Here is a 55,147-nt window from a genome sequence, read left to right on the forward strand (position 1 = left end):
GATCGGCAGTTCGCGGCAGCAAGACCGAACCAGAAGTGGGTAGCCGATTTTACCTATCTATGGACGGCTGAGGGCTGGCTCTATGTGGCTGCCGTCATCGACCTGTTCTCGCGCCGTGTCGTTGGCTGGTCGATGAACGCATCGCTGCGCATGGTTTCGTAACGGATCGTCATACGGCAAAAGCCCATGGCTTTACACGCCCGCCGTTCGCTCATCTGGTGGTGATCCATCAGATGAGCGACAGCTTTCCGCCTTGCTGCGGGCGTCACCACTTCTTTCCCAAAAGGTCTTTTAAAGCAGCATTGTCGAGCATCGCGTCCGCCAGCAGCCGCTTCAGCCTCGTGTTGCTCCGCCGGGCAATTGATTCACTGGATCAATTGCTTGTCCGGCTTCGATCCTCCAGCGTCTTCAACCGCTTGGCTTCGGACACGTCCATGCCGCCGAACTTGGCTTTCCATTTATAGATACTGGCATCGCTGACGCCGTGCTTGCGACAAAGCTCCGCGACAGGCGTGCCCGCCTCGTGCTCCTTCAGAATGCCGATGATCTGTTCGTCTGTAAAACGGTTGCGCTTCATTCTCTGGTCCTCTCAATGGGCCAGAGCTTACTTCAAAATGGATTATTTCAACGGGGCAAGGTCACCTGGGCAGTCGCGCCATTCAGGATTGGCGTCGACCCATCAATCTCACGGTCGCCCCGGATCGGATCGCGGCGCTCGTCGAGTTGTTTCACGACTTTGCAGCTGGAGCAAAGCCAGCCGCCCGACTTGCCTTCCTCGGCACGGCTACGTAGGGCTCGTTCGGGCGATAGAATCAAGCGCTTGCAATCCGCAACGTTCGCGTCACGCTTTCGATGGTGATCGTGCAATGAAAGGGGCAGAGCAAGATCGATATCAACAAACTAGAAACACACATTGAGCGGCTGGAAACCCAGAACAGTAATGTGCGTGAACGAATGACGTAGATGGAAGTCGCCTTGCAGAATATAGTGATGGATCGGGATCGTGTTGCCAGGTTCGTTGACTGCACGGAGTAGCGGAATGGACAGCCGCGATGGCTTCGCTTCGCGCGTCCTTTGCCCGCTGGAACGATCAAGGAACATCGACGGGAATTTTGGTGGGACATTTCGCGGCATCCTGTCCCACTGTATGCCGTTCATTCCACTTTTTTGGAAAAGTTTGAAAATAGCTCTTGCCTTAATAATGCGAATTCTCTAGGGAACTCAACGTCCGAAAGGGCCACGGAGCGTAGCGCAGTCTGGTAGCGCACCTGATTTGGGATCAGGGGGTCGCAGGTTCGAATCCTGCCGCTCCGACCAATTTCCCCAAAATCTGAATTGATCAGTATAAGACGGTTGGGGCATCGCCTGTAGCGTGCGTCTTTATCGCGTTGACATGCATTCCTGTGTAAACTATTGGCTTGGTTGATTTCAGCTCCCCTGGGAGCAAGATAGTAGTTCAGGGTTCTTCAAATGGTTGCACGTATTTACCGTCCAGCTAAGACTGCCATGCAGTCCGGTCAGGCCAAGACAGATCAGTGGCTTCTGGAATATGAGCCGGAAAGCCCGCGTATGGTTGAGCCTTTGATGGGCTACACTTCTTCCGGCGATATGAAGAGCCAGATTCGTCTGTTCTTTGCCACTCAGGAAGAAGCCGTCGATTATGCAAAGCGCAATGGTATTGCATATCGCGTCTTCGAGCCGAACGAACCGAAGCGCCGCAAGGTTTCCTATTCGGACAATTTCCGTTTCGACCGGACAATGCCCTGGACGCATTGATTGCCTGTTTAGCCTGAAACTTGTTTCAGGCCGGGCAATGCGATAATTCGGCAAGGCTTTCGCTTCAAAGCCTTGCATTCATCGAAATATCTTCGATTTTTATCGAAAGATCAGGTCCCGTAGCTCAGTTGGATAGAGCGTCAGCCTTCTAAGCTGAATGTCGCAGGTTCGAATCCTGCCGGGATCGCCACTCCCTCCCATCCGTAGATTGCCACGATATTTGGTCTTTTGGGCCACTAGGGTGCGTTTAGTTCGGGCATGCTGTCGCGGTTTCGGAAGTCTCCGCGACGAGAGCCGCGTCAGCGTTGGGGCCAAATTGATCATTCACCGGCGCCAAACTCCGCTGTGAAACTCCGATTTTTGCGACAGAGTTTTGCCACGAGAAACTACAAGACTTTCGGGAAACCGGGCCCGTGGCGCAGCTCAGGAATTGTGCGACGCATACCGTCATGGTCAAGCATGTTCGTTCTGCTTGTCCTGAATTTTGCGAACCCATTGCCAGAATGGGTCGTCCGAGTTTTCGGCTTCGTTGTCTGGTAAGTCGAGTATCTCTCTGGCCGTCTCCGGAATCGTGACGCCGTAGCGTTCGGACAGCCATGCTCGATAGGCGCGATTGCCACAAGGTTCCTTGGGAGGCTCGTCCGGCCGATCTAGGCAATCACCGCTGATCTCCTGATAGCAATCGCCAGGAGACGCAGGAAATCAAGGGGCGTATTCCCGAGGAGGCAGGCGAAGCCTTCAGAACCGACATGGACGATATGGCGATGACCTTCATCGTCGAGCCAAAACGCAGCATGTGAGCCATCTCCACTGGTTCGCGCGAAAGGAACCAACCGGCGCTCGATATTTGGGATAATCTCGCCAAACCAAGCGTCGCTGAACTCCCGGGCCTGAGCAGGCGTCGCGGTGCGGAAGAGGATCGCCGTGACGTGATCCGATTGCACATCGCTACTCGTTCCGAGCAGGCCGAGGCGGTCTCCGGAATATGCCTCGCTTGGCATTAAGAAATAGTTCGTTTCCATCCAGTCGAACAAGGCTTGGAATTCCTCGGGGAAGGGCATGGTAGCTGGCATCCGGCCAGCCATCTCCTGGGCATATTTCATCCGATATTTCTCCTGCGGAGCCGGGCAACGGCAGCGCCGCTGTAGCCCTGGTTGTAAAAATCCTCAAATTTGCGACGCTTGTGAAATGACGGATAAGATATCTCGGCAAAAGCAACCTAGCAGCGAGCGGAATAATTTAGCCGCTGATATTTGATGAGGGACACTATCCCTTCAGATTTCGTGTCGATCAGCGACTATCAGTAATTTGCTGGGATCGCTGCTGTGCTGTACTGGAGCAGGGCGAGACTTTTGTAGTAATTCTGCAATGTCGGCTTTAGCGGGAAACTCGATAACACCGCGCGCCAACGCCGCGAGGTGGCTCTTTTCGCGGCGTTTGCTGTCTCTACCCGAATTGTCTGTTTACTAACCGTGCGGGCCGTCTGGTCCGCGCTGCCTCAGGTAAACACGCGGACCGTGATTGCCATGCCAGCGAGGACGGTCGTGCCAGTCGTGGCGGTCCCAGTGCCTGTTCCGGTAATAGCGACGGTCGCGATACCAGTAGTCATCACGGTCATTGAGTGCAGAGCCTATGGCTACGCCTGCAATAAGCGGAATGCCGATCAGCGCGGCGGTGCGCCCGAAATCATCGGTGTAACCGCCGGATGTCCCCTCCCGGAATGCCAGATAACGCGACGAAGCCCAACCAAAGGTCGGACCATAGCTGACTTGGCACCAGCCGTAACCGGACGTGCAGCCGCGCACCGTCACAGGCGCACCGGTCGGGATGGAGCCCACCGTCGCATAGCGTGTGCCGGGACCGGTGCGGATATTGAGATTGGTGGTGGATATGGCGTCCGCCGCCTGCGCTGCGCCCGCCGCACATAGGCCCAGCACGACAAGGGCGGCTTTGAGAACAAGCTTCATCGGAATTCTCCTCAACCGTCTCGATTGCGTATAGAACGACATCGGCGGTCAAAGGTTCCAATCAGGGCAGGCAGGGCGAAGATGTTGGAACGCAAAAGCGCCGGAAAACCGGCGCTTTCGATAAATGTTGAATTGCAGGACTATCGCTTGCAGCGAGCCACATAAATGCGGCCATGGCGATCGCGATACTCGCAATTGCCGTTGCGCAGTTCACGCACCAGCAGGCCGCCGAGCGCGCCCGCACCAGCGCCGATCAATGCGCCGCGCCCGCCACCGGCAATGCCGCCGATGATGGCGCCAGCGCCCGTGCCGATGGAAAGATCCTTTTCAGTGGTGGTGCAGCCCGTTATGGCGAGCAGGGCAACCAACCCAAGTGCTACTTTCCGCATTCTTGTCTCCTCCTGAGAAAATATCAGATCAAGCTTAAACGATTGACTTCATGTTCCGTTGCTTTGGAACCGGCGGGCCGGTGCGAAAAATATCACGGATCGACCCTGCATCAGTGGCGGCGGTGCCGCAGGATGACCGCGATGGCCAGTGCGGCCAGCCCGAACGCGATAACGCCCTGCAGAATGAAAACCCAGTTCATCATGATCCAGTCCTCTGACACTTGCCCCTTTTTCGGGGTGCGCGCGATTTGACTTCTACCTAGCGCATTTCGGGCAAATGGGAAACGCAAGATCGCACTTTCGTTCCAGGTCTATGAAATCATTAAACTTATTTAATGGTCCCATTCACTTGGCATTCACATTGGCGGGCGCATTGTCCTCCCATCGAATATAACAAAGGAAGCCGATATGAAGCGGATCGTTATTGCTCTCACCGCCCTTTCAGTTCTCGCCGCACCAGCCGCGATGGCACAGCCTTATCCGTCGCATCACGGCAAGCCGTCTCACAGCCAGATGCACAAGGGCGGCCCGAAATATGATGCGCGCAAGTATGAAAACCGCCGTCACCACAGCTGGAAGAAGGGTAACCGCCTTCCACCCAACTATCGGGGTCACGTGGTGAACAACTATTCGCGCTACAAGCTGCGCCAGCCGCCACGTGGTTATCATTGGGTCAAGGTCAACAACGACTACCTGCTGATCGGCATCGCAACCGGCATCATTTCGTCCATCGTCGCGGGACGGTAAAAATCCTCTGCGAGAATGAAAAAAGGCGGCCTATGGTCGCCTTTTTTGCGTCCGTGACATCAATTCTCGGGGCCGAAATATTTGGCTTTCATCTTGGCGATTTCCTCATTCTCGTGGGCGCTGATGATCGCCACGCTTGCTGGCTTGACAAGCTCGCTCTGACGCGGGAAGCCAAAGCCATACTTGTCCGGGCTGAACACATTGCCGACGAGTTCGACAGGCTGGTCGGCATGCTGATGGGTATAATAGTCCAGGACCGGACCATCGCCGACGATTGCTGCAATTTCGTTATTCACGAGTGCCGCGACGGCGTCAGGCATGTGGTCGAAAGGCACGGTCGCGATGGAGCGTGATTTCATAAACTGCTCAGCGACACTGCCGGCACGCACGCCGACGGATTTCCCTTGCAGGTCCGACAGGCTGGAAATGCTGTTGTCGATATGGGCCACGGTCATGACGCTGGTAATCGACGAGGTCACGTAGGCGATAATCGCAATGCCGAAAACCATCCAGAAAGTCTGCCAGATACGTCCCACCCAACCGAACAGGTTTTTGCGCGAGGTTTTGCCCGACGTGGCGATGGAAACCACGTGATAGAAACTCTCCGCCAGCCCCTCGCGCCAGCGCTTCGGAAAGCCTTCGTCGAAACGCCGGTCAAAAATCGTCAGCACCACGGTGGCGGCGATGAGGATGAACAGTATCCATGCATAGGTCGCCAGATGCCCGGCATTATCAAGGCGATTGATGAGGTCGTCCCAGCCGCTGCCTGCCTGGGTGTGGATCATGATGCGCAAGCCGGCATCGAACCATGGATGCGTGAAATCGATGATTTCTGCCCGGCTCTCCGTGATCGTGAGATTGGTGACGGCGGCTTCGACCTTGCCTTCGGAAACAGCCTTCACCAGCTCCCCATAGTTGGGATATTCCACATATTGCGAAGCAAGGTTCATGCGCGTGGCGATATCGTGCCAGATGTCGATAGCCATGCCGGAGTAGGAATCGCCCTCCTTGTTGACGAAAGGCTCGCTGACATACACGCCGACCTGAACAGGCCTTGGCGTTTGTTGGGCGTGTGCAAATGAAGAGGTTGCTACCAAAAGTAGAGTAAGCAGAACTTTCCATAAGTCGCGACTAAATAATCTCGTTGCTGGCTTTAACGACACTGCGTCCCCCATAATTTCCTGTAGATGCTCCAATCTGAAAGATTTATGTATTTAATTTATATTAACATTTACTTCCATTTGGGCCAATTAATTTCTAATAATATTATTATTAGTATCTGCTAATTAAATTTATTATATGCTCCCTTGATCTATGGAACCGAACGCTCCTTTTTCAGTTACCCGGCTGACAAGCCGAAACTCATAAAGCGGCAAATGAGGGGTTCGTGGAGAGTATGGACAGTCCGGATTCTGCAGTTCGTCCGATCACGTCGGCGCCGCCGCGTCTGCCCACACTGGCTGCAATGGCGGTCGCTGTCGCCATTCTCTACTTTGCAAAGGATGTGTTTCTGCCACTGGCCATTGCGGTGCTGCTGACATTCGCGCTGGCGCCGATTGTCGCCTTTCTGCGCCGGGCTGGGCTTCCGCGTCTGTTCGCGGTGATTGCCAGCGTGGCGGGCGGCTTCCTGATCGTGGCCATATTCAGTGCCGTGATTGCCTTTCAGGTTTCCGAAGTCGCGCAGAATGTTACATTCTATCAGTACAACATCATCGAAAAGATCAGGACGCTCAAGGAAGCGGGTTCCGACAACAGTTTCTTCGACAGGCTGAACAGCTTCGCCGAGCGCATCGGCACGGAAATCAACAGGCCTGAGCAGAAAACGCAGACGCTGCCTTCCGATCAGCCTGAGGAAAAGCCCCTCCTTGTCCAGATATTCGCGCCGCGCCATCCGGTGGAAACGTTGAGGAGCATCATCGAACCGCTCGTTGGACCGCTGGCGACGACGGGTCTCGTCGTTGTGGTGGTGATTTTCATGCTGCTCGAAAGGGAGGAACTGCGCGACCGCTTCATAAGGCTTGTGGGCTATGGCGATCTTCACCGCACAACCGAAGCCTTGCAGGATGCGGGAAAGCGTGTCGGCCAGTATCTGCTGACCCAGCTTGTGGTGAATATCACCTACGGCGTGCCACTCGCCTTTGGTCTGTGGGTTCTGGGCATTCCCAATGCGGCCCTGTGGGGAATGCTGGCGATTGTTTTGCGGTTCGTTCCCTATATTGGTCCAGTGATCGCGGCGATCCTGCCGCTGTTCCTTGCCTTTGCCGTGGCACCGGGCTGGAACCTGCTCCTGTGGACGATCGGGCTCTTCGTCGTCATCGAGCTTCTTATAAATAACGTGGTTGAGCCGTGGCTTTATGGCTCGCGCACTGGTCTTTCGCCGCTTGCGATCATCGTGTCGGCCATTTTCTGGACGTGGCTCTGGGGTCCGGTCGGGCTCGTCCTGTCGACGCCACTCACGGTCTGCCTCGTGGTGCTTGGGCGTCATGTTCCGAAATTCGAGTTTCTGGAAATCCTGTTCGGCAACGAGCCGGTGCTTGACCCGAAGGAACGTCTTTATCAGCGCCTTCTGGCAGGTGACCCCGATGAAGCCACCGACAACGCCGAGGAAATGCTGGAGCAGAAATATCTGGTCGAGTTCTATGGTTCGGTCGCGGTTCCAGCACTTCTGATGGCAGAACGTGACCGACTTCGCGGCGTGCTCACCGAGCAACAGTTGCAGGTCGTCACCGAAAGCACGAACACGCTGGTGGCCAATCTGGAGCAGATTGCCAGCGAGGAGGAGGGCGATGACGAAGAGATCGCGATTGAAAATCCCGATGGCGATGGCAGTAAAGCCGGTCTGGAGTTGCCCTCCGGCGAAGGACGGTCGCTTCTGACCTTCGGCGGCAGAAGAAGGCTCGACGACACGGCTGCGGCCATGCTGGCGCAGGTGCTTGCCGTGCAGGGTGCATCGGCAGAGGCTCTCGCGCATGATGCACTCACGCCCGCCAGGCTGAAAGCGCTCGATATTTCCGGCAGGGATACGCTGATACTCTGTTTTCTGGATCGGCAGGCGGCACGCCATGCCCGGTTTGCGGTGCGCCGTCTGCGACGGCTGCAACCCGCTGTGAGGATTGGCGTGGTGCTGTGGCACGAGCCGAACGAAGCACGCTCTGTCGACAGGGAGGCGTTGCTGGAAGAGGTGCAGGCGGATTTCGTAGCCTGCACCATGATAGAGGCCGTTATGGAGGGGCTTTCTGAAACGACGCCCAAGCCACTGAAAAAAGCAAGGAAGCCGGTTTCTCCGCGGTCACGCAAGGTGACTGCTGCAAAACCGGCTTAGAGCATTTCCAGCAAAAGTGCGAAGCGGTTTTCCGTTCGGAAATGCGTAAAAACAAAAGCTTGGAGCGGTTCCAAAGGCTCCGTTTTAACCGGAACCGCTTTAGATTGCTGCAAAGCCTTTTTCGAGATCGGCAATGAGGTCCGGCACGTCTTCCAGACCGATCTGCAGCCGGATCACGGGGCCCCGATAGTTCCCCTTGGCCACGGTCCGGTCATCGAGACGGACATGAAGGGCAAGGCTTTCATAGCCGCCCCAGGAATAGCCAAGGCCAAAGATCTCAAGCGCATCGAGGAAGGCATGGGCCTCCTTCTGCCCACCGCTGGCCAGCACGATGGAGAAAATGCCGGAGGAGCCGGAAAAATCCCGCTTCCAGATTTCATGTCCCGGATGGCTTTCCAGAGCCGGATGCAGAACGCGGTCAACCGCCGGGTGGCCTTCAAGCCAGCGCGCGATTTCCAGTGCGTTCTTGCGGTGCTGCTCCAGCCGCACACCCATCGTGCGCATGCCGCGCAGGATCTGGTAGGTATCATCAGCCGACGTGCACAGTCCAAGCGTTCCGTGCGTTTCGAGAAGCTGCGGCCAGCATTTCTCATTGGCCGATACCGTACCGAACAGAATGTCGGAATGGCCGGACGGATATTTGGTCGAGGCATGGATGGAAATATCCACCCCGAAATCGAGCGCCTTGAAGTAAAGCGGGGTGGCCCATGTATTGTCCATCATGACGATGGCGCCGCCCTTGTGCGCCTCTTCGGCGATGGCCGGAATATCCTGCATCTCGAACGTGTTGGACGCAGGCGATTCTGTGAACACGACCTTGGTGTTCGCACGCATCAGCTTCGCGATACCGGAACCGATCTCCGGATCGTAATATTCGACATCCACGCCCATGCGCTTGAGGATCGTATCGGCAAAATGGCGGGTCGGATTGTAGATCGAATCGACAAACAGCGCATGATCGCCGGGCGACAGGAAGGCGAGAAGCGGAACCGTGACGGCGGCAAGCCCGGATGGGACGCAGACCGTGCCCGCCGAACCTTCCAGCGCGTCGATTGCCTTGCAAAGCGCATCGCTGGTTGGCGTGCCGCGCGTGCCGTAGGTATATTTCTGATTGCCGGTCGCCATTGTTTCCGCATCGGGGAAAAGCACGGTGGAGGCGCGGACCACGGGTGGGTTGACGAAGCCATGATAGTCGCGCGGCTGATAACCGTCGTGGGTGAGCCGCGTGTTTATACCCAGCTTCTCTGTCTTGCCCTGCTGCTTAGTCACGAAAATGCCTCCAGACCATGTTGCATGCTATCCCGCTGATTCTCGCCGGGCACATCGAGGTCGCCTGCGGCAAAAAGATCTGCGATTCCGTTTGCGGCGGAAACTTTGAATACTTGGATAGGATGCGCGTGTTCCGGATGCAACCTCGCGTGCTATTTGTTGCGTAATAAGCTTGTGAAAGGACATTTCAGTATGGCGGTGGCAGGCATGGGAAGCACCTTTCTTTATCCCTTTCGCGCAGCACTGGAACTCCTTCAGGCTCTTTTGCGTCCGGCCTACAAGGGCGCGCCATCCTCCTGGACGATGGAAATGACGGCAGTCGTCGTACTTCTGCCCTTCATCGTTCTCGTGCTGCATCTGTGGGATGCCGACATCATTCGCGTGACCGCGCAAAGCACCAATTTCCTCATGCAATTCCTGCGGACCGTCACGGATGCGATTCGTACCGTCGTCTGGCTTGCAATCGGCATCGTCGTGTGGCTCGCCACGGCGATACTGCTCTCACCAAAACTGCGTTCCGGTGCCAGGTCGTGGCTGGTGAAGCTTCACGGCTGGGCAACGCTCATCCTGACCTCTATCGTTGTCGCAAGCGTGCCGGTCGAAATCGGCAAGCTTGCAATTGGCCGGGCGCGTCCGTTTCTGCTTGATGAAGTAGGTGCGGCCTATTTTTCGCCCTTTAAGGGCAAGTTTCTTTATGAAAGCTTCCCGTCGGGCCACTCCATGATGGCGGGCATCATGATGGTTTCGCTTTGGATATTCCTGCCGCGCTGGCGCATTCCCACTGTTTTCATTGGTATTCTCTTCGGGATCAGCAGGCTCGCTGCCGGAGCCCATTATCCGACAGATGTTGTCGCCGGTCTGACAATCGGATTCGTGACGACATGGTGGGTCGCCCGCTATATGGCCACGCGAAATATTATTTTTTCTTTGGATGACGAATGCGCGTTTCCACGCGTTTGATTTCTATCAAGGGTTGTTGTTTCCGCTGATTGTCTTGTATGGAAGGGTGGCTAACAACTTGTATTTATATAATTAATTCCACTCCTTTTGCATTCGTGCGGACTGGTTTGCGTCATTAAAGCCGGCTACCCAGAAATCGGGAAATCGTGTAAATTTTCAAATATAGTTCCTTCGTCTTTTTGGGAAGACTGTCGGTTGGATTGCGTTAAAGCCTTGACCAAAGACAAAATTTCGCCTTCGATAGACCCGTGAAGGCGGCAGGTTTGTCATTGCCTCAAAACAAAATCGAAGACCGGGCAGCGGTCTCGGGCGAGGGCATTCTGTTGTAGGGCATGGGCTCGGGAGGTCACGTGACTTATCCATCGGGTTGATGCAAAAAAATAAAGCAACAAGAGACGCTATGAACCAGGATTTCAGCGCTCTCCAGGGAACGAAAAAGGTTGCAGGCCAGATGAAAAAAACTCTTATGACGGGTGTATTGGGTGCGGCGGCGCTGTTTTGCGCAGCTTCGGGAGCATCCGCTGACACGCTTTCGGACGTGAAGGCGAAAGGTTTTCTGCAGTGCGGCGTTAATACGGGCCTCCTCGGATTTGCCTCGCCCAACGACAAGGGTGAATGGTCCGGCTTTGACGTGGATTATTGCCGCGCTGTGGCTTCTGCTATTTTTGGCGATCCGACCAAGGTGAAGTTTACGCCGCTGAACGCCAAGGAGCGGTTCACGGCCCTGCAGTCGGGTGAAATCGACGTCCTGATCCGTAACACGACCTGGACTATCAGCCGCGACACCGCGCTCGGTCTCGATTTTGCCGGCATCAATTACTTTGATGGCCAGGGCTTCATGATCAATTCGAAGAAGCTGTCGGGCATCAATTCTGCATTGCAGCTTTCCGGCGCATCCATCTGCGTTCAGGCCGGTACGACGACCGAAATGAACATGGCCGACTATTTCCGCGCCAACAAGATGGAATATAATCCGGTGGTCTTCGAGAAGATCGAAGAAGCGAACGCCGCTTACGACTCTGGCCGTTGCGACGCTTATACAACCGACCAGTCCAGCCTTTACGGGGTTCGTCTGGCGCTCGCCAACCCGGACGATCATGTCATCCTGCCGGAAATCATCTCCAAGGAACCTTTCGGCCTGACCGTCCGTCAGGGCGATTCCAAGTGGGCAGACGTTGTTCGCTGGACGCATAATGCGCTGCTCAACGCTGAGGAATACGGCATTACGCAGGCCAATGTCGAAGAGATGAAGAAGTCCGACAACCCGGACATCAAGCGCCTTCTCGGTGTGGAAGCGGACACGAAGATCGGCACTGATCTCGGTCTCGACAATGACTGGGTGGTGAAGATCATCAAGGGCGTCGGCAATTACGGCGAAATTTTCGAGCGCAACATCGGCTCCGGCAGCCCGCTCAAGATTGCACGCGGCATCAATGCCCAGTGGAACAAGGGCGGCCTGCAATATGGCGTCCCCGTGCGCTGACGGGCAATATTCTCCGGACTGATCATCGGCGGGTGCAACAGCATCCGCCGGATTTGTCGGCTCTGCAGTTTGTCCGTTTGCTTTCGGCCCGCATCTGACGGGCAGAGGATGCTGACAAGCTGCTTTTGGGAATTTAACCGCGTCTTGCCGCCCCCGAAGGCTCCTGACGAGCCTGGATAGGGAACAGCAGGACCGAACGGTTCGGCATTCGATATTCCGATTTCAGGCGTTGTCTTTCAGGCGTTGTCCGGCAAAGGTGGCCTGTCATTTTTCGGAATGGATGCTGTCAGCCGAGAGGCACAGGAAACATATGGCTTCCTATTCTGCAACTGAACGCCGCCAGGATAGCGGCGGAACTTCGCTCCTGTATGATCCGCGGATTCGTGGCATCTTCTATCAGGTGATCGTCTTCGGGGTGGTCATCGGGGCAATCTACTGGATCGTGGGCAACACGATCGCCAATCTTCAGCGTGCAAATATCGCGTCCGGCTTCGGCTTCCTCAATGGCCGTGCCGGTTTCGATATCAGTCAGACGCTCATTCAATACAGCAGCGATTCGAACTATGGCCGGGCCTTTCTGGTCGGACTGATGAATACGCTTTACGTCGCCGCGCTCGGTGTGGTGACGGCTTCGATCATAGGATTTCTGGTCGGTATCGGGCGGCTGTCGCATAACTGGCTAATCCGCAAGATTTGCACGGTCTATGTGGAAGTTTTCCGCAATATCCCCCCGCTGCTCGTCATCTTCTTCTGGTACTTCGGCGTGCTTTCGGTGCTGCCGCAGGCTCGTAATAGTATTGCGATGCCGCTGGGCACATATTTGAATAATCGCGGCTTCTTCATGCCCGCTCCGGTATGGGGCGAGGGGGCCTGGCTTCTGCCCGTGGCGCTTCTCATCGGCATCGTGGCCTCGGTCATCGTCGCGCGCTGGGCAAAGCGCCGCCAGATGGCGACAGGCCAGCCGTTTCACACGATACGCGTGGCCGCTGCCCTGATCATCGGCCTGCCGCTCCTGGCGCTGATCGCGACCGGCTTTCCGATTTCGTTCGATTCGCCGAAGCTGGGAACCTTCAACCTGACGGGCGGTGCGCAGGTCAAGCCGGAGTTCCTGGCCCTGTTCCTGGCGCTGTCCTTCTACACGGCGTCCTTCATCGCTGAAACAGTCCGTGCCGGTGTTCTGGGCGTCTCCAAGGGGCAGACGGAGGCAGCCTATGCCGTGGGCTTGCGTCCCGGCCAGACGATGCGCCTCATCATCGTGCCGCAGGCGCTGCGCATCATCATTCCGCCGCTGTCGAGCCAATATCTCAACCTTATCAAGAACTCGTCGCTGGCCATTGCCATCGGCTATCCCGATCTTGTTGCTGTCGGCGGAACGATCCTCAACCAGACCGGTCAGTCGGTCGAGGTCGTGGCGATCTGGATGGTGATCTATCTCGGCATCAGCCTGATTACCTCGGGCCTCATGAACTGGTTCAATGCCAAGATGGCGCTGGTGGAGAGATGACAATGGAAAACGCAAATCTCCAATATGTCCGCACGCAGATGGTGGATGGCGAAGCGCCTCCGCGTTCGGTGCAGGGCATTTCCCACTGGCTGCGCGTCAACCTGTTCGCAACGCCTGTCGATGCGGCGCTGACCATTCTCGGCCTGCTGGTCGTCGCGTGGTTCCTCCCTCCAATCATCGAGTGGCTGTTCGTCAAGGCGGTATGGACCGGTGCCGATCGCACCGCCTGTCTCACCGTCGCGCAAGGCGGCGCGCAGCCGGAAGGCTGGTCGGGCGCATGCTGGGCGTTCGTGAATGCGAAATACGAGCAGTTTCTCTATGGCCGCTACCCGATTTCGGAGCGCTGGCGCGTCAACCTGACCGCGCTGATCTTCGTGGTTCTTCTGGTGCCGCTCTTGATTCCCAAGGCGCCGAAGAAGGGGCTCAACGCGATCCTGTTCTTCTTCATCTTTCCGATCGTTGCCTTCTTCCTGCTGGTCGGTGGCTCGTTCGGCCTTCCCTATGTGGAAACGCCGCTCTGGGGCGGACTGCTGGTCACGCTCGTTCTGTCCTTTGTCGGCATCGCAGTTTCGCTGCCGCTTGGTATCGTGCTGGCACTCGGGCGGCGCTCGAAGCTGCCGGTCATCAAGACGCTATCCATCATTTTCATTGAAATGGTGCGTGGCGTCCCATTGGTGACGGTGCTGTTCATGGCCAGCGTCATGCTGCCCTTGTTTTTGCCGCCGGGCGTGACTTTCGACAAGCTGCTGCGTGCGCTTATCGGCGTGGCGCTTTTCGCTTCGGCCTATATGGCGGAAGTGGTGCGCGGCGGCCTGCAGGCTATCCCGCGCGGACAATATGAAGGTGCGGATGCACTCGGTCTCGGCTACTGGCAGAAAACGGGGCTGATCATACTGCCCCAGGCGCTGAAGCTCGTCATTCCGGGAATCGTCAACACTTTCATCGGTCTCTTCAAGGATACGAGCCTTGTCTACATCATCGGCATGTTCGATCTGTTGGGCATCGTCCGTCAGAACTTTTCCGATGCAAACTGGGCTTCTCCACAGACGCCTGCTACCGGCCTGATCTTTGCGGGCTTCGTTTTCTGGATTTTCTGTTTCGCAATGTCGCGATACTCTATATTCATGGAACGACGCCTCGATACGGGTCATAAACGATAAGAATAAAGGGAATAATGGAAATGAGTGCACAAAGCGCCCTCCCGCAATCCGAGCTCGGAGTGGAAGTTGACCGTTCAAAGATGCAGGTTTCCAAAACCGATGTCGCCATCGAAATCACCAACATGCACAAGTGGTACGGGGAGTTCCACGTCCTGCGCGACATCAATCTGAAGGTCATGCGCGGCGAGCGCATCGTTGTGGCCGGCCCGTCGGGCTCCGGCAAATCGACCATGATCCGCTGCATCAACCGTCTGGAAGAACACCAGAAGGGCAAGATCGTCGTCGATAACATCGAACTGACCAATGACCTGAAGAAGATCGACGAAGTGCGCCGCGAAGTCGGCATGGTGTTCCAGCACTTCAACCTTTTCCCTCATCTGACGATTCTGGAAAACTGCACGCTTGCCCCGATCTGGGTGCGCAAGATGCCCAAGAAGCAGGCGGAAGAAATCGCCATGCATTATCTGGCGCGTGTAAAAATTCCGGAACAGGCCAACAAATATCCGGGCCAGCTTTCCGGCGGTCAGCAGCAGCGCGTGGCTATTGCCCGCGCATTGTGCATGAACCCGAAAGTGATGCTGTTCGACGAGCCGACATCGGCTCTCGATCCGGAAATGGTCAAGGAAGTGCTCGATACGATGGTGAGCCTTGCCGCCGAAGGCATGACCATGATCTGCGTGACGCACGAAATGGGCTTCGCCCGTCAGGTCGCCAACCGCGTGATCTTCATGGATCAGGGCCAGATCGTCGAGCAGAACTCGCCGGACGAGTTCTTCGACAATCCGCAGCACGAGCGCACCAAGCTGTTCCTCAGCCAGATCCTGCACTGATCCGGCATACGGCTTCTGAATTGAAGACACCCGCCAGACGATCTGGCGGGTGTTTTTGCAAGCACGGAGGGATCGTGAAGAATTTTCAATGGATGGAAGAGCTACCCGTCGAGCGATACCGTGAATTCCATGCTTTCTATTGCGGGGAATGGTGGACTAAGGAGCGCAGCTTTGAAGATGTCACCCACATGCTTGCGCATTGTGACCTGCTTCAGTTCTGTTTCGATGGCGAGGGCCGGATCGCCGGTTTTGCCCGCGTTCTCAGTGATTTCACCTTCAAGGCGATGATTTTCGATGTCATCGTGGCGCAACAGCATCGAGGGCAAGGGGTGGGGCAAGCCTTGGTCGGACGCATCCTCAATCATGAAAAGCTGAAGCGCGTGAAAAGTTTCGAGCTTTATTGCCCTGACCGCCTTGTGCCCTTCTACGAAAAGCTGGGCTTCGTGAAGGGCACGTCTTCGCTTCTATTCAGGCAAATCTAGTCTTCCACGAACCGGCGCAGGCGATGGAGAGCATCATCCCACTGGCTGGAGACGGTTGCGAGATAGGCGCGGGCATCGACAAGCGGGGCGGGGTGAAGCCGAAACCGGCTCTCCCGGCCGACCTTTTCCCGTTCGACCAGATTTGCCTGTTCCAGCACAGACAGATGCTTTGTCACGGCCTGCCGGGTGATGCTGCCATTTTGCGACAGCACCACAATCGAACGGCTTTCGCCGTCGCTCAGGGTTTCGATAAGCGCTAGCCGGGTCGGATCGGCAAGTGCGGCGAAAACCATGGACATATCCGTGCCGGTCATCTCTGGCCTATCGTTCATTTTCGACGTGTCTTTTGATGTTGCCGACCTGCTCCTCCCAGCCGCCGTCGTTCATCCGCAGCGCAATTGGCTTGCGCTCGGCGGGCAGGGCATCGAAACCGCTTTCGGTCACGGTCAGTCGTGTGCCGGTTTCGATGGGCTGCAACCGGAATTCGACGAGCGTCGGCGGTTCGCTGGAATAATCGGTGTCTGGATCCACGGCATAAGGGTGCCAGGTAAAGGCGAAATAGTCGGGCGCATGCATGTCCTTGATGAAGGCCTCCCAACGCACATGCTCGAAGCCCGGATAGGTGGTGCGGCCAAGAGAACGAGTGCCGACGATGAAAGGCCCCTCGATCTTCACCTGAAACCAGCTTCCGAATTCCTCATGGTCGGTCAGCGCGCGCCATACGCGGTCGATCCCGGCGCGAATATCAACAGTCTTCTCAATGCGGTCTGTACTGCTTGTCATGGCCTGCTTCCTCCGTAATTGGCAACTTTATGGTTGCCAATATAAGCGCTGAATGAAAATAAGCAACCAAAAAGTTGCATATCTCATTCGGGCAGCTCAGCCTTGTCCGGAAGCGGGAACAGCGTCACGAATTTTTCCGCAAGGGCGCGATCCCCTATGATCTTGAGAACATTGGCACTTTCGAGCGCTGAAAGAGGTTGCCCACCATAGATGGCGGCGGCCAGCATGCGCGGCGAACTTTCGAAATAGAGATCATATTTCTGTGCCGTGCCGCGCTCTATCCGAACTTCGGCTTCGGCTTCGGCTTCGGCAAGGTGAGCCGTGAAATCTTCCCCGTCCAGACGAAGGCCGATTACCGCCTGCAACCCCGCAGACCTGTCGTGGTCGATCATGGTCCGCAACGAAAGCAGGAAGGAAACGGTCGAGATCGGCAGGTTGGGATCATGCTTTGGCGAGCGCGCCGCCCATCGGCCCAGTGCCTGAAGGATCGGCTCGCTTTCGTAGCCCCACTCGGTCAGTTCATAGACCTGCACCGCAGCAGGCGGCGGCAGCTTCGTCTTGCGAAGAATGCCGGCTTCTTCCAGTCCTTCCAGCCTTTGCGTGAGAACATTTGCGCTCACCCCCGGCAGGTCGGCCCGCAAGTCACTGAAGCGTTTGGGTCCGAGCATCAATTCGCGCATCACCAGAAGCGCCCACCGTTCCCCAATCAAATCAAGGGCATGGGCCGCAGCGCAGGCATCGTCATAGCTGCGCTTCGCAGAGTGCTTTTCCGACTTGGTTATTTTTTCTAACTTCATGGTTGCTAATTATAACTTATATGCCATTATGTACAAGCGAACTTTGAGTTCATCCGATACCAATTGCGCGAACTGTTTTGCGCGGAAGACCGATCTTATCGCCGGGGAGTCGGGCAGGCGATGATAATCGTAAAAACAAGACCAGGCCGTCTGGCCTATTAACGGAGGAAATCCCATGCCGAAAATGATTTTCGTAAACCTGCCAGTGAAGAATGTCGCGAAGTCGACAAGCTTCTACGAAGCCATCGGCGCCACCAAGAACCCCATGTTCTCGGACGAAACGGCTTCCGGCATGGTCTTTTCAGATACGATCCATGTGATGATCCTCGACCACGACAAATTCAGCCAGTTCACGCCAAAGAAGATCGCCGATGCCAACACGGTCAGCGAAGTGCTGGTCTGCCTGTCCGCCGAAAGCAAGGCCGAAGTGGATGCGACGGTGGAGAAGGCGGTGAATGCAGGCGGAAAGGCCGATCCCGGCCCGAAGCAGGATTACGGCTTCATGTATGGACGCAGCTTCGAAGATCTCGACGGCCATATATGGGAGATGATGTGGATGGACATGGAAGAAGCCAAGAAGGTCATGGGCTAACGCCCCGGATAATGACCACACAAGGCAAAGGAGGAGAAAATGTCAGGTTTGACGATCTGTCTCTGGTTTGACGGCACTGCCGAAGAAGCCGCGAACCACTATGTCTCGATCTTCCGCGCGTGCGGGAGATCGGCTTCGATTGATGGCGCGATCCGTTTCACGCATGGCCACCAGCAAAACGAGGATCAGCCGGTCACGGTGAACTTTACCCTCGACGGGCAAAAAATATGCGGCCTGAACGGTGGTCCGCAGTTCAAGTTCTCACCGGCAAGTTCGCTGATCGTGCGATGCAGGGATCAGGCGGAAGTGGATGCGTTCTGGGAAAAGCTGCTGGAAGGCGGCTCGCCAATGGAATGCAGCTGGCTGACCGACAAATACGGTCTTGCATGGCAGATCGTGCCCGACATGCTGCTGGATATTCTGCAGGATGGTGCGCCGGACGTCCGTCAACGCGTGGCGAACGCCATGATGAAGATGGTCAAGATCGATATTGCGACATTGGAGGCCGCACGCGACGCGGCTTAATCCCGTATGGCCGCGACGGCGTCATAGCCATAAAGCCAGTCCAGATCCTTAAGAAAGCTGTCCGGGCGGCGCATGGCGAAAAGCGCGTTGCGGCCAAGCGCGAAAATGCCGGTCGCGTGATAGGCAAACCTGTTCAGCTGGCCGCGTTTGGCGACCGCAGCGATCCGTGCCTTGCGGGCGACATCAAAGCGCTTGAGCCCGGCTTCGTGTTCGTTGCCGTCCAACGCTTGCGCCAGCGCTGCCGCATCCTCGATTGCCATGGCGGCACCTTGCGCCGCGAAAGGCGTGACTGCGTGTGAGGCATCTCCGAGAAAAATTGTCCGGTCAGGCCCGACGAATTGAGCATCCGGTATTTCAAAAAGCGGCCAGTAGGTCCAACCATCGGCAGCCGCCAGCACATCGCGGACGGGCGCGCCCCATTCCGAATAGATGGACCGCAGACGCGCCGCATCGCCGGTTCTGGACCAGACTTCACCGGGATTCTCGCCCGTGGTGATGGCGACGAAGTTGAAGAAATCGCCGCCCTTGACCGGATAAGCGATGAAATGCGCCTTGTCGCCGAGCCATGCGGAGACAGATTTGCGTTCCGGCATGACGTTCAGGAAGGAAGCGGGCAGGGCGCTGGCGGTAAGCGTCGTGCGCCATGCGATATGGCCGCTGAACCGCGCCTTGCTGAAACCTGCCTTTGATCGTTCCGCCGACCAGACGCCATCGCAGGCGATCAGATAGGCAGCGCCGACAGATTCTTCGGAGTTGGCGTGACGGATGGTTGCCGCAACGGCTCCATTTTCGACGCGATGATTTGTGATTTCAACACCAAGGCTGATCTCGATGTTTGGCTGTTCGCGGCAGGCATCGAGGAGTGCCGATTGAAGGTCGGCGCGATGACAGACTGCATAGGGATACTGCCAGCGCTGGCGAGCCTTGTCGCCAAGCTTCATTTCCATCAGCGGACGCGCTTTACGTCCATCCATGAGATAGAGCGATTCCGGCGTCACCGCTTGCGTGGAAAGACGGTCTGCGACGCCGAGCCGTTGCAGATGGCGCATCGCGTTGGGGGCGAGTTGTAGGCCAGCGCCGACTTCCGAAAGGGTCTCTGCCTTTTCGATAAGCCGGACGTTCCAGCCGCGTGCTGCCAATTCCAGCGCTGCCGACAGGCCAGCAACTCCGGCCCCGGCAATCAATATGCGCCCTCTGCTCATGTCGGTGAGACCCTCCGGAGTTCAGCCCCGGATCAGCAGCCGGGATCAGGCTGCTTTATCGGCAGGTGCTTCGTAAGCGCAGCCAGCCGGAACGGTTTCGTCGGCATGGAGCTTTGCATTGTAGCGATAGAGCGTCGAGCAATACGGGCAAACGACTTCGCTTTCATCGCCCATGTCGAGAAACACGTGCGGATGATCAAAAGGCGGGTTTGCACCGACGCACATGAATTCCTTCACGCCGATTTCGATGGCAGCATGGCCGGCGTCGTTCTGAAAGTGAGGAATGATGTGATCGGACATAACATGCTCCGGTTCTGGTCGATGGGCGGTATGGGCTTGGTCTTGCGCCGAGTGCCGGGCAAGATCATGCATAGACATTGGCATGCGTGTAGCGCGAAAGTCTTGTTTCCGGAAGCGTTTTCATCAATTCTGAGGACATTTCAAGCTATATGCTATCAAACTGTCATATGACAGCCATAGGCTTATGGCGCACCCCGAAAAGTGTGAAGCGGTTTTCGGGATCAGATGTGCTTAAAGCAAAAAGGCAGAGCCGGAATGTTCCGGCGGAAGTCGGGACAGGAAAAATGAGCGAAAACAGCGTTATGGCGAGCGAAACCCCCAGCGCACTCCAAGGCGGGACACACGAAATGACAGCCGGACAGGCCCCCACTCCCCCCATCGTTCCCGACATGGATGCAGCCCCCGACATTCACAAAGCTTTGAATGGCGAGCTGATGGAAAGTGCCGACCGCTTTGTCAATCGCGAGTTTTCCTGGTTGCAATTCAATCGGCGCGTTCTCGATGAAGCCGCGAACATGCGGCAGCCCTTGCTCGAACGCCTCCGCTTCCTGTCCATTTCCGCCGCCAATCTCGATGAATTCTTCATGGTCCGCATCGCCGGTCTTGCCGCGCAGGTGCGCGCTGGTGTGGCGATGCGCAGTGCCGATGGACGCACGCCGCAGGAACAGCTCGATTTCGTTCTGGACGAGGTAGGGCGCTTGCAGGAAGAGCAGCAGCAACGCCTGCGCGCCTTGCGTGAGGAGCTGGAACAGGAAAGCATTGAGATCGTCCGCCCGTCCGCGCTTTCAAAGCCGGAGAAGGAATGGCTCGAAAACCACTTCCTTGAGACGATTTTTCCGGTCCTGACACCGCTTTCCATCGATCCGGCGCATCCGTTTCCATTCATTCCGAACCTTGGTTTTTCCATCGCATTGCAGCTTGCGCGGCGCGCCGATAACCATCCGATGACGGCGCTCCTGCGTATCCCGGTTGCATTGAAGCGCTTTATCCAGCTGCCGACGGATCAGGCCAATGTCTATCGTTTCATCACCATCGAGGATGCAGTGAGCCTGTTCATCGGGCGGCTTTTCCCCGGTTATGAAGTGCGCGGCGCCGGTACGTTCCGCATCATCCGCGACAGCGATATAGAAGTCGAGGAAGAGGCGGAAGATCTGGTTCGCCTCTTCGAGACAGCGCTGAAACGCCGCCGCCGCGGGCAGGTGATCCGTATCGAGTTCGACGGTGAAATGCCCGAAGCGCTGCGCGTTTTCGTGGCGACGGAACTGGGCGTTTCCGAAAACCGCATCAGCGTTCATGAGGGCCTGCTGGCGCTAAACATGATTTCGGAGATCGTTTCGATCCCGCGCGAGGACCTCAAATTCGTATCCTACAACCCGCGTTTCCCCGAGCGCATACGCGAACATGGCGGCGACTGCTTCGCAGCGATTCGCGAAAAGGACATCGTGGTTCATCACCCTTATGAATCCTTCGACGTCGTGGTGCAGTTCCTGCGGCAGGCCGCAGCCGACCCGGACGTACTGGCCATCAAGCAGACGCTTTATCGCACCTCCAACGATAGCCCCATCGTGCGCGCGCTGGTGGATGCCGCCGAGGCCGGCAAGTCGGTGACGGCGCTGGTCGAGCTGAAAGCCCGTTTCGATGAGGAAGCCAACATTCGCTGGGCGCGCGATCTGGAACGCGCCGGCGTACAGGTGGTGTTCGGCTTTATCGAGTTGAAAACCCACGCGAAAATGTCACTGGTGGTGCGCCGCGAAGACCAGAAGCTGCGCTCCTATGTGCATCTTGGCACCGGCAATTATCATCCGATCACGGCGCGCATCTACACCGATCTGTCATTCTTCACGTCGGATGCCGATATTGCGCGCGATGTGGCCCATATCTTCAATTTCATCACGGGCTATGCGCAGCCTGCCGAAGAGATGAAGATCGCGATTTCACCTTTCACGCTGCGCGCCCGCATACTGAAACACATCGAGGATGAAGTCGCCCATGCGAAGGCCGGGCGTCCGGCGGCCATCTGGATGAAGATGAATGCGCTGGTTGATCCACAGATTATTGACGCGCTCTATATGGCGAGCCAGGCGGGTGTGCAGATCGATCTCGTCGTACGGGGCATCTGCTGTCTGAGGCCGGGGGTTCCGGGGCTTTCCGACAATATTCGCGCCAAATCGATTGTCGGGCGTTTTCTCGAGCATAGCCGCATTTTCTGCTTTGGAAACGGCAACGACCTGCCGTCCGACAAGGCCATCGTCTATATTGGCTCCGCCGATATGATGCCGCGCAATCTGGATCGCCGCGTGGAGACCCTCGTTCCGATCACAAATGCCACAGTGCACCAGCAAATCCTGTCGCAAATCATGTTTGCCAACATAATTGATAACCAACAGAGCTATCAGCTACTTGCGGACGGCACCTCTCGCCGGATAGAAAAAGAGGCAGGAGAGGAAGCTTTCAACGCGCAGGAATATTTCATGACCAATCCTAGCCTATCGGGTCGCGGAAAGTCGCTGAAGTCTTCGGCCCCCCGCCTTATCGCGCATCGCAAGCGTGCGCAGGCGGAAAGAAAAACGACTGCATGAGTCCAGCTGTAGCACAAGGCCGCCTCAAGGGGCTGAAACCCGTTGCGGTCATCGACATTGGCTCGAACTCGATCCGTGTCGTCATCTATGAAGGCATCGTCCGTTCGCCGACGGTGCTTTTCAACGAAAAGATTCTCTGCGGCCTTGGCAAAGGCCTCGCAAAGACCGGCAAGCTCAACGAGAAATCCGTTGAAGCGGCACTTCGCGCGCTCAAACGTTTTCGCGCTCTGGCCGAGCAGGCGGGCGCGGTTTCCATTCACGCGCTGGCAACTGCGGCAGCGCGTGAAGCGAAGAACGGTCCCGACTTCATCGCTCAGGCGGAAGCCATTCTTGGACGGCACATCGAGGTGCTGTCCGGCAAGGAAGAAGCCTACTATTCAGCGCTCGGGATCATCTCCGGCTTCTACAAGCCGAAGGGTGTGACGGGCGATCTCGGTGGCGGCAGTCTTGAACTGGTCGCCGTGGACGATCACGAGGTCGGCGAGGGGATCACCTTGCCGCTCGGCGGCTTGCGCTTGCAGGATATGTCCAACGAGAAACTGCCCGAGGCGACGAAGATCGCGCGTGCGGAACTGGCGAAGGCGACGCTTCTGAAAGCTCATCAGGGCCAGGTTTTCTATGCGGTTGGCGGCACGTGGCGTAACCTTGCCAAGCTGCATATGACGGCGAAGAATTATCCGCTGCATGTCATGCACGGCTACGAGATGAACCCGGTGGAAGCGCAAAGCTTCCTGAAGCGCGTCGCCAAGGGCAATCTCGACACGATGCGCGGCATCGAGGCAGTTTCAAAGAACCGCCGCCAGCTTTTGTCTTACGGCGCGACGGTGCTACTTGAGACGATCCGCCTGATGAAGCCCGCCAAAATTGTTTTCTCGGCGCTCGGCGTGCGCGAAGGCTATCTTTATTCGCTTCTACCCAAGAACGAGCAGCTTCTTGATCCGCTCTTGGCTTCGGCGGAAGAGTTTTCCATTCTGCGCTCACGTTCTCCGCGCCATGCCCGGGAGCTCGCGACATGGACGACATTGTCCCTGCCGGTACTCGGTTTTGACGAAAGCGACGACGAAGCGCGCTACAGGCAGGCCGCCTGCCTCGTGGCCGATATAAGCTGGCGCGCGCATCCTGACTATCGCGGCTCGCAGGCGCTGAACATTATCGCCCACGGCTCGTTCGGCGGTATCGACCATGCGGGACGTTCCTTCATGGCGCTTGCCAATTATTATCGTCACGAAGGGCTGATCGAGGACGAAATCGCGCCGGAGATCGTGCAACTCGCCACGCCGCGCCTGCGCGAACGGGCAAAACTGCTCGGGGCCTTGCTGCGCGTGGTCTATCTTCTGTCCGCTTCGATGCCCGGCGTCATCCCGCGCCTTGTCTGGCGCGAGGAAGAAAACGGCGTTGCGCTGGTCGTTCCCGGCGATCTTGCCGATCTGATTTCGGACCGTCCCGAAGGCCGGTTGCAGCAACTGGCAAAACTGACGGGCAAGAACATCTATTTCGCGGTCGGCGACGGCGCGATTGAGGGAACGAGGGAATAAGGCAGTAAGTGAATAAGGCAGTAAGGCAGTATGTTTAGCGCGAGCATTCACATAATGCCTTACTGCCTTATTGCCCTACTGCCCTAACTCCACCGCCCTTATCCGCCGGTTCTCGAATTTGATGCCGATCTTGCCGTCGATGAGGTCGAGGGCCTTCTGGCCGAAAACTTCGCGGCGCCAGCCATGCAGGGCAGGCACGTTTGCCTTGTCGCCTTCTGCGGCGATCTTGTCGATGTCGTCAGAACTCGCCACAATCTTTGCTGCGACCCCGTGTTCTTCGGTGACCAGCTTCAGCAATACCTTGAGAATATCTGCAGCCGCCGCGCTGCCTTCCGGCGAATGGGACGGCTTTGGCAATTTGGGCAAGTCCTCCTTCGGGATTTCAAGCGCCGACTGGATCGCGACGACGAGACCTGCCGCCTGTGCGGAACGCTCCCAACCTTTCGGGATTGAACGAAGACGTCCAAGCGCTTCCGCATCGCGCGGCTGCTGCTGGGCGATTTCGGCAATCGTGTCGTCCTTGATGATGCGTCCGCGCGGCACATTGCGTTCGCGGGCTTCACGTTCGCGCCAGGCGGCGACGGCCTGCACGATTGCCTGCTCGATTGGCTTGCGAACACGCGCCTTGACCCGCCGCCATGCATCGTCTGGATGAAGATCGTAGGTTTCGCGGGAAGTCAGCACCGCCATTTCCTCGTTCACCCACTCGCTGCGACCCTCTTTCTCCAGTTCCTGTTTCAGATAGAGATAAATGTCGCGCAAATAGGTCACGTCCGCCAGCGCATAGTCGAGCTGCTTGTCGGAAAGGGGGCGGCGTCGCCAGTCGGTAAACCGGGACGACTTGTCGATATGCTTGCCGGTGACTTTCTGCACAAGCTGGTCATAGGAAATGGCATCGCCAAAGCCGCAGACCATCGCTGCCACCTGACTGTCGAAGACAGGCGAAGGGATCAGGTCGCCGAGGTGGAAGACGATTTCGATGTCCTGTCGCGCGGCATGGAAAACCTTGACCACTTTTTCGTCGGCCATCAGGCGGAAGAAGGGTGCGAGGTCCAGCCCCGGCGCGAGAGCGTCTACAAGCGCCGTGTGGTCGGGCGAAGCCATCTGGATAAGGCACAATTCCGGCCAGAACGTCGTTTCGCGGATGAATTCCGTGTCGACTGTGACGAAATCGGATTTGGCAAGGGCGGATACGGCCTCTTCGAGGGCCTCTGTCGTCGTAATAAGATGCATGGTTACCTTTTAGAGAAAGCGCGGCCGCTTGTCCCGAAAGAATGCGCAAAACGCGCCGTATAACAAGTGCAAATAGTGTTTTTTGTCGATACTTTGCGTCAAGACGCCCGAACCTCGACGCTTGCAGAGAGTGCAGACTTGACAAAACCCGGGCAAAATGCGCTTTTCCGCCAGAATTTGCAGCGCTTTGCCTGCACTGATTTATCTTACCAAAAGGCAGAAATCATGCATCGTTACCGCAGCCATACCTGCGCAGCCCTTCGCAAGACGGACGTTGGTTCGACTGTCCGTCTGTCCGGCTGGGTTCACCGCGTCCGTGACCATGGCGGCATTCTCTTCATCGATCTTCGCGATCATTACGGCATTACCCAGATCGTGGCCGATCCCGATTCGCCCGCCTTCAAGGTTGCTGAAACCGTTCGCGGCGAATGGGTTATCCGTGTCGATGGTGAAGTGAAGGCCCGCGCAGACGATGCGGTCAACGCCAACCTGCCGACCGGCGAAGTGGAAATCTTCGCAACGGAAATCGAAGTGCTGGCGGCTGCCAAGGAATTGCCGCTGCCGGTCTTTGGCGAGCCGGACTATCCGGAAGACATTCGCCTGAAATACCGCTTCCTCGACCTGCGCCGCGAAACGCTGCACAAGAACATCATGAGCCGCACGAAGATCATCGCCGCGATGCGTCGCCGCATGACCGAGATCGGCTTCAACGAGTTCACCACGCCGATCCTGACGGCTTCCTCGCCGGAAGGCGCGCGCGACTTCCTCGTGCCGAGCCGTATTCACGAAGGCAAGTTCTATGCGCTGCCGCAGGCACCGCAGCAGTACAAGCAGCTTTTGATGGTTGCCGGTTTCGACCGCTACTTCCAGATTGCGCCGTGCTTCCGCGACGAAGACCCGCGCGCCGACCGTCTGCCGGGCGAGTTCTACCAGCTCGATCTTGAAATGAGCTTCGTGACCCAGGAAGAAGTCTGGGAAACGATGGAACCCGTCATGCGCGGCATTTTCGAAGAGTTCGCCGAAGGCAAGCCGGTGACGCAGAAATTCCGTCGCATCGCCTATGACGATGCGATCCGCACCTATGGTTCGGACAAGCCGGACCTGCGCAACCCGATTGAAATGCAGGCCGTGACTGAACATTTTGCAGGTTCGGGCTTCAAGGTCTTCGCAAACATGATCGCCAACGACCCGAAGGTTGAAGTCTGGGCAATCCCGGCCAAGACGGGCGGAAGCCGCGCATTCTGCGACCGCATGAATTCCTGGGCGCAGGGCGAGGGTCAGCCGGGCCTCGGCTATATCTTCTGGCGCAAGGAAGGCGACAAGCTCGAAGGTGCCGGCCCGATTGCCAAGAACATCGGCGAAGAACGCACCGAAGCGCTGCGCAACCAGCTTGGCCTCGGCGATGGCGATGCCTGCTTCTTCGTTGCCGGTCTGCCCTCCAAGTTCTACAAGTTCGCTGGCGATGCCCGCACCCGCGCAGGCGAAGAACTGAACCTCGTCGATCGCGACCGTTTCGAACTCGCCTGGATCATCGACTTCCCGTTCTACGAATGGGACGAGGACAACAAGAAGCTCGACTTCGCGCACAACCCGTTCTCCATGCCGCAGGGCGGCATGGACGCGCTGGAAAACCAGGATCCGCTCGCCATCAAGGCCTATCAGTACGATCTCGTCTGCAACGGCTTTGAAATTGCGTCCGGCTCGATCCGTAACCAGCTGCCGGACGTGATGGTCAAGGCTTTCGAGAAAGTTGGTCTCAGCCAGCAGGACGTGGAAGAGCGTTTCGGCGGTCTCTACCGTGCGTTCCAATATGGCGCGCCTCCGCATGGTGGCATGGCTGCCGGTATCGACCGCGTGATCATGCTTCTGGTCGGCGCGAAGAACCTGCGCGAAATTTCGCTGTTCCCGATGAACCAGCAGGCGCTCGATCTTCTGATGAACGCGCCTTCGGATGTGACGCCCGCGCAATTGCGCGACCTGCATATCCGTCTGGCCCCGGTGCAAAAGAGCTGAAGCCCACATGAAAAAAACCCGGTGTCGAGCCGGGTTTTTTATTGCCTTTGAAAAAGTCCGGTGAGAAAACTCACCGGACTTATCGTTTAATTGTTGGCGTCGACGCTGACTTTCAGAAGCTGGATGATCTTCGTCGGGTCCAGCGATGCCGTGGCAACGATGGAAGCGAAGGTCACCGGCTGGTCGGGCGTCGCGCTGATGGTCAGCGACTTCGGATCGTCGAAGAACTTGTCGGACGCGGCCTTGAGCTGCTGGGCAAATTCCGGGTTCTTCAGCTGCGTTGCCATCAGCGGAACCATCATCTTCATCTGCTGGCCAAGCTGCTTGCCATCCGCGCCCTGTTGCTTTCCGTAATAATCCAGAACCTTCTGGGTCAGGGTATCGTTGTCGAAACGGATCGACAGGTTCTTGAGGTTCAGCTGTTCCGCAAGACCAAGAATGGCGAGACCAGCGGCATCCTTGTCCGCATCGGCCTTGCTCATGTTTTCCTGTGTCTTCTGGACGGCTTCGAGGAAAGCCAGATCATACCCGCCAAGGCTGCCGGTGATGTTGATCTTGCCGAGTTCCTTTGCCTCAAGCTCCAGCTGGTCCAGCGACGTGTCGCCGGAAGTCGGCGACCAGCTGCCCTTGGAGGTCAGCGAGCCGTTGAACGTGTTCATATCGAGCGGCGCAAGCGGGTTCTTGCCGCCTTTTTCAAAGGTCGCGTCGATATTGGCTATGTTCCAGACATAGCCGATCTTCTCAGCCTTATTGGTAGTGTCGAGCGACAGGTCGAAGCCCTTCACCGTGGCGCCGTCTTTGCCGGGCGTGCCGAACAGGATTTCGTCGATCTTCAGCTTGTCGTACATCACCATGCTGTCGAGCGGGCCCTTGGCCTTTTCCGACGGAATATGCAGGTTCTGCATGATAAGGCCCTTCATTTCGGCCTTGTCATTCTTGCCGGACTGACCGGCAAACGCCAGGTCTGGCACGGTGACCTGTTCGATGCTGTAACCGCCGTCCGGTGCATCCTGCACGTTCTGGAGCGTCACGTCGCCGATGGCGGTTTCCTTTTCGCCCACCGTCGGCAGCTTGATCTTGGTGCCCTGAAGCACGATGTCGGAGCCGTTTGCCTGAACATTGGCGAAGCTCAGTTCGCCGCCCTGTTTCGCGTAGAGCGCCTTGATGCGCTCGGCCACCGCATTGGCGTCAGCGGCCATGGCTGCGCTGCCGAATACCAGCGAAAGCGCTGTACCGGCGGCCAAAACACGTGCCGCTGGCTTGATGTTGACGAAAACCTGCATTCGAAAGCTCCTGCCTAGTCTTTAATGTAGCGCGGCATTCATAGGCAGAAATCATGTGCAACAACAACATGATTTGTTCAGCCTGCGATTGCAGCAGGGGAAATCCAACCGAATAGCTCTATAGGACGCAAATGGCGGCAGGATTGCGACTATTACACACTAATGTACTGGATTGGTTCTCCTGAACTCTTGCTGGCGAATCGCGCAGTTGGTACGAAGAGACATGGGAAAAAGTCTGATTCCGCCGGACGACGGCGAAGAACACATCGAGCGGGTCGATCTCAAGTCGGCTCTCGAGGAACGTTACCTCGCTTATGCGTTGTCGACGATCATGCATCGTGCGCTGCCGGACGTGCGCGACGGCCTGAAGCCGGTGCATCGCCGCATCATGCACGCCATGCGCCTGTTGCGCCTCAATCCCGATCAGGCCTATGCGAAATGCGCGCGTATCGTCGGCGACGTGATGGGTAAGTTCCATCCCCACGGCGATGCGTCGATCTACGATGCGCTGGTGCGTCTGGCGCAGGATTTTGCCGTGCGTTATCCGCTGGTGGACGGGCAGGGCAATTTTGGCAATATCGACGGCGATAACGCCGCCGCCATGCGTTATACCGAAGCGCGCATGACGGAAGTGGCGACGCTGCTGCTCGAAGGCATCAACGAAAACGCCATCGATTTTCGTCCGACCTATAATGAGGAAGACGAGGAGCCCATCGTCCTTCCGGGCGCTTTCCCGAACCTGCTGGCCAATGGTTCTGCTGGCATCGCGGTCGGCATGGCGACCAACATTCCGCCGCATAATGTGGCGGAGCTTTGCTCATCGGCGCTTTATCTGATCAATCATCCCGATGCGCCGGTGGAGGAACTCGTTACCTCGCCGGAACAATATGCGGAAATCGAACAGGAAGCGAAGACCGATCCTGCTGCGCTGTTGAAGACCAAGGTACGCGGCCCGGATTTCCCGACCGGCGGCATCCTTGTCGAAGAGCATGGCAATATTGTCGATGCCTATCGCACTGGTCGCGGCGCATTTCGCGTTCGCGCGAAATGGGAAAAGGAGGAGGGCAATCGCGGCACATGGGTGATTGTCGTCACCGAAATTCCCTATCAGGTGCAGAAGTCACGCCTCATCGAAAAAATCGCCGAATTGCTGCTGGCGAAGAAGCTGCCGCTCCTTGACGACATTCGCGACGAGTCGGCGGAAGATATCCGCATCGTTCTGGAGCCGAAGAACCGCACCGTCGATCCCGAGCTGCTGATGGAATCGCTGTTCAAGCTGACCGAGCTTGAAAGCCGCGTTTCGCTCAACATGAACGTGCTGTCGCACGGCAAGGTCCCGAACGTTCTTTCGCTGGGCGCGGTGCTGCGCGAATGGCTCGACCACCGCAAGGAAGTGCTTGTCCGCCGCTCGCAGTTCCGGCTGGCGGAAATCGAAAGACGCCTGGAAATTCTTGGCGGCTTCCTGATTGCCTATCTCAATCTGGATGAGGTGATCCGCATCATCCGTGAGGAGGATGAGCCGAAACAGGACTTGATGCGGACATTCGAACTGACAGACGTTCAGGCTGAGTCGATCCTCAATATGCGTCTGCGTTCGTTGCGCAAGCTTGAGGAATTCGAAATCCGCAAGGAGTTCGATGACCTCACCGCCGAGAAGACCGATCTCGAAGGGTTGCTTGCTTCCGGTACACGTCAGTGGAAGAAGATCAGCGCCGAAATCAAGGCCGTGCGCGAAAAATTCGGACCGAAGACCAAGCTTGGGGAGCGCCGTACCCATTTTGCCGAAGCGCCGACCCATGATCTGGAAGATATTCATCAGGCGATGATCGAGCGTGAGCCGGTCACGATCGTTGTATCCGAAAAGGGCTGGCTGCGTGCGATGAAGGGGCATCTGGCCGATTTCTCGACGCTGTCCTTCAAGGAAGGCGACAAGCTCAAGCTCGCTTTCCATGCGGAAACCACCGACAAGCTTCTGTTCTTCACGACCGGCGGCAAGTTCTTCACCATTGGCGCGAACACACTGCCGGGCGGTCGCGGTCATGGCGAGCCGATCCGCATTCTTGTCGACATGGAAAACGATCAGGATATCCTGACAGCCTTCGTCCACGATCCGGCGGCGAAACTGCTGCTGGTATCGCATGAAGGTAATGGTTTCATCGTTCCTGAAAGCGAGGCTGTCGCCAACACCCGCAAGGGCAAACAGGTGATGAACGTCAAGGCGCCGGACGAGGCGAAGCTTTGCCAGCGGGTTTCCGGCGATTATATCGCGGTCGTCGGCGAAAACCGCAAGATGGTGGTCTTCCCGCTTTCCGACATTCCCGAAATGACACGCGGCAAGGGCGTGCGCCTGCAAAAGTACAAGGATGGCGGTGTATCCGACGTCCGCACCTTTGCCATTGCCGAAGGGCTTTCCTGGCAGGATTCGGCAGACCGCACGTTCAATCGCAATAAGGAAGAGCTTGCCGAATGGATAGGCGCGCGTGCTTCTGCGGGGCGTCTGGTGCCGAAGGGTTTCCCGCGTTCAGGCAAGTTTTAAATCGGTCCTGACCCTAGAAGTTGCGGTCGATCTACACCTGATTATTGAATAGCATGGAGTGGATCGCATACCGCGTTCCGGGAGGCTCTCATGCGTATTCGTGCGGCGATACCTGACGATGCCGTCGAGATTTGCAATGTTTTGAGGCGTTCGATTGCCGAGCTTTGCACGGCTGATCACGGGGGGCGCGACGATATTCTGTTGCCGTGGCTCGCCAACAAAACGCCTGAAAACGTGGGGAAGTGGATAGAACAACCGTTTCAAACCTTGCTCGTCGCGGAAATCGACAGCGCCATGGCCGGGGTCGGGCTGGCGACGGACGAGGGAGAAATCCTGCTGAATTATGTTTCCCCGGAATATCGTTTTCGCGGTGTCAGCAAGGCGCTCCTGTCGGAGTTCGAAAAGCATCTTTTGCTGCGGAGCGTGACGGTTGTCCGACTTGTCAGCACGGAAACGGCGCATCGATTTTATGCAGGACAAGGCTATAAGCCAGTAGGCGAACCGCAAATATGGTGGGGGACGACGCTGTCATATCCAATGGAGAAGCAGCTCAGCGTCTAACCCTCAAATCGCTGCCAGCCGCGGGGACCCAGATGTTCCTGCGGGGTGAAGCGGATCTTGTATTGCATCTTGCGTGACCCCTCGACCCAATAGCCGAGATAGACGTGCGGCAAGCCCGCCGCATGTGCCCTCTTGATATGGTCGAGGATCATATAGGTGCCGAGCGACCTGTCATGCAAATGCGGTGAGAAGAACGAATAGACCATCGACAGGCCATCGGCCATCACGTCGGTCAAAGCCACGGCAATAAGCTCGCCATCACCTTTCGGGTCGATGAAACTATCCGGTCCGCGTCGGCGATATTCGATGATCTGCGTGTTGACGTGAGTGTCCTCGACCATCATCGCATAATCGAGCACGGTCATGTCGGACATGCCGCCCGAGCGATGGCGCGCATCGAGATAATCACGGAAAAGCGCATATTGCTCGGTGCTGGGCTGGGCCTTGTGCACACGCCCGATCAGGTCGCTGTTCTGCGCCCAGACGCGACGCATGTTGCGCGTCATTTCGAACTCGCCTGCAAGGATGCGAACGGAAACACAGGCCCTGCACAATTCGCAGGCCGGACGGTAAGCTATGTTCTGGGAACGGCGGAAACCACCCTGGGTCAGAAGATCGTTGATCTCGTTCGCCTTGTCTCCGACCAGATGCGTAAAGACTTTTCGCTCCATCTGGCCTTCAAGATAAGGACAGGGCGACGGAGCTGTCAGAAAGAACTGCGGAGACTGTTGCGGTTGATGGGTCATTCAATATCCACGAAATGGCAATACCGAAACCATCACGATACTGGCTCTAAAGCGGGTCGCATCTAACACACGCATACGACACGCTTTACGCTTTTGTTTTCACGCATGTCTCCCGAAACCGGTTCCCACTTCTGGGAGACATGCTCTAAGGATTGAGCCGACCGCACAAAACGTCAATAGGCATTTTGCGCAGCCGGCTCTGAATTTTTTTGAAGCATCGCCTCAATCGGACAGCGAAGGTCAGCGGTCCGAACGAATGACAGCCGTGCCGAGCAGAAGATCGTGTACTGTGCGCTTGCGGTCGAGAACCAGCGAGGCAAGCAGGATCAGGGGCGTCAGGACAACGTTCAGACCCCAGAACAGGACCGTGTGAACAATTGCGAGCAGGGGATCGACCGTGCCGCCTTCGAGCCTGACGAGCTTGATGTTCATCATCTGCATGCCCTTGGTGGCCTGCTGCGGTCCGCCGAGCGTGCGCGCTACGTAAAACAGCGCCACCATCGGAAACATGATGCCGTAGAGCATCCAGCCGAGGCTGAGCGTGATTATGCCCAGAATTGCGATGACGATTGCTGCGGGGATGCAGAGCAGGAAAACAATCAGGTAATCGATGAGAAAAGCCATAATGCGGCGCGTGCGCACGCCTTCAAAAAATGCGCGGCTTTCATAACGCGGGCCCATGACTTCGCCGTGCAGAATATGGTCGGACATTTTTCCTTCCAGTCGTTTCCAAGGAAGCGTCCGGGGGGATGTGAGAACCGGCGCTGTCCCGCCACCTCGGCGGAACAGTCATCAACATGGGAACCAAAACCGGCGGTTTCAAGGAAATTTGATGATTTCCTGCCGCAAGGGCTTGCCGCTTAACCCTGTTGCTTAAGTTTTTCAGCCACTTCGATTGCGAAGTAGGTGAGAATTCCGTCACAACCAGCGCGCTTGAAGGCGAGCAGGCTTTCCATCATCACCTTTTCCTCGTCGATCCAGCCATTGATGCCAGCGGCCTTGATCATCGCGTATTCGCCCGACACCTGATAGGCATAGGTTGGAAGACGGAACTCGCTCTTGAGGCGATGAATGATGTCGAGATAGGGCAGGCCGGGCTTTACCATCAGCATGTCCGCGCCTTCGGCAATGTCCTGCTCGGCCTCGCGCACGGCTTCTTCCGGATTGGCCGGATCGAGATAATAGGTCTTCTTGTCGCCTTTCAGCAGCCCCTGCGTGCCAATGGCATCGCGATATGGACCGTAAAAAGCGGAAGCGAACTTGGTGGCATAGGACATGATCGGTATGTGGCAGAAGCCATGCTCATCCAGCGCCTGACGCACAGCGCCGACGCGGCCGTCCATCATATCGGAAGGTGCGATGATGTCTGCACCGGCTTCAGCCTGCGAAAGCGCGCCGCGCACGACCATGGCAACCGATTCGTCATTGACGATCTCGCCGTTACGCAGGATGCCGTCATGGCCATGCGTGGTGAAGGGGTCGAGCGCTGCATCGGTGATGATGCCGATTTCCGGCACTTCCTTCTTGATTGCGCGCACGGCACGATTGATCAGATTATCCGGGCTCGCGACGAAAGAGCCGTCCTCGGTCTTCACTTCCAGCTTTTCGCGCGGGAAGGGGGCAATGGCGGGAATGCCCAGCTTCGCGGCTTTTTCGGCCATGCGCACGGCCATGTCGACCGAGTAACGCTCAACGCCGGGCATTGCTTCCACAGGTTCGGCGACGCCGGTGCCATAGGTCAGGAAGAAAGGCAGGATAAGGTCATCGACCGTCAACCGGGTTTCCTGCACAAGCCTGCGCGACCAGTCGGCCTTGCGCATGCGGCGCAGGCGTCGGCTGCCGGTAACGTCATCGACGTGCTGGCTGATATTGGCGGGCAGATATTTGGACTGACGGTCTGTCATGAAGCTATTCCCGAGAATTGATGCCTTGTGCAATTTCAAGGCTGATATCGGATGCGCCCCGTTTATCATGGGAAAAGTGGTGAAACCAAGAACATTGACCTGTGCAGGATTGACGCGGGGCGTCTCACTTTCTACCCATTTACGGGAACGGGAGACACGACATGCAGATTGACTTCGGCGGTGGCAGCGAAATCAGCTTTGAACGCAAGGGAAAAGCGGGGCTAGTAAAGCTTACGCGAACCGAAGCCCTCAATGCGCTCACGCATAAAATGATTCTGGCGCTCGACCGCGCATTGCAGGCTTGGGAAGACGACCCTGAAGTTGCATGCGTCATTCTCGAAGGCGAGGGGCGGGCATTCTGTGCGGGCGGCGATGTGGTTGCAGCCTACAAAGCAGGTCAGGCCGGAACGCCAGCCTATGAATTCTTCCGCGACGAATATCGGCTCAATGCACGCATTGGCCGTTATTCAAAACCTTATATCTCGCTGATCAACGGCATTGTCATGGGCGGTGGCGCTGGCATCTCCGTTCACGGTTCACATCGCATCGTGACGGAAAACACGATGTTTGCCATGCCGGAAACCGGCATAGGTTTCTTCCCCGATGTAGGCGGCAGCGCTTTCCTGCCGCATCTGCATGATAATTTCGGGTATTATCTGGCGCTGACCGGCAACCGCATCCGCTGGGGCGACTGCTTGCAAAGCGGAATCGCCACCCATGCGGTCGCCGCAAGCGATCTGCATGATTTGCGCGAAGACATCATTGCAACCGCTGACGTTGAAGCCGCTTTGACGCGCAGCCAGTATCCCGATTTTGAAACCTCCGTCGAAACGCGCCAGATCATTGCGGAGTGTTTTTCCGGTGCAACGCTTGCCGAGTGCATGGCCGTGCTGGAAAAGGAAGCCGAAGCAGGCAGCAAGGCCGCAATGGACATCGTGAGGGTGATCGCCACGCGCTCGCCGACCAGCGTCGCTGTCACTTTCCGTCAGATTACCGATGGACGGGCACTCGATCTCGATGATTGCATGCGCATGGAATACCGCATCGCCAACCGTATGCTGGAAGGGCGCGATTTCTACGAGGGCGTTCGTGCATTGCTTATCGACAAGGATGGCGCGCCGACATGGAAGCCTGCAACGCTTGAGGACGTGAAGCCCGAACAGGTCAATGCCTATTTTGCAAATCTGGGCGACAGGGAACTGACCTTGTGATGAGGAACTGCTGATGCATATGAACGAACTGCGCCAGCATATCCAGCCGAGCGGAACCGAATGGGCCTTCACATGGTTCGTCCGGATACTTGCGCTCGTGGCGCTGGCCAGCGGTGTGTTCTACTGGGTCAGGCTGATCGGCATTCACCCCGGACTTCTGTGGCGGTTCGATCTGATGCCATGGACCTGGCAGACAGCCGTCGTCGCTCTGGCCGTCCTGATGCCCGTCGCGGCAACGGGATTGTGGATGCGTGCGCCCTGGGGACCTGTACTCTGGTTCGTGGCAGCGCTCGGCGAAATCGCCATCTATTCCGTTTTTTCACGGCATTTCGAATACAAGCCGCTGACGGTCGGGTTCAATGCGGCATGCATTGCCATTTTTATCGCATTTCGCATTCTGCTCTTCTTCGAGAAGAAACGGCAGGCCCGCGCGAGCCTGCCGATATAGATTTTATAGCGGCTGCGTTCCTTCGTAGCGGGCGAAGGGCCTCGTCAACTGCCCTTTGAAAAGCAGAACGTCATAGGTATCGGCTTTGCTGCCCGGCATTTCCATGCCCGGTGAGCCCATGGGCATTCCGGGTGCGGTCAGTCCCGTTGCCTGCGGACGTTCAGCCAGCAGTCGCTTGACGGCGCCCGCCGGAACATGCCCCTCGATGACATATCCGTCGACGACCGCCGTGTGACATGATGCAAGATTGGCGGCGACGCCATGCTTTGCCTTCACAGTGTCCATCGCTTCCTCAACCTTGACCGTCACATCGAAGCCCGCGGCTTTCATATGTTCCGCCCAGCCGTCACAGCACCCGCAGTAAGGGTCTTTATACATTGTCACCTGGGTCATTTGCGGAGCGGCAGTAATCGGTTGCGCGTGGGCGAAACTCGTGAAGCCGGTAAAGCTTAACAGTCCGCCGACCACAAAATATTGTGCAAGACGAAGCGCCATGGTCCCTCCAATGGAATATTGATAGCCCGTAACTAGCTGCTATCCACACAGTTCTCAAATGACGAAAGTTTAATGTTGCGCGGCTTTCCAAGGCCCGGAAAACCGGCATTTTCGCGCCTGAACAGGACTGACCTGTCGGCTCTCTCAATTGGCGCGGAGTAAGCAAACATTAAGCCTGAATGCTCAATCTCGCCGGTAAGTTACTGTTAAGGCTGACTTTTAAGTCGAATTTTATGCATCTCCCCTAAATTGCTCTCAAGACGGTGAGAAACAATACACCGCATAAAACAGGACAGAGAGCTGCATCATGGTTTCATGGAATGCGGCTCCGACAGAGAGGCAAAAGAAATGATCAACGCACAGCGCAAGACGGACATATCCGCTCCGCTTACGACACCGGAAACCGCACTTCGTTCGCTTTATCTGGAAGCCCTCCAGCTGGTCGAGCGCCTGCATCGCCGCCTGCTCGATGTCGTCAAGGACGAGTTCGACCGCAACGGCCAGAGCGACATCAATGCGACGCAGGCGCTTCTGCTTTTCAACATCGGCAATTCGGAACTGACCGCCGGCGAACTGCGCTCACGCGGTTACTACCTCGGCTCCAACGTTTCATACAATCTGAAGAAGCTGGTCGAAATGGGCTTCATCCATCATCAGCGCTCACGCGTTGACCGCCGTTCGGTGCGCGTCAGCCTTACCGACAAGGGCAATGAGATCGCCAATCAGGTGGCCGCTCTCTATGAACGCCATATTTCGTCGATCGAGCAGGTCGGCGGCATACAGGTTGATGAATTCATGGCGATGAATAAGTCGCTACAGCGTCTCGACCGCTTCTGGAACGACAGCATTGCTTATCGGCTCTGAATATTGCAGGGTCTCTGCTAACTGACGGGTTGCTTTGTTGCAGAACTGTCACAACAAGCCGCCATTGAGAAGAATAAGGCGCTATGAAGCTCCCAATCGTAAGGCGCATGGCTTGAAATTCCGGCCATGCGACATGATTAAGCCATAAAAACCGACATAAGCGTTTTAAAAATGGCACGGGCAATATTGTGCCAGCGTCGGAAACAGGCCCGATATCGCCTTGATGGCCTGTTGCTGATAATCTCCGGGAATATCCCGCGCGAGCGGTTAGCCTTTTGGGACTAAGCAAATGACCAAGACCGACAGACCAGCCGATGCTTTCAGAGTAGATCGCCGCAGTTTTCTGCGCGGTGCAGCGACAGCCGGCCTTTCCGTGGCAGCCTCCGCCATGGTTTCCTCGGCTTATGCCCAGCAAGCTCTGACGGATGTTATCGCTGCGCCGCGTCGCGGCAACTGGGATGATCAGTTCGACGCCCGTGCGACGGGCGGTCAGCGGGTCGCGACCAACCAGCCGGTTTTGAGCCCGCAGACGGTCGGCAATTTGCAAACAGCCATTGCGCAATATACCGACATTGCCGGTCGCGGCGGCTGGCCAAGCGTGCCGGGCAATGCAAAGCTCCAGATCGGGGTCACCGATCCTGCCGTGCAGGCGCTGCGCAAGCGCCTCATGATTTCCGGCGACTTGCCGCAGGAAGCCGGGCTTTCCAGTTCGTTCGACACTTATGTCGATGCCGCCGTGAAGCGGTTCCAGTCGCGTCATGGCCTCCCGGCTGATGGCGTCATGGGGCAGTTCACCTATGCGGCCATGAATGTGGACGCCAATACGCGCCTCGGCCAGCTCCAGACAAATCTCCAGCGCCTTTCGCCTCTGGCCAATCAGGGCATGCAGGAACAGCGTTTCGTGATGGTCAACATCCCGGCTGCGCGCATCGAGGCAGTTGAAGGCGGCAGCGTCGTGCAGCGCCATACGGCGGTTGTCGGCAAGATCGACCGCCAGACGCCGATCCTCAATTCGAAGATCCATGAAGTCATTCTCAATCCTTACTGGACTGCGCCGAAGTCGATCATCCAGAAGGATATCATTCCGCTGATGCGGAAGGACCCGCAATATCTGACGAAGAACAAGATTCGTCTTTACGACCAATCCGGTCAGGAGGTCGCGCCTGAAACCGTGGACTGGAACACGGATGATGCAGTGAAGCTGATGTTCCGTCAGGACCCTGGCAAGATTAACGCCATGTCCTCGACCAAGATCAACTTCCACAACCAGCATCAGGTATATATGCACGACACGCCGCAGAAGAGCTATTTCAACAAGCTCATGCGCTTTGACTCTTCCGGCTGTGTCCGCGTTCAGAATGTTCGCGATCTTGACGTCTGGCTGCTGAAGAATACGGCGGGCTGGGACCGCCAGACCATCGAAAGCACGATCAAGTCCGGTACGAACACGCCGATCCAGCTTGCCGATCCGGTTCCGCTGCACTTTGTCTACATTTCCGCATGGTCCACTGGCGACGGTGTGGTGCAGTTCCGCGACGATATCTACAAGATGGACGGTGCAACGGCCCTCGCGCTCGGCACGGACACCTGATTCTGGCCGGAAATAGAAGTTTTGGAAGCCGCCTGGACGCTTTTCAGGCGGCTTTTTCATTTCCGCTCAATTATCAAATCGGTTTGCCGCATTTTGGAATAAGCTTTTCGCTTTGCGGCCATTGGCCTTGTGCGCTCAAGTGTGATAATGCGCCTCATCCATATAGCTTTTACCGGCTAACCCGGAGGGTGTGAAACATGTCTCAAGCCAACGCCGCCGCCAAGAACGCGTCTTCCGACGTTTTCTTCAATGCAAGCCTCGAGGACATCGATTCCGAGATTTTCGGTGCAATTCGCAACGAACTCGGTCGTCAGCGTCATGAAATCGAGCTGATCGCCTCGGAAAACATCGTTTCGCGCGCTGTTCTGGAAGCACAGGGTTCCATCCTCACCAACAAATATGCCGAAGGCTATCCTGGCAAGCGCTATTACGGCGGCTGCCAATATGTCGACGTCGTGGAAGAACTGGCCATTGAACGCGCCAAGAAGCTTTTCGGCGCCGAGTTCGCCAACGTTCAACCGAATTCCGGCAGCCAGATGAACCAGGCCGTGTTCCTCGCGCTGCTGCAGCCGGGCGACACCTTCATGGGTCTCGACCTCAATTCGGGTGGCCACCTGACGCATGGTTCGCCGGTCAACATGTCCGGCAAATGGTTCAATGTCGTTTCCTATGGCGTTCGCAAGGACGACCACCTGCTCGACATGGACGAAGTTGCCCGCCTCGCGCGTGAAAACAAGCCGAAGCTGATCCTCGCAGGCGGCACGGCGTATTCGCGTATCTGGGACTGGAAGCGCTTCCGCGAGATCGCCGACGAAGTCGGTGCCTATCTCATGGTCGATATGGCGCATATCGCCGGTCTGGTTGCCGGTGGCGTCCATCCTTCGCCGGTCCCGCATGCGCATGTCTGCACCACGACGACGCACAAGTCGCTTCGCGGCCCGCGTGGCGGCATGATCCTCACCAACGATGCCGACATTGCCAAGAAGATCAATTCGGCTGTCTTCCCCGGCCTTCAGGGCGGCCCGCTGATGCACGTCATCGCTGGCAAGGCAGTCGCCTTTGCCGAAGCGTTGAAGCCGGAATTCAAGCTCTATGCCAAGAACGTCGTCGACAATGCACGCGCTCTGGCTGAGGAACTGAAGTCTCACGGTCTCGACATCGTTTCGGGCGGCACCGACAACCACCTGATGCTGGTTGATCTGCGTCCGAAGAACGCGACCGGCAAGCGCGCGGAAGCGGCTCTCGGCCGCGCAAACATCACCTGCAACAAGAACGGCATTCCGTTCGACCCTGAAAAGCCGTTTGTCACGTCCGGCGTCCGTCTTGGCACGCCTGCCGGAACGACGCGCGGTTTCGGCGTTACTGAATTCAAGGAAATCGGTTCGCTGATCGCCGAAGTTCTCGACGGCCTCAAGGTTGCCAATTCCGACGAGGGCAATGCCGCCGTCGAACAGGCCGTGAAGGAAAAGGTCATCGCCCTGACCGACCGTTTCCCGATGTACGGCTATCAGGGATAAGCCGGTTTACATGATCGAGATAAAACCCCGTTCGACTCTGTTGAGCGGGGTTTTTTCATTCTCGCATCCGGTAGGTGGATTGCCACTAATCGGCTATGATCGACAGGAATCGGCTACCAAGGGTGCGCTCTTGAGTTTTTATGGGGAGTGTCCCCACATAAGAGCGGTCATGCCAGTGTTGAAGTTGCCAGTATTGAAGCTGCCGATATTGAGATTGAAAGAGTTCCATGCGTTGTCCCTATTGCCAGTCTGAAGATACGCAAGTGAAGGATTCCCGCCCGGCGGAAGACGGTGCTGTCATCCGCAGGCGCCGTGTCTGCTCGGTTTGCGGCGGTCGTTTCACGACGTTCGAGCGCGTGCAGCTGCGCGACCTGATGGTCGTGAAGAAAAGCGGGCGTCGCGTGCCCTTCGACCGCGACAAGCTCACGCGCTCCATCGAGGTGGCGCTGCGCAAGCGCGATGTCGATAATGACCGTGTTGAACGCGCCATTTCGGGCATTGTTCGCCAACTGGAAAGTTCAGGCGAAGCGGAGGTCACGTCCGACGAAATCGGGCGGCTGGCGATGGACGCGCTGAAAGGCATCGACGATATCGCCTATATCCGCTTTGCGTCGGTCTATCGCAATTTCAGCAAGGCTGTCGATTTCCACAACGTCATCGACGAGCTGACGGTTCCTGAAACCGAGGACGATCTGGACGCTTGAGCATGAGTGGCAGCAGGTTTCCGCATTCGAATGCGACTCCGGATGATGTTCGCTTCATGGAAGCGACGATCCGTTATGCGCGGCGCCACAAGGGACTGACAGGGACCAATCCGTCCGTCGGCACGATCATTGTCAAGGATGGCGTCATCGTCGGGCGCGGCGTGACCGCGCTGGGCGGCAGGCCCCATGCGGAGCCGCAGGCGCTGGCGGATGCGGGAGATGCCGCGCGTGGCGCGACGGCTTATGTGACGCTGGAGCCATGTGCCCATCACGGCCGCACGCCGCCCTGTGCCGAAACGCTGGTGCGGGCAGGGGTGGCGCGTGTGGTCGTTGCCGCGACCGATCCGGATGAGCGTGTCAGTGGAAAGGGCTTTGCCATCCTGCGCCAAGCCGGGATCGAGGTCGTTCCGGGCGTTCTCGCCGATCAGGCCGCTGATGATCTGGCCGGCTATCTCAGTCGATCTTCCAGGAAACGTCCGGAAGTGATTCTGAAACTTGCTCTTTCTGCTGATGGCATGATTGGCAGGCGGGGCGAAGGACAGGTGGCGATAACGGGACCGATTGCGCGTGCGCAGTCACATATTCTGCGTGCCCAGACCGATATCATCCTGATCGGCATCGAAACCGCGCTCGCCGATGATCCGGTGTTGAACTGCCGCCTGCCGGGGCTGGAGCAGCGTTCGCCGGTTCGCGTGGTACTCGACGGCGGATTGCGCCTGCCGCTTTCATCAAGACTTGTGCAGACCGCTGATGCCCAGCCTTTGTGGATTGCTTGCGGGGAGGAGGCATCGCCGGAGCGGCGTTATGAGTTGACGGCTGCCGGTTGTCGCATTCTCGCGACCGAAGCCGACGATTGCCGCATCGCCTTGCCCGAGCTGATGGACGATCTTGCCGCGCAGGGTATTTCCTCGGTTCTGGTTGAAGGCGGAGCAGGCGTTGCGAAGAGTTTTCTGGACGAGGGGCTGGTGGATCGGCTTGCCATTTTCCGTTCGTCCGTTGAAATCGGCCTGGAACATGGGGTTGCCGTGGACGGCCTCGAAACCCATATCGCAGACGAATTCAAAATTCTGAGGCAGGCTCGCTATGGTGACGATGCCTATGCGGAATATGTAAGGAAGATTTGATGTTTACAGGCATTATCACAGATATAGGCAAGGTTGACCGGATCAAGCCGCTGAATGAAGGTGTCCTTCTGCGTATTGAAACCGCATATGATCCTGAAACAATCGAGCTTGGCGCATCGATTGCCTGCTCCGGCGTCTGCCTGACGGTCGTTGCCTTGCCCGAAAAGGGAACCAATGCCCGCTGGTTCGAGGTTGAGGCGTGGGAAGAGGCGCTGCGCCTGACGACGATCTCCAATTGGCAGAGCGGACGGAACATCAATCTTGAGCGCTCGCTGAAACTCGGCGATGAAATGGGCGGTCACCTCGTTTCCGGCCATGTCGACGGACAGGCTGAAATCATTGAGCGAAAGGATGAGGGCGACGCCGTGCGCTTCACCCTGCGCGCGCCGGAAGAACTGGCGCCGTTTATTGCCCAGAAGGGCTCGGTTGCGCTCGACGGCACCTCGCTGACGGTCAATGGCGTCAATGGAAATGAGTTCGATGTGCTCCTGATCCGCCATTCGCTGGAAGTCACGACCTGGGGCGAGCGAAAAGCGGGCGACAAGGTAAATATTGAGATCGACCAGCTGGCACGTTACGCAGCAAGGCTTGCGCAATATCAGAAATAGGCTTACAGCCTAAATTCCCAGGCTGTAAAAGCATATCCCGATTTTGAGCGTTGACCGCAATCGTTGCGGTCCGCAAAATTTGTCATGGAGTCTCTCATGTCCAAGCACGAGGCGCATGCGCCGCATTTGCTTATTGTCGAAGCGCGTTTCTACGATGATCTCGCCGACGCGCTTCTGGATGGCGCAAAGGCAGCCTTGGATGAGGCGGGCGCGACTTACGATGTCGTCACCGTGCCCGGTGCTCTCGAAATTCCGGCGACGATTTCCTTTGCGCTTGATGGTGAGGAAAATGGCGGCACGGAATATGATGGCTATGTCGCGCTTGGCACCGTTATCCGTGGCGAAACCTATCATTTCGACATTGTGTCCAATGAATCCTGCCGCGCGCTCACCGACCTTTCGGTCGAGGAAAGCATCGCCATCGGCAACGGCATCCTGACGGTCGAAAACGAAGAGCAGGCATGGGTTCGCGCCCGCCGCGAAGACAAGGACAAGGGCGGTTTTGCTGCCCGCGCCGCGCTGACCATGATCGATCTGCGCAAGAAGTTCGGAGTCTGATCATTATGAATTCTTCTACCGAAGGACGCCCGACCCCCAATCTGCCGCGCACGGCCAACAAGCGCGGCGTTGCCCGTCTCGCTGCGGTCCAGGCGCTCTATCAGATGGATGTTGCCGGTACGGGCGTTCTGGAAGTGGTGGCCGAATACGAGGCTTTCCGTCTCGGCAAGGAAGTCGACGGCACGCAATATCTCGATGCCGACCCGCAATGGTTCCGCGCCATCGTGTCGGGTGTGGTCGAGGATCAGCTGAAACTCGATCCGATGATCCATCAGGCGCTGACGGAAGACTGGCCGCTGTCGCGTCTCGATTCGACGCTGCGCGCCATTCTGCGCGCTGGCGCATGGGAATTGCAGACGCGCAAGGATGTGCCGACGGCTGTGATCGTGTCGGAATATGTCGATATTGCCAAGGCGTTCTATACCGAGGATGAACCGAAGCTGGTCAATGCAGTGCTGGACCGCCTGGCATTTGTCATTCGTGGCGAGAGCCGTGGCGTGAAGCCGCGCTGACGCATCATCCCCGCAATTGAATTGAAAGAAGGGCTGTGAGAAATCGCGGCCCTTCTTTCATTGTACGCTGGCAAAGAACGACTTGACGTTTGTTAAACCGTTTCGCATGTTGGTTGCGCGGCATTGAGAATGCTGAAATGCAGGGAATCGCGCCAATTGATTGATTCCAAGGCGTAAGTTCCCCAATCAATATACCGTTGAAGCCCGGTATCTCTTATTCGGCTTCAGGCACTTCCATGCCGCTCAGTCGGGTCCGGGGAGGGGTTTTCGGGCCTATCCTGCGCATGCGCCTGCTGGCAATCGCGGTTTGCGGTCTGACGGCAGCCAGCGCGAACTATGGGGCGCGTTTCGGTCTATCTGGAAACGGACCGGCGCTCCAATTGGGTGGCCGCGCATTTTCCCGAACCGTTTCTCACTTTTCGGAATGCGCTCAATGGGAGTTGGCCTTTATGCAAATGGGAGTGGCAGTCTTAGTTCTCGTCATTGCCTGCGGTGTGCTTTCCGTTCTTTTCGCCATATGGGCGATCCGTTCGGTTCTCGCAGCCGATCAGGGGACGCAGCGCATGCAGGAAATTGCTGAAGCCATCCGCGAGGGTGCCTCAGCCTATCTCACAAGACAATATTCAACGATTGCGATCGTTGGCGTCGTGGTTTTTCTGGCAGCCTGGTATTTGCTGTCGATCAGCGCCGCGATTGGCTTCCTGATCGGCGCGGTCCTGTCGGGCGTTACGGGTTTCATCGGAATGCATGTGTCGGTCCGTGCCAATGTGCGCACCGCGCAGGCGGCATCGCTCAGCCTCGCCGGAGGGCTTGAGCTCGCCTTCAAGTCCGGGGCCATTACCGGCCTTCTGGTCGCCGGGCTGGCACTTCTCGGCGTCTCGGTCTACTACTTCATTCTCACCGTCTGGCTTGGCTATTCGCCCTCTGACCGCACAGTTATCGACGCGCTGGTGTCGCTCGGTTTCGGCGCTTCGCTGATCTCGATCTTTGCTCGTCTTGGCGGCGGTATCTTTACCAAGGGTGCTGACGTTGGCGGCGATCTTGTCGGCAAGGTGGAAGCCGGTATCCCCGAGGATGATCCGCGCAACCCTGCGACCATTGCGGATAATGTCGGCGACAATGTCGGCGATTGCGCGGGCATGGCCGCGGACCTGTTTGAGACCTACGCGGTGACGGTCGTTGCCACCATGGTTCTTGGCGCGATTTTCTTCAATGGATCGGACGTTCTTTCGAGCGTCATGCTCTATCCGCTGATGATCTGCGGCGCCTGCGTGATTACCTCGATTATCGGCACGTTCTTCGTCAAGCTCAGCGTGGACGGCTCCATCATGGGCGCGCTCTACAAGGGTCTGATCGCAACAGGCCTGCTTTCCATTGTCGGCCTTGCCGTGGCTAACACGCTGACGATTGGCTGGGGCGAGATCGGAACTGTTGCCGGCAAAAGCATCACCGGCACCAATCTCTTCATCTGCGGATTGATCGGTCTCATTGTTACCGGCCTGATCGTGGTGATCACGGAATATTATACCGGCACCAACAAACGCCCGGTCAATTCCATTGCGCAAGCTTCGGTGACGGGGCATGGCACCAATGTCATTCAGGGGCTGGCTGTTTCTCTGGAATCGACCGCGCTTCCGGCCATCGTGATTGTCGGCGGCATTATCTCGACCTACCAGCTTGCGGGCCTGTTCGGGACCGCTATCGCGGTCACCGCCATGCTCGGCATTGCCGGTATGATCGTCGCGCTCGATGCCTTCGGTCCAGTGACCGATAATGCGGGCGGTATCGCGGAAATGGCCGGTCTCGACCCGGAAGTCCGCAAGGCCACCGATGCGCTCGATGCGGTCGGCAACACCACCAAGGCCGTCACCAAGGGCTATGCCATCGGTTCGGCCGGTCTCGGCGCGCTGGTGCTGTTTGCGGCCTATTCCAACGATCTGGCCTATTTTGCCGCCAACGGGCAGACCTATCCCTATTTCGCGGATATGGGGCCGGTCTCCTTCGATCTCTCCAACCCTTATGTGGTTGCGGGGCTGATCTTCGGTGGACTGATCCCCTATCTGTTCGGTGGCATGGCCATGACGGCCGTGGGTCGGGCAGGCGGCGCGGTGGTGCAGGAAGTGCGCCGCCAGTTCCGCGAAAAGCCGGGAATCATGACTGGCAAAGAGCGTCCGGACTATGCCCGGGCTGTCGATCTTTTGACCAAAGCGGCCATCCGGGAGATGATTATCCCGTCGCTTCTGCCTGTGTTGGCGCCGATTGTCGTCTATTTCGGCGTGCTGCTCATTTCAGGCTCGAAAGCTGCGGCCTTTGCAGCGCTTGGCGCATCGCTTCTCGGCGTCATCATCAACGGGCTGTTCGTGGCGATTTCCATGACGTCCGGCGGCGGTGCCTGGGACAATGCCAAGAAGAGCTTCGAGGACGGGTTTACCGATGCCGATGGCGTGAAACACCTGAAAGGGTCGGAAGCGCACAAGGCATCGGTGACCGGCGATACGGTGGGCGATCCCTACAAGGATACGGCAGGTCCGGCGGTCAATCCGGCCATCAAGATCACCAACATCGTGGCTCTTCTACTGCTGGCCGTGCTGGCGCATATGACGTGATGTAACCAGCCCTATAAAGGAAAACCCGCCGTAAAGGCGGGTTTTCTGTTCGTATATATCCGTTTGGATCAGTTGTTGGGGCCACCTGAAGCACCCGGCAGCGATGTCGGGGCCTTGGAAACACCCTGAATGATCTGACCGAGGAATGTCTGGTCCTTGCCGCCGGTCGGCGTGGTGCGCGACACGAAATCGAACAGCTTGCCGTCTTTCAGGCCGTAATTGGCGATATGTTCAATCTTGCCATCCTTGTCGAAATAAATGGCGAGGATCCGGCGCTCGATGATTTTCGGCTTCATGAACTGCGCGGCGCGATAACGCTTCTGCGAAATGTAGTAGAACACTTCGTTGTCGAAGGTCGCGGTGGTGGACGGCGTACCCAGCGCCAGAAGCACCTGTTCGCGGCTGGAGCCGACCGGAACCGAATCAAGCGCGTTCTGATCGAGCACGTAACCTTCCGTCAGCGTTTCGGACGGATTGAGCGTGGATGCGGTGTTGCACCCGGCAAGAGCGACTGCGACGAGAATTGCCGTGCCTGCAAGAAGGGCACGCTGCTTGCGTACGCCAGAGGATGCATTTGGAAAAATTCGCTGCAACAAAGACCTCTCCATACATTCTAAATCAGCGCGGCACTTTCGCCGTCGGGAGAACTTCGGTAAACCACCTTGCTTATTTATGCAACTGGAACGGTCGTACGGACATGATTCTCCAACTATTCCGCCGCAAATCGAAAGCAAACGAGGCTATTGTGCTTCGCGTTTACGAGGTGATCGTGGCGGCGGCGCGGCAAAAACGGTTTTATGCACAATTTCAGGTGCCGGATACCCCGCTTGGCCGCTATGAAATGCTGTCCCTGCATATTTTTCTCGCGCTTCATCGCATGAGGGGGGAAAACAAGGCGCTTGCCGACCTGGCGCAGGAAATTGCGGACGAGTTTTTCAAGGACGTCGACCATTCGCTGCGCGAACTCGGCATAGGCGATCAGGGCGTGCCGAAACGCATGAAGAAGCTTGCGCGCATGTTTTATGGTCGCGTGGCGGCCTATGGCGAGGCGCTGGATGCAAATGACGCGGACGCGCTGGCAGCGGCGCTAACGCGAAATATCCGGCCAGACCTCGAATTCTGGCCGCATGCCCACCATTTAAGTGAATATGTTCTTGAGTGCCGCGACGGCTTGCAAAAAATTGCGGACGACGCTTTGGCGGCGGGCGACATTTCCTATATGGATGCAGATAAGAGCGCATCCTGAAAAGTGTGAAGCGGTTTTCGGGACAAGATGCGCGTCAAAGATGGCCTTGCGCCAACGAACAATGCTGAAAAGGCCAATGAGAATGACTGATAAACCGGCGCTTACCTATCCTGTTCCGGTTCTTCACCTGCCGCAAAAGGGCGTAACGGTGAAAATAGGCACGGATGAGAAAGAGCGCGCAGCGCTCGCGGCAGATCATGGACTTGAGGCCGTGAATGCTTTTGCCGCAGAATTTCTGATTACGCCCTGGAAAAAGGACGGTATCCGGGTGCGCGGTCGCATCGATGCGGAAATCGTTCAGTCCTGCGTCGTGACGCTGGAGCCGCTGACCAACAGCATCGCCGAAGAAGTCGACACGATCTTCGTGCCGGAAAATTCGCGGCTTGCGCGGATACAGCTTGATGAAAGCGGCGAAATGCTGCTCGATGCGGAAGGGGCTGACAGTCCGGAAGTTTTTGTCGGCGACAAGATTGATGTGGGTGCGATTGCAGAAGAGTTCTTCGATCTCGCCATCGATCCTTATCCGCGCAAGCCCGGACTGCCGGAAGACAGCGAGCCGAAGGTTTTTGGAGATAGTGAGGGAGACGAGAAGCCTGTTTCGCCATTCGCCAAGCTTTCGGAATGGCAAAAGAAGCCGTAATTCGCAGTGGTTTGATAGAATTTGGTTGTGCGGAAACGCAAAAACACTATTTTCGCCGAAAACCTGTCTGCTGCAAGGGCAGGGCAGGGACAGGGATCGCACAGGAATAATCAAGAGTGATCAAAATATCGATTGACGCTATGGGCGGTGATTTTGGCCCTGAAGTGGTCATCCCCGGCGCAGCGAAGGCGCTTGAGCGTCATCCTGACATTCGCTTCATATTTTTCGGTCTCCCCGCGCAGGTGGAGCCGGTGCTGGCCCGCTTTCCAAAATTGAAGGCCGCGTCCGAGTTCCGCGCGAGCGAGGTTGCCATCAGCATGGATGACAAGCCGAGCCAGGCGCTGCGCGCCGGTCGGGGCAAGTCGTCCATGTGGCAGGCCATCGAGGCTGTAAAGACCGGCGACGCGCAGGCGTGTATCTCCGCCGGCAATACCGGTGCGTTGATGGCCATGTCCAAATTCTGCCTGCGCATGATGTCGGACGTGGAGCGTCCGGCGATTGCGGGCATCTGGCCGACGCTGCGCGGCGAAAGCATTGTGCTCGACATTGGCGCCACGATTGGCGCCGATGCACGCCAGCTTGTCGATTATGCCGTTATGGGTGCCGGTATGGCGCGTGCCTTGTTCGAGGTGCGCAAGCCGACCGTCGGGCTCCTGAATGTCGGCACGGAAGAGGTAAAGGGTCTCGACGAGATCAAGGAAGCTGGCCAGATCTTGCGCGACACGCCGCTGGAAGGGCTGGAATATGCCGGTTTTGTTGAAGGCAACGATATCGGCAAGGGCAGGGTGGATGTGGTCGTGACCGAAGGGTTCACCGGCAATATCGCGCTCAAGACCGCCGAAGGCACCGCGCGCCAGATGGCGTCCCTGCTGCGTCAGGCCATGAGCCGCACGCTGCTTGCCAAGATCGGCTATGTTTTCGCCAAGGGCGCGTTTGATCGCCTGCGCGAAAAGATGGACCCGAACAAGGTCAATGGCGGCGTGTTTCTGGGCTTGAGCGGCATCGTCATCAAGAGTCACGGCGGCGCGAACGCTGAGGGCTTCTGTTCGGCGGTGGAAGTCGGCTATGACATGGTGAGAAACCGCCTTCTGGAAAAGATCGAGGCCGACCTGGCGCATTTCCACCACAGTCATCCGCATGTTTCGTCCGGTGAGGGCGGGGAAGCGGCGAAATAACATTTGCCCATTTACAGGGCCAGAATTCTCGACCGTTCAGGCGGAAATGCTTCGGTCGCTTTTGAGGACAGGAAATAAGAGATGATAAGATCTGTCGTGCGGGGTATCGGTTCGGCATTGCCGAAGCGGGTCATGAAGAATACCGATTTCGAAGGTATTATCGAAACCTCGGACGAGTGGATCGTGCAGCGCACCGGCATCCGCGAACGTCATATCGCGGGCGATGATGAAACCACGGTTTCGCTTGGCACGGCGGCGGCGCGCGCAGCAATCGAAAATGCCGGTTTGCAGCCGACCGATATCGATCTCGTTCTTCTGGCCACCTCCACACCCAACCACACCTTCCCGGCAAGTGCTGTCGAGATCCAGCGGGAGCTTGGAATCACGAGCGGTTTTGCGTTCGATATGCAAGCCGTTTGCAGCGGCTTCATCTATGCCATCACGACAGCGGACCTCTATATCCGCGGCGGCATGGCGAAGCGGGTTCTGGTCATCGGCGCGGAAACGTTTTCGCGTATCCTCGACTGGAGCGACCGCACGACCTGTGTTCTGTTCGGCGATGGCGCTGGCGCGCTGGTTCTGGAAGCTGCCGAAGGCAACGGGCTGACTTCCGATCGCGGCGTTCTTGCTGCCAATCTGCGTTCGGACGGCAATCACAAGGAAAAACTTTTTGTGGATGGCGGTCCGTCTACGACCCAGACTGTCGGCCACCTACGCATGGAAGGCCGTGAAGTCTTCAAGCACGCAGTCGGCATGATTACAGACGTTATCGAGGCTTCCTTCGCGGAAACCGGCCTTACTGCCGAGGATATCGATTGGTTCGTCCCACACCAGGCCAACAAGCGCATTATCGACGCTTCGGCCAAGAAACTGAATATCGCCGACAACAAGGTGGTCATCACCGTGGACCGCCACGGCAATACCTCGGCGGCATCAGTTCCGCTGGCTCTGGCGACCGCTGTTGCCGACGGTCGCATCAAGAAGGGTGACCTCGTGCTGCTGGAGGCAATGGGCGGCGGATTCACCTGGGGCGCGGTCCTGTTGCGCTGGTAAGTGCAAATTTGATCTGCCGCGAGAGAACTCGCGGCTTGACCGTTGCGCTTTTATTTGTGTAACGTCCTGTCACGTAAGGATATTATCTGTTCAAACGCTAACCAGGCAGGTTTGGTCATGGGAGGTAAGACGGTCACGCGAGCTGATCTGGCAGAGGCTGTCTATCGTAAGGTAGGCCTTTCCAGAACGGAGTCGGCGGCTTTGGTCGAGATGATCCTCGATGAAGTCTGTGACGCTATCGTCAACGGCGAAACCGTGAAATTGTCGTCTTTCGCGACATTTCAGGTTCGCGACAAGAACGAGCGCATTGGCCGCAATCCGAAAACAGGCGAGGAGGTTCCAATTCTTCCCCGCCGTGTGATGACTTTCAAGGCTTCGAACGTTCTCAAGCAGCGTATCTTGCAGGAACACCAGAAGCGCGAAGCCAAAAGCCAGAAATAATTCCTGAAATGCTGTCCAAAGGGCAGCATTTTTGTTTTTGCGCCATCACCTCAAGTCGACATACGTTCCTTCCGTGCCTGCCCCAGGGGCAAGTGTGGGGGGCGGTTTGTGCTTGGCGCAGGATGCCGTTGCCTGGCTTTATATGCCGAGGCGCAGGCTGCATTGCTTTCCGTTTTGCGTGAAGGGATGCTTATAAAGCTCTGATATTATATAATGGATTTTACGGAGCGAATCGCTCTGCTAATATTGCAATTCTGAAAAGCGGCAAGTTTTTCAGAACGAGTTTGCGTTGAGCACCGTCCGGTTTTGAATGACGTTGAGTTGTGCCTTTTTGCATGCTGGAGATTGTTAACTCCCGTCCTTTAAAATCCGATGCTGAAACGGCTTTGGTGTAGCAAGCGCGTTTGCGTTGGCGAGTTGAACTATCTGGATCGGCGAGGTTGCGCCGTAATGGCGAAACCCGAACCTCTGGAAAGGGCAAGTGGAATGGACAAGAGCCCTGATGCATTCAGGACGATCAGCGAAGTAGCGGAGGATCTGGATCTTCCGCAGCACGTGCTGCGTTTCTGGGAAACACGCTTTACCCAGATCAAGCCCATGAAGCGTGGCGGCGGCCGTCGATATTATCGACCGCTCGATGTGGAGTTGCTGAAGGGCATTCGCCACCTGCTCTACGATCAGGGCTATACCATCAAGGGTGTGCAGCGTCTTCTGCGCGAAAACAATGCGCAGTTCATCATCGCGCTCGGCAATGGCGACGTTCAGGCCATTGAGGCGATCACCCGCCAGAAGCAGGCCGCTGCTGACAAGCGCGCTGCGGAAGAGGCGGCGGATAATGAAATGGCTCTGCCGAGCGGCATCAAGGCACCGCAACCGGCGCGCAAGCTTTTCGGCCTGTTGAAGGGCGAGGAAGACGGTCCCATCGGAGCCGACGGAAAGCGGCCATCGAAGGACAACCGCTCGCTCCTCCAGGAAGCCCTGTTCGACCTACTGGAATGCAAGCGCCTTCTTGATCAGGTGCGCTGAACGACTGCGGACCATGTGAGGGAGGCTTTCGCCTCCCTTTGCTTTTGCAGGCGGACGGGATCAGCTGGATGAGAGTTTCAATCCGATGATGCCGGCGAGGATCAGTGTCACACTCGCGACCCGGAAGAAGGTCGCAGCCTCGCCAAGAATGAAGATACCCACCACAAACGCACCCACTGCACCGATGCCTGTCCAGATCGCATAGGCGGTTCCAAGCGGCAGGCTGCGCATGGCGATCGATAGCAGAATAAAGCTGCCGATCATCGTTACAATGGTGATCGCGCTTGGCATCAGAAGAGAAAAGCCTTCCGACTTTTTCATGAAATAAGCCCAGACGACTTCCAGAATCCCGGCCAGTACCAGAAAAATCCATGCCATTTTAATGTTCCATCTTGAGGGTTCTGACGGGGCGTCCCGCCGTTGTTTGAAGAAGCGGGAAGGCCGTCCGTCCCGCAGAGACATGATGCACGCAACGGAAGCAGTGCACCCGTGATGCGTGCGGATTGGGCGAAGCTAGAGCGGTTCCTGTTTTAACGGAATCGCCGGAACTTCTCTAACTATTGGTTTTGTCGAATTTTTCCGGCGCAAAACCGTTTCACGCTTTTGCTCGAAACGCTCTAACCGGCTGCTTGCCGATTTCATCTGTTCAACGATGAGCTGGATTGCGTATTGTTCGATCATCAGCCCTGCCATAGGACCCACTCCTATGGGGCCGTCCCCGATGCGAACACAGGCGCGGGTCGTCCCGCGCAGCCTCGTAGATAATGATTCTCGGGCGGTGAGGCAAGAGCGTCGTCAATTTGGCCGCCAACAGAAACTTGATCACGTATCCCATGTATCAGGGAGCTTTTTCGCGTATTCTGACGTTCTTAACCACAGATTATGCCGGGAGATCGATCGATGACCATCTCAAGACGTAATTTCATTGTTACAGCATCTGCTGCCGGGGCCGGACTGGCCTTGTCGCCGCTGGAGCTTGCCAGGGCAGCAGCCGAAACAGGCGGTTCCAAAGTGCAGAATCCTTCACAGGTAGAAAATCCGGGCTTTCATCGTTTTCAGTTCGGTGAATTCGAGATCACCACGCTTTCCGATGGGCGCAGGGCTGGCGAAGCGCCCGAAAAGACATATGCAATCGATCAGGACCCGAAAGCAGTCGCGGCGCTGTTGGAGGAAAATCTTCTGCCAGCCGACCGTTTCGTCAACAGTTTCACGCCGGTGCTTGTCAACACGGGCAAGGAACTCGTCCTGTTCGACACCGGCAAGGGGGCGGGTGCCCGCGAGGCGGGATTGGGCAGGCTCACCAGTGCGCTTGAAGCATCGGGCTACAAGGCTGATGATGTGTCTCTGGTGGTGCTGAGCCATTTCCACCCTGACCATATCGGCGGCTTGATGGAAGACGGCAAGCCAGCCTTCGCCAATGCGCGCTACGCCACCGGACAGAAGGAATTCGATTTCTGGACTGATCCCGCCCGACTCGACAGCCCGGCAAAGACCGTTGCCGAAATGGTGGCCAGGAACGTCAAGCCACTGGCCGGGAAGATGACGTTTCTGGGCGATGACAGCGAGGTCGTATCCGGCATTCATTCCGTGGCGGCCTATGGCCACACGCCGGGTCATCTGGCGTTCCGCGTCGAAACGGGTGGTAAGTCGCTCATGCTTATATCCGACACGGCAAACCATTTCGTCATCACATTGCAGCGGCCCGAATGGCATGTTTCCTTCGACATTGACAAGGAAGCCGCCGTCCAGACCCGCAAGCGCATGTTCGACATGATCGCAACCGACCGGTTGCCGTTCATCGGCTATCATATGCCGTTTCCGGCGCTGGCCTATCTCAAGCGGGAAGGCGAGGGCTATCGCTATATTGCGGAAACCTATCAGCTGCGCGAGAAATAGAAGCGGAGGGCGACTTACCGCCCACCGGCAACATCAATGAAGGTGCCGGTTACATAGGCGGGGGCGTCGTTGAGCAGCCAGAAAATGGCTTCCGCGACTTCCTCTGACTTTCCGGCCCGCCCTACCGGCGTAGCGGCGCCCAGTCGCGCCGCGCGATCCGGATTGCCGCCACTGGCATGAATGTCAGTATCGATCAGGCCGGGGCGGACTGCATTGACGCGAATGCCCTTCGCCGCCAGTTCCTTCGACAGGCCGATGGTGAGCGTATCGAGCGCACCTTTCGCTCCGGCATAATCCACATACTCAAAGGGTGAACCAAGGCGTGACGCCATGGAGGAAACGATGACGATGGCGCTGCCCGGCTGCAAGCGTCGCGCCGCTTCGCGGGCACATAGATAGGTGCCGTAAACATTCACGTCGAACATGGTTTTCAGGCGCTCGGCACTCATTTCCGCAAGCGGCATAGTCTGGGCCACGATACCGGCATTCAGGATTACGCCTTTCAACGGGCCAAGCTCAGCTTCTGCCCTGTCGAACATGGCAATCACGTCCTGCTCGACGGATATGTCGCCCTGAATAGCCAGTGCTTTCGCCCCGAGCTTCGCTGCTTCAGCCACTGTTTGCTGAGCAGCCTGTTCGTTCCCTGAATAACTCAGAGCCACAGACCAACCTTGTGCGGCGCTGCGCAAAGCGGTCGCCCGGCCTATGCCGCGACTTCCGCCAGTAACAAGGACGTTCCTCATGCTCTCCTCCACGCAGTTCATGGCGGAGCTAATCCGATTTGCATATTCCATGCAAAGGAAAATCATATGCAGTCGTCAGACCGTGGCGCCCAGTTCCGTTGTGAAACTACTTCTGTGGAACTTCTATGGACGATTTCGAATGTTGCGCGAGCAACTTTTCAATCTCCAATCGCGATACAGGCGGTGAGAGTAAGCATCCCTGAATAAGATC

General features: G+C 57.1%; 56 protein-coding genes, 2 tRNA genes and 2 pseudogenes (1 of these 60 cut by a window edge). 37 read left to right on the forward strand and 23 right to left on the reverse strand.

Going from position 1 to position 55,147, the window contains the following annotated elements; all coding sequences use genetic code 11:
- A pseudogene (locus AC0TNJ_RS02100) lies at window positions 1–147 on the forward strand (DDE-type integrase/transposase/recombinase); the annotation flags it as partial.
- On the opposite strand, the pseudogene AC0TNJ_RS02105 reads toward AC0TNJ_RS02100, so the two are convergent.
- Window positions 141–577 (reverse strand): annotated as a pseudogene (locus AC0TNJ_RS02105) (transposase); the annotation flags it as partial. The pseudogenes AC0TNJ_RS02100 and AC0TNJ_RS02105 sit on opposite strands and share 7 nt — an antisense overlap.
- Before the next feature lie 47 nt (window positions 578–624).
- Window positions 625–816, reverse strand: a complete 192-nt coding sequence (locus AC0TNJ_RS02110; protein ID WP_473770085.1) for a hypothetical protein — start codon at window positions 814–816, stop codon at window positions 625–627.
- 424 nt (window positions 817–1,240) lie between these two features.
- On the opposite strand from AC0TNJ_RS02110, the gene AC0TNJ_RS02115 reads away from it, so the two are divergent.
- The 3 genes from AC0TNJ_RS02115 (at window position 1,241) to AC0TNJ_RS02125 (ending at window position 1,966) form a co-directional block, all read left to right on the forward strand.
- Window positions 1,241–1,317 (forward strand) — tRNA-Pro (locus AC0TNJ_RS02115).
- Between the two features lie 153 nt (window positions 1,318–1,470).
- On the forward strand, window positions 1,471–1,776 hold the full coding sequence (locus AC0TNJ_RS02120; protein WP_114215733.1) for an ETC complex I subunit: 306 nt from the start codon (window positions 1,471–1,473) through the stop codon (window positions 1,774–1,776).
- 113 nt (window positions 1,777–1,889) lie between these two features.
- Window positions 1,890–1,966, forward strand: a tRNA-Arg gene (locus AC0TNJ_RS02125).
- 460 nt (window positions 1,967–2,426) lie between these two features.
- Here the strand turns inward: AC0TNJ_RS02125 and AC0TNJ_RS02130 are convergent.
- The 3 genes from AC0TNJ_RS02130 to AC0TNJ_RS02140 form a co-directional block, all read right to left on the reverse strand.
- Window positions 2,427–2,879, reverse strand: a complete 453-nt coding sequence (locus AC0TNJ_RS02130) for a hypothetical protein (protein WP_473770086.1) — start codon at window positions 2,877–2,879, stop codon at window positions 2,427–2,429.
- Window positions 2,880–3,242: 363 nt separating this feature from the next.
- Complete coding sequence (locus AC0TNJ_RS02135; RefSeq protein WP_473770087.1) at window positions 3,243–3,743, reverse strand: SH3 domain-containing protein; 501 nt, start codon at window positions 3,741–3,743, stop codon at window positions 3,243–3,245.
- 140 nt (window positions 3,744–3,883) lie between these two features.
- Window positions 3,884–4,132, reverse strand: coding sequence for a YMGG-like glycine zipper-containing protein (locus tag AC0TNJ_RS02140; RefSeq protein WP_122003481.1), 249 nt, complete (start codon window positions 4,130–4,132; stop codon window positions 3,884–3,886).
- A gap of 408 nt (window positions 4,133–4,540) precedes the next feature.
- Here AC0TNJ_RS02140 and AC0TNJ_RS02145 point away from each other — a divergent pair, with 408 nt between their 5' ends.
- Window positions 4,541–4,879, forward strand: coding sequence for an RcnB family protein (locus AC0TNJ_RS02145; RefSeq protein WP_473770088.1), 339 nt, complete (start codon window positions 4,541–4,543; stop codon window positions 4,877–4,879).
- 59 nt (window positions 4,880–4,938) lie between these two features.
- Here the strand turns inward: AC0TNJ_RS02145 and AC0TNJ_RS02150 are convergent, their stop codons facing one another.
- Window positions 4,939–5,916: a transporter substrate-binding domain-containing protein gene (locus tag AC0TNJ_RS02150; protein ID WP_473770089.1), complete on the reverse strand. Its 978-nt coding sequence runs from the start codon at window positions 5,914–5,916 to the stop codon at window positions 4,939–4,941.
- Window positions 5,917–6,266: 350 nt separating this feature from the next.
- Between AC0TNJ_RS02150 and AC0TNJ_RS02155 the strand changes: the two genes are divergently transcribed.
- On the forward strand, window positions 6,267–8,201 hold the full coding sequence (locus AC0TNJ_RS02155) for an AI-2E family transporter (protein ID WP_473770090.1): 1,935 nt from the start codon (window positions 6,267–6,269) through the stop codon (window positions 8,199–8,201).
- A gap of 99 nt (window positions 8,202–8,300) precedes the next feature.
- On the opposite strand, the gene AC0TNJ_RS02160 is transcribed toward AC0TNJ_RS02155, so the two are convergent.
- A complete protein-coding gene (locus tag AC0TNJ_RS02160) occupies window positions 8,301–9,470 on the reverse strand; it encodes a cystathionine beta-lyase (RefSeq protein ID WP_473770091.1) in 1,170 nt (389 codons plus the stop codon).
- Between the two features lie 192 nt (window positions 9,471–9,662).
- On the opposite strand from AC0TNJ_RS02160, the gene lpxE reads away from it, so the two are divergent.
- The 6 genes from lpxE (at window position 9,663) to AC0TNJ_RS02190 (ending at window position 15,889) form a co-directional block, all read left to right on the forward strand.
- Window positions 9,663–10,430, forward strand: a complete 768-nt coding sequence (gene lpxE / locus AC0TNJ_RS02165; RefSeq protein WP_473770092.1) for a lipid A 1-phosphatase LpxE — start codon at window positions 9,663–9,665, stop codon at window positions 10,428–10,430.
- 451 nt (window positions 10,431–10,881) lie between these two features.
- Complete coding sequence (locus AC0TNJ_RS02170) at window positions 10,882–11,913, forward strand: amino acid ABC transporter substrate-binding protein (protein WP_122003490.1); 1,032 nt, start codon at window positions 10,882–10,884, stop codon at window positions 11,911–11,913.
- Window positions 11,914–12,223: 310 nt separating this feature from the next.
- Entirely contained in the window at window positions 12,224–13,417 is a 1,194-nt protein-coding gene (locus tag AC0TNJ_RS02175) for an amino acid ABC transporter permease (RefSeq protein WP_122003475.1), read from the forward strand.
- 2 nt (window positions 13,418–13,419) lie between these two features.
- Window positions 13,420–14,577 carry an amino acid ABC transporter permease gene (locus AC0TNJ_RS02180; RefSeq protein ID WP_473767286.1) on the forward strand — a complete coding sequence of 386 codons (1,158 nt, stop codon included), beginning with the start codon at window positions 13,420–13,422 and terminating at the stop codon, window positions 14,575–14,577.
- A gap of 20 nt (window positions 14,578–14,597) precedes the next feature.
- The gene (locus AC0TNJ_RS02185) at window positions 14,598–15,407 is read left to right on the forward strand and encodes an amino acid ABC transporter ATP-binding protein (RefSeq protein WP_021587807.1); all 810 of its coding nucleotides are present in this window, start codon (window positions 14,598–14,600) and stop codon (window positions 15,405–15,407) included.
- Window positions 15,408–15,481: 74 nt separating this feature from the next.
- Window positions 15,482–15,889, forward strand: coding sequence for a GNAT family N-acetyltransferase (locus AC0TNJ_RS02190; RefSeq protein WP_473770093.1), 408 nt, complete (start codon window positions 15,482–15,484; stop codon window positions 15,887–15,889).
- Here AC0TNJ_RS02190 and AC0TNJ_RS02195 read toward each other — a convergent pair.
- The 3 genes from AC0TNJ_RS02195 to AC0TNJ_RS02205 form a co-directional block, all read right to left on the reverse strand.
- Window positions 15,886–16,203 carry a metalloregulator ArsR/SmtB family transcription factor gene (locus tag AC0TNJ_RS02195; RefSeq protein WP_122003489.1) on the reverse strand — a complete coding sequence of 106 codons (318 nt, stop codon included), beginning with the start codon at window positions 16,201–16,203 and terminating at the stop codon, window positions 15,886–15,888. The genes AC0TNJ_RS02190 and AC0TNJ_RS02195 overlap by 4 nt on opposite strands.
- Before the next feature lie 7 nt (window positions 16,204–16,210).
- A complete protein-coding gene (locus AC0TNJ_RS02200; protein ID WP_122003472.1) occupies window positions 16,211–16,672 on the reverse strand; it encodes an SRPBCC family protein in 462 nt (153 codons plus the stop codon).
- Window positions 16,673–16,755: 83 nt separating this feature from the next.
- A complete protein-coding gene (locus AC0TNJ_RS02205; protein ID WP_473770094.1) occupies window positions 16,756–17,469 on the reverse strand; it encodes a winged helix-turn-helix transcriptional regulator in 714 nt (237 codons plus the stop codon).
- A gap of 175 nt (window positions 17,470–17,644) precedes the next feature.
- Here AC0TNJ_RS02205 and AC0TNJ_RS02210 point away from each other — a divergent pair, with 175 nt between their 5' ends.
- Both AC0TNJ_RS02210 and AC0TNJ_RS02215 read left to right on the forward strand, forming a co-directional pair.
- A complete protein-coding gene (locus tag AC0TNJ_RS02210) occupies window positions 17,645–18,061 on the forward strand; it encodes a VOC family protein (protein WP_473770095.1) in 417 nt (138 codons plus the stop codon).
- 39 nt (window positions 18,062–18,100) lie between these two features.
- Window positions 18,101–18,586, forward strand: coding sequence for a VOC family protein (locus AC0TNJ_RS02215; protein ID WP_473770096.1), 486 nt, complete (start codon window positions 18,101–18,103; stop codon window positions 18,584–18,586).
- On the opposite strand, the gene AC0TNJ_RS02220 is transcribed toward AC0TNJ_RS02215, so the two are convergent.
- Together AC0TNJ_RS02220 and AC0TNJ_RS02225 are read right to left on the reverse strand one after the other, a co-directional pair.
- Window positions 18,583–19,788, reverse strand: coding sequence for an FAD-binding protein (locus AC0TNJ_RS02220; RefSeq protein WP_473770097.1), 1,206 nt, complete (start codon window positions 19,786–19,788; stop codon window positions 18,583–18,585). The two genes, AC0TNJ_RS02215 and AC0TNJ_RS02220, sit on opposite strands and share 4 nt — an antisense overlap.
- A gap of 45 nt (window positions 19,789–19,833) precedes the next feature.
- A complete protein-coding gene (locus AC0TNJ_RS02225) occupies window positions 19,834–20,088 on the reverse strand; it encodes a zinc-finger domain-containing protein (RefSeq protein WP_122003467.1) in 255 nt (84 codons plus the stop codon).
- A 347-nt stretch (window positions 20,089–20,435) separates the two neighbouring features.
- On the opposite strand from AC0TNJ_RS02225, the gene AC0TNJ_RS02230 reads away from it, so the two are divergent.
- Together AC0TNJ_RS02230 and ppx are read left to right on the forward strand one after the other, a co-directional pair.
- Window positions 20,436–22,667, forward strand: a complete 2,232-nt coding sequence (locus AC0TNJ_RS02230) for an RNA degradosome polyphosphate kinase (protein ID WP_473770098.1) — start codon at window positions 20,436–20,438, stop codon at window positions 22,665–22,667.
- A complete protein-coding gene (gene ppx, locus AC0TNJ_RS02235) occupies window positions 22,664–24,202 on the forward strand; it encodes an exopolyphosphatase (RefSeq protein ID WP_122003465.1) in 1,539 nt (512 codons plus the stop codon). Before AC0TNJ_RS02230 ends, ppx begins: the two co-directional genes overlap by 4 nt.
- Before the next feature lie 75 nt (window positions 24,203–24,277).
- On the opposite strand, the gene rnd is transcribed toward ppx, so the two are convergent.
- On the reverse strand, window positions 24,278–25,435 hold the full coding sequence (gene rnd / locus AC0TNJ_RS02240) for a ribonuclease D (protein WP_473770099.1): 1,158 nt from the start codon (window positions 25,433–25,435) through the stop codon (window positions 24,278–24,280).
- Window positions 25,436–25,660: 225 nt separating this feature from the next.
- On the opposite strand from rnd, the gene aspS reads away from it, so the two are divergent.
- A complete protein-coding gene (gene aspS, locus AC0TNJ_RS02245) occupies window positions 25,661–27,448 on the forward strand; it encodes an aspartate--tRNA ligase (RefSeq protein WP_473767277.1) in 1,788 nt (595 codons plus the stop codon).
- 86 nt (window positions 27,449–27,534) lie between these two features.
- Here aspS and AC0TNJ_RS02250 read toward each other — a convergent pair whose 3' ends face one another.
- On the reverse strand, window positions 27,535–28,731 hold the full coding sequence (locus AC0TNJ_RS02250; protein ID WP_473770100.1) for a hypothetical protein: 1,197 nt from the start codon (window positions 28,729–28,731) through the stop codon (window positions 27,535–27,537).
- Window positions 28,732–28,954: 223 nt separating this feature from the next.
- Here AC0TNJ_RS02250 and parC point away from each other — a divergent pair, with 223 nt between their 5' ends.
- Complete coding sequence (gene parC, locus AC0TNJ_RS02255) at window positions 28,955–31,267, forward strand: DNA topoisomerase IV subunit A (RefSeq protein ID WP_473770101.1); 2,313 nt, start codon at window positions 28,955–28,957, stop codon at window positions 31,265–31,267.
- Between the two features lie 90 nt (window positions 31,268–31,357).
- Window positions 31,358–31,828 (forward strand): GNAT family N-acetyltransferase, encoded by a 471-nt coding sequence (locus AC0TNJ_RS02260; RefSeq protein ID WP_473770102.1) that lies wholly within the window; start codon window positions 31,358–31,360, stop codon window positions 31,826–31,828.
- Here AC0TNJ_RS02260 and AC0TNJ_RS02265 read toward each other — a convergent pair.
- From AC0TNJ_RS02265 to hemB, 3 genes are all read right to left on the reverse strand, one after another.
- Window positions 31,825–32,574, reverse strand: a complete 750-nt coding sequence (locus AC0TNJ_RS02265) for an arginyltransferase (protein WP_473770103.1) — start codon at window positions 32,572–32,574, stop codon at window positions 31,825–31,827. The genes AC0TNJ_RS02260 and AC0TNJ_RS02265 overlap by 4 nt on opposite strands.
- A gap of 240 nt (window positions 32,575–32,814) precedes the next feature.
- Window positions 32,815–33,285 (reverse strand): RDD family protein, encoded by a 471-nt coding sequence (locus AC0TNJ_RS02270; RefSeq protein WP_122003458.1) that lies wholly within the window; start codon window positions 33,283–33,285, stop codon window positions 32,815–32,817.
- Between the two features lie 149 nt (window positions 33,286–33,434).
- Window positions 33,435–34,478, reverse strand: coding sequence for a porphobilinogen synthase (gene hemB, locus AC0TNJ_RS02275; protein ID WP_473767273.1), 1,044 nt, complete (start codon window positions 34,476–34,478; stop codon window positions 33,435–33,437).
- A 161-nt stretch (window positions 34,479–34,639) separates the two neighbouring features.
- Here hemB and AC0TNJ_RS02280 point away from each other — a divergent pair, with 161 nt between their 5' ends.
- Window positions 34,640–35,689 (forward strand): enoyl-CoA hydratase/isomerase family protein, encoded by a 1,050-nt coding sequence (locus AC0TNJ_RS02280; protein ID WP_473770104.1) that lies wholly within the window; start codon window positions 34,640–34,642, stop codon window positions 35,687–35,689.
- Window positions 35,690–35,702: 13 nt separating this feature from the next.
- A complete protein-coding gene (locus AC0TNJ_RS02285) occupies window positions 35,703–36,137 on the forward strand; it encodes a DUF6163 family protein (protein ID WP_473767271.1) in 435 nt (144 codons plus the stop codon).
- Between the two features lie 3 nt (window positions 36,138–36,140).
- On the opposite strand, the gene AC0TNJ_RS02290 is transcribed toward AC0TNJ_RS02285, so the two are convergent.
- Entirely contained in the window at window positions 36,141–36,632 is a 492-nt protein-coding gene (locus tag AC0TNJ_RS02290) for a DUF411 domain-containing protein (RefSeq protein WP_473770105.1), read from the reverse strand.
- 348 nt (window positions 36,633–36,980) lie between these two features.
- Here AC0TNJ_RS02290 and ldtR point away from each other — a divergent pair, with 348 nt between their 5' ends.
- The 9 genes from ldtR (at window position 36,981) to AC0TNJ_RS02335 (ending at window position 46,716) form a co-directional block, all read left to right on the forward strand.
- Window positions 36,981–37,496, forward strand: coding sequence for a transcriptional regulator LdtR (gene ldtR, locus AC0TNJ_RS02295; RefSeq protein ID WP_122003453.1), 516 nt, complete (start codon window positions 36,981–36,983; stop codon window positions 37,494–37,496).
- A 289-nt stretch (window positions 37,497–37,785) separates the two neighbouring features.
- Window positions 37,786–39,087: a L,D-transpeptidase family protein gene (locus AC0TNJ_RS02300; RefSeq protein ID WP_473770106.1), complete on the forward strand. Its 1,302-nt coding sequence runs from the start codon at window positions 37,786–37,788 to the stop codon at window positions 39,085–39,087.
- A 197-nt stretch (window positions 39,088–39,284) separates the two neighbouring features.
- Window positions 39,285–40,604: a serine hydroxymethyltransferase gene (glyA, locus tag AC0TNJ_RS02305; protein ID WP_122003451.1), complete on the forward strand. Its 1,320-nt coding sequence runs from the start codon at window positions 39,285–39,287 to the stop codon at window positions 40,602–40,604.
- A 227-nt stretch (window positions 40,605–40,831) separates the two neighbouring features.
- On the forward strand, window positions 40,832–41,308 hold the full coding sequence (gene nrdR, locus AC0TNJ_RS02310) for a transcriptional regulator NrdR (RefSeq protein ID WP_006466485.1): 477 nt from the start codon (window positions 40,832–40,834) through the stop codon (window positions 41,306–41,308).
- 2 nt (window positions 41,309–41,310) lie between these two features.
- Window positions 41,311–42,432, forward strand: coding sequence for a bifunctional diaminohydroxyphosphoribosylaminopyrimidine deaminase/5-amino-6-(5-phosphoribosylamino)uracil reductase RibD (ribD, locus tag AC0TNJ_RS02315; protein WP_473770107.1), 1,122 nt, complete (start codon window positions 41,311–41,313; stop codon window positions 42,430–42,432).
- On the forward strand, window positions 42,432–43,040 hold the full coding sequence (locus tag AC0TNJ_RS02320; protein ID WP_473767268.1) for a riboflavin synthase: 609 nt from the start codon (window positions 42,432–42,434) through the stop codon (window positions 43,038–43,040). Before ribD ends, AC0TNJ_RS02320 begins: the two co-directional genes overlap by 1 nt.
- A 96-nt stretch (window positions 43,041–43,136) precedes the next feature.
- A complete protein-coding gene (locus AC0TNJ_RS02325; protein WP_122003448.1) occupies window positions 43,137–43,598 on the forward strand; it encodes a 6,7-dimethyl-8-ribityllumazine synthase in 462 nt (153 codons plus the stop codon).
- A gap of 5 nt (window positions 43,599–43,603) precedes the next feature.
- On the forward strand, window positions 43,604–44,110 hold the full coding sequence (gene nusB / locus AC0TNJ_RS02330) for a transcription antitermination factor NusB (protein WP_473767267.1): 507 nt from the start codon (window positions 43,604–43,606) through the stop codon (window positions 44,108–44,110).
- A gap of 449 nt (window positions 44,111–44,559) precedes the next feature.
- A complete protein-coding gene (locus AC0TNJ_RS02335) occupies window positions 44,560–46,716 on the forward strand; it encodes a sodium-translocating pyrophosphatase (protein ID WP_122003488.1) in 2,157 nt (718 codons plus the stop codon).
- A gap of 68 nt (window positions 46,717–46,784) precedes the next feature.
- Here AC0TNJ_RS02335 and AC0TNJ_RS02340 read toward each other — a convergent pair whose 3' ends face one another.
- Window positions 46,785–47,312, reverse strand: coding sequence for an outer membrane protein assembly factor BamE (locus AC0TNJ_RS02340; protein WP_122003446.1), 528 nt, complete (start codon window positions 47,310–47,312; stop codon window positions 46,785–46,787).
- 101 nt (window positions 47,313–47,413) lie between these two features.
- Here AC0TNJ_RS02340 and AC0TNJ_RS02345 point away from each other — a divergent pair, with 101 nt between their 5' ends.
- From AC0TNJ_RS02345 to AC0TNJ_RS02370, 6 genes are all read left to right on the forward strand, one after another.
- Window positions 47,414–47,962: a ubiquinol-cytochrome C chaperone family protein gene (locus AC0TNJ_RS02345; protein ID WP_473770144.1), complete on the forward strand. Its 549-nt coding sequence runs from the start codon at window positions 47,414–47,416 to the stop codon at window positions 47,960–47,962.
- Between the two features lie 82 nt (window positions 47,963–48,044).
- On the forward strand, window positions 48,045–48,602 hold the full coding sequence (locus tag AC0TNJ_RS02350) for a YceD family protein (protein ID WP_473770108.1): 558 nt from the start codon (window positions 48,045–48,047) through the stop codon (window positions 48,600–48,602).
- Between the two features lie 116 nt (window positions 48,603–48,718).
- On the forward strand, window positions 48,719–49,777 hold the full coding sequence (gene plsX / locus AC0TNJ_RS02355) for a phosphate acyltransferase PlsX (RefSeq protein ID WP_473767264.1): 1,059 nt from the start codon (window positions 48,719–48,721) through the stop codon (window positions 49,775–49,777).
- 81 nt (window positions 49,778–49,858) lie between these two features.
- A complete protein-coding gene (locus tag AC0TNJ_RS02360) occupies window positions 49,859–50,830 on the forward strand; it encodes a beta-ketoacyl-ACP synthase III (RefSeq protein WP_473767263.1) in 972 nt (323 codons plus the stop codon).
- A gap of 117 nt (window positions 50,831–50,947) precedes the next feature.
- The gene (locus AC0TNJ_RS02365) at window positions 50,948–51,271 is read left to right on the forward strand and encodes an integration host factor subunit alpha (RefSeq protein WP_006472791.1); all 324 of its coding nucleotides are present in this window, start codon (window positions 50,948–50,950) and stop codon (window positions 51,269–51,271) included.
- Between the two features lie 486 nt (window positions 51,272–51,757).
- Window positions 51,758–52,297, forward strand: a complete 540-nt coding sequence (locus AC0TNJ_RS02370; protein ID WP_121982684.1) for a MerR family transcriptional regulator — start codon at window positions 51,758–51,760, stop codon at window positions 52,295–52,297.
- Between the two features lie 60 nt (window positions 52,298–52,357).
- Here AC0TNJ_RS02370 and sugE read toward each other — a convergent pair whose 3' ends face one another.
- The gene (gene sugE, locus AC0TNJ_RS02375; protein ID WP_473770109.1) at window positions 52,358–52,675 is read right to left on the reverse strand and encodes a quaternary ammonium compound efflux SMR transporter SugE; all 318 of its coding nucleotides are present in this window, start codon (window positions 52,673–52,675) and stop codon (window positions 52,358–52,360) included.
- 135 nt (window positions 52,676–52,810) lie between these two features.
- Window positions 52,811–52,990 (reverse strand): hypothetical protein, encoded by a 180-nt coding sequence (locus AC0TNJ_RS02380; RefSeq protein ID WP_473770110.1) that lies wholly within the window; start codon window positions 52,988–52,990, stop codon window positions 52,811–52,813.
- Between the two features lie 207 nt (window positions 52,991–53,197).
- Between AC0TNJ_RS02380 and AC0TNJ_RS02385 the strand changes: the two genes are divergently transcribed.
- Window positions 53,198–54,193, forward strand: coding sequence for an MBL fold metallo-hydrolase (locus AC0TNJ_RS02385; RefSeq protein WP_473770111.1), 996 nt, complete (start codon window positions 53,198–53,200; stop codon window positions 54,191–54,193).
- A 14-nt stretch (window positions 54,194–54,207) separates the two neighbouring features.
- Here AC0TNJ_RS02385 and AC0TNJ_RS02390 read toward each other — a convergent pair whose 3' ends face one another.
- On the reverse strand, window positions 54,208–54,936 hold the full coding sequence (locus AC0TNJ_RS02390) for an SDR family oxidoreductase (protein ID WP_473770112.1): 729 nt from the start codon (window positions 54,934–54,936) through the stop codon (window positions 54,208–54,210).
- Between the two features lie 106 nt (window positions 54,937–55,042).
- Window positions 55,043–55,147, reverse strand: partial view of a putative bifunctional diguanylate cyclase/phosphodiesterase gene (locus AC0TNJ_RS02395; protein ID WP_473770113.1) — the final stretch only. It continues 2,349 nt past the right edge of the window; the window shows 105 of its 2,454 coding nt (coding positions 2,350–2,454); its start codon lies beyond the right edge, outside the window; its stop codon occupies window positions 55,043–55,045.

This window comes from Ochrobactrum sp. PL_is483 (assembly GCF_055816855.1).

Excerpts from the sequence above, each read along its gene's own strand:
- rnd (WP_473770099.1), bottom strand. The coding sequence starts at position 25,435 with ATGCATCTTATTACGACGACAGAGGCCCTCGAAGAGGCCGTATCCGCC.
- AC0TNJ_RS02170 (WP_122003490.1), top strand. The coding sequence starts at position 10,882 with ATGAAAAAAACTCTTATGACGGGTGTATTGGGTGCGGCGGCGCTGTTT.
- AC0TNJ_RS02210 (WP_473770095.1), top strand. The coding sequence starts at position 17,645 with ATGCCGAAAATGATTTTCGTAAACCTGCCAGTGAAGAATGTCGCGAAG.
- AC0TNJ_RS02350 (WP_473770108.1), top strand. The coding sequence starts at position 48,045 with ATGACTGATAAACCGGCGCTTACCTATCCTGTTCCGGTTCTTCACCTG.
- sugE (WP_473770109.1), bottom strand. The coding sequence starts at position 52,675 with ATGGCATGGATTTTTCTGGTACTGGCCGGGATTCTGGAAGTCGTCTGG.
- AC0TNJ_RS02270 (WP_122003458.1), bottom strand. The coding sequence starts at position 33,285 with ATGTCCGACCATATTCTGCACGGCGAAGTCATGGGCCCGCGTTATGAA.
- lpxE (WP_473770092.1), top strand. The coding sequence starts at position 9,663 with ATGGCGGTGGCAGGCATGGGAAGCACCTTTCTTTATCCCTTTCGCGCA.
- AC0TNJ_RS02260 (WP_473770102.1), top strand. The coding sequence starts at position 31,358 with ATGCGTATTCGTGCGGCGATACCTGACGATGCCGTCGAGATTTGCAAT.
- AC0TNJ_RS02300 (WP_473770106.1), top strand. The coding sequence starts at position 37,786 with ATGACCAAGACCGACAGACCAGCCGATGCTTTCAGAGTAGATCGCCGC.
- AC0TNJ_RS02130 (WP_473770086.1), bottom strand. The coding sequence starts at position 2,879 with ATGAAATATGCCCAGGAGATGGCTGGCCGGATGCCAGCTACCATGCCC.
- glyA (WP_122003451.1), top strand. The coding sequence starts at position 39,285 with ATGTCTCAAGCCAACGCCGCCGCCAAGAACGCGTCTTCCGACGTTTTC.
- nusB (WP_473767267.1), top strand. The coding sequence starts at position 43,604 with ATGAATTCTTCTACCGAAGGACGCCCGACCCCCAATCTGCCGCGCACG.
- AC0TNJ_RS02215 (WP_473770096.1), top strand. The coding sequence starts at position 18,101 with ATGTCAGGTTTGACGATCTGTCTCTGGTTTGACGGCACTGCCGAAGAA.
- AC0TNJ_RS02180 (WP_473767286.1), top strand. The coding sequence starts at position 13,420 with ATGGAAAACGCAAATCTCCAATATGTCCGCACGCAGATGGTGGATGGC.
- AC0TNJ_RS02285 (WP_473767271.1), top strand. The coding sequence starts at position 35,703 with ATGCATATGAACGAACTGCGCCAGCATATCCAGCCGAGCGGAACCGAA.
- hemB (WP_473767273.1), bottom strand. The coding sequence starts at position 34,478 with ATGACAGACCGTCAGTCCAAATATCTGCCCGCCAATATCAGCCAGCAC.
- AC0TNJ_RS02195 (WP_122003489.1), bottom strand. The coding sequence starts at position 16,203 with ATGACCGGCACGGATATGTCCATGGTTTTCGCCGCACTTGCCGATCCG.
- AC0TNJ_RS02385 (WP_473770111.1), top strand. The coding sequence starts at position 53,198 with ATGACCATCTCAAGACGTAATTTCATTGTTACAGCATCTGCTGCCGGG.
- AC0TNJ_RS02345 (WP_473770144.1), top strand. The coding sequence starts at position 47,414 with ATGATTCTCCAACTATTCCGCCGCAAATCGAAAGCAAACGAGGCTATT.
- AC0TNJ_RS02290 (WP_473770105.1), bottom strand. The coding sequence starts at position 36,632 with ATGGCGCTTCGTCTTGCACAATATTTTGTGGTCGGCGGACTGTTAAGC.
- AC0TNJ_RS02390 (WP_473770112.1), bottom strand. The coding sequence starts at position 54,936 with ATGAGGAACGTCCTTGTTACTGGCGGAAGTCGCGGCATAGGCCGGGCG.
- AC0TNJ_RS02325 (WP_122003448.1), top strand. The coding sequence starts at position 43,137 with ATGTCCAAGCACGAGGCGCATGCGCCGCATTTGCTTATTGTCGAAGCG.
- AC0TNJ_RS02145 (WP_473770088.1), top strand. The coding sequence starts at position 4,541 with ATGAAGCGGATCGTTATTGCTCTCACCGCCCTTTCAGTTCTCGCCGCA.
- ribD (WP_473770107.1), top strand. The coding sequence starts at position 41,311 with ATGAGTGGCAGCAGGTTTCCGCATTCGAATGCGACTCCGGATGATGTT.
- AC0TNJ_RS02380 (WP_473770110.1), bottom strand. The coding sequence starts at position 52,990 with ATGGCAGGGCTGATGATCGAACAATACGCAATCCAGCTCATCGTTGAA.
- AC0TNJ_RS02225 (WP_122003467.1), bottom strand. The coding sequence starts at position 20,088 with ATGTCCGATCACATCATTCCTCACTTTCAGAACGACGCCGGCCATGCT.
- AC0TNJ_RS02280 (WP_473770104.1), top strand. The coding sequence starts at position 34,640 with ATGCAGATTGACTTCGGCGGTGGCAGCGAAATCAGCTTTGAACGCAAG.
- ldtR (WP_122003453.1), top strand. The coding sequence starts at position 36,981 with ATGATCAACGCACAGCGCAAGACGGACATATCCGCTCCGCTTACGACA.
- AC0TNJ_RS02250 (WP_473770100.1), bottom strand. The coding sequence starts at position 28,731 with ATGCAGGTTTTCGTCAACATCAAGCCAGCGGCACGTGTTTTGGCCGCC.
- AC0TNJ_RS02175 (WP_122003475.1), top strand. The coding sequence starts at position 12,224 with ATGGCTTCCTATTCTGCAACTGAACGCCGCCAGGATAGCGGCGGAACT.
- AC0TNJ_RS02335 (WP_122003488.1), top strand. The coding sequence starts at position 44,560 with ATGCAAATGGGAGTGGCAGTCTTAGTTCTCGTCATTGCCTGCGGTGTG.
- AC0TNJ_RS02360 (WP_473767263.1), top strand. The coding sequence starts at position 49,859 with ATGATAAGATCTGTCGTGCGGGGTATCGGTTCGGCATTGCCGAAGCGG.
- AC0TNJ_RS02140 (WP_122003481.1), bottom strand. The coding sequence starts at position 4,132 with ATGCGGAAAGTAGCACTTGGGTTGGTTGCCCTGCTCGCCATAACGGGC.
- AC0TNJ_RS02370 (WP_121982684.1), top strand. The coding sequence starts at position 51,758 with ATGGACAAGAGCCCTGATGCATTCAGGACGATCAGCGAAGTAGCGGAG.
- AC0TNJ_RS02205 (WP_473770094.1), bottom strand. The coding sequence starts at position 17,469 with ATGAAGTTAGAAAAAATAACCAAGTCGGAAAAGCACTCTGCGAAGCGC.
- AC0TNJ_RS02320 (WP_473767268.1), top strand. The coding sequence starts at position 42,432 with ATGTTTACAGGCATTATCACAGATATAGGCAAGGTTGACCGGATCAAG.
- AC0TNJ_RS02220 (WP_473770097.1), bottom strand. The coding sequence starts at position 19,788 with ATGAGCAGAGGGCGCATATTGATTGCCGGGGCCGGAGTTGCTGGCCTG.
- nrdR (WP_006466485.1), top strand. The coding sequence starts at position 40,832 with ATGCGTTGTCCCTATTGCCAGTCTGAAGATACGCAAGTGAAGGATTCC.
- AC0TNJ_RS02200 (WP_122003472.1), bottom strand. The coding sequence starts at position 16,672 with ATGACAAGCAGTACAGACCGCATTGAGAAGACTGTTGATATTCGCGCC.
- AC0TNJ_RS02120 (WP_114215733.1), top strand. The coding sequence starts at position 1,471 with ATGGTTGCACGTATTTACCGTCCAGCTAAGACTGCCATGCAGTCCGGT.
- AC0TNJ_RS02230 (WP_473770098.1), top strand. The coding sequence starts at position 20,436 with ATGACAGCCGGACAGGCCCCCACTCCCCCCATCGTTCCCGACATGGAT.
- AC0TNJ_RS02135 (WP_473770087.1), bottom strand. The coding sequence starts at position 3,743 with ATGAAGCTTGTTCTCAAAGCCGCCCTTGTCGTGCTGGGCCTATGTGCG.
- ppx (WP_122003465.1), top strand. The coding sequence starts at position 22,664 with ATGAGTCCAGCTGTAGCACAAGGCCGCCTCAAGGGGCTGAAACCCGTT.
- AC0TNJ_RS02265 (WP_473770103.1), bottom strand. The coding sequence starts at position 32,574 with ATGACCCATCAACCGCAACAGTCTCCGCAGTTCTTTCTGACAGCTCCG.
- aspS (WP_473767277.1), top strand. The coding sequence starts at position 25,661 with ATGCATCGTTACCGCAGCCATACCTGCGCAGCCCTTCGCAAGACGGAC.
- AC0TNJ_RS02185 (WP_021587807.1), top strand. The coding sequence starts at position 14,598 with ATGAGTGCACAAAGCGCCCTCCCGCAATCCGAGCTCGGAGTGGAAGTT.
- AC0TNJ_RS02365 (WP_006472791.1), top strand. The coding sequence starts at position 50,948 with ATGGGAGGTAAGACGGTCACGCGAGCTGATCTGGCAGAGGCTGTCTAT.
- parC (WP_473770101.1), top strand. The coding sequence starts at position 28,955 with ATGGGAAAAAGTCTGATTCCGCCGGACGACGGCGAAGAACACATCGAG.